Origin of the sequence: Methylobacterium nonmethylotrophicum (assembly GCF_004745635.1) — a bacterium.
Lineage (GTDB): Bacteria > Pseudomonadota > Alphaproteobacteria > Rhizobiales > Beijerinckiaceae > Methylobacterium > Methylobacterium nonmethylotrophicum.
In genome coordinates this window covers 56,363-114,033 of sequence record NZ_SRLB01000002.1, presented here as the reverse complement: position 1 = coordinate 114,033, position 57,671 = coordinate 56,363, and the positions used below count along the sequence as shown (strand labels likewise).

48 protein-coding genes (1 of these 48 cut by a window edge) are annotated in these 57,671 nt (G+C 70.0%); 25 read left to right on the top strand and 23 right to left on the bottom strand.

Annotated features, from left to right (window positions below; all coding sequences use genetic code 11):
* Window positions 1–346 precede the first annotated feature (346 nt).
* The 10 genes from EU555_RS03265 to EU555_RS03220 form a co-directional block, all read right to left on the bottom strand.
* The gene (locus tag EU555_RS03265; RefSeq protein WP_135413021.1) at window positions 347–2,572 is read right to left on the bottom strand and encodes a xanthine dehydrogenase family protein molybdopterin-binding subunit; all 2,226 of its coding nucleotides are present in this window, start codon (window positions 2,570–2,572) and stop codon (window positions 347–349) included.
* Window positions 2,573–2,594: 22 nt separating this feature from the next.
* Entirely contained in the window at window positions 2,595–3,563 is a 969-nt protein-coding gene (locus tag EU555_RS03260; protein ID WP_135413020.1) for an FAD binding domain-containing protein, read from the bottom strand.
* Between the two features lie 11 nt (window positions 3,564–3,574).
* Entirely contained in the window at window positions 3,575–4,246 is a 672-nt protein-coding gene (locus tag EU555_RS03255) for a 2Fe-2S iron-sulfur cluster-binding protein (RefSeq protein WP_135413019.1), read from the bottom strand.
* A 172-nt stretch (window positions 4,247–4,418) separates the two neighbouring features.
* Window positions 4,419–5,105: an urease accessory protein UreF gene (locus tag EU555_RS03250; protein ID WP_425375078.1), complete on the bottom strand. Its 687-nt coding sequence runs from the start codon at window positions 5,103–5,105 to the stop codon at window positions 4,419–4,421.
* Complete coding sequence (locus tag EU555_RS03245) at window positions 5,098–5,607, bottom strand: urease accessory protein UreE (RefSeq protein WP_135413018.1); 510 nt, start codon at window positions 5,605–5,607, stop codon at window positions 5,098–5,100. The genes EU555_RS03250 and EU555_RS03245 overlap by 8 nt, the downstream gene beginning before the upstream one ends.
* 28 nt (window positions 5,608–5,635) lie before the next feature.
* Complete coding sequence (locus tag EU555_RS03240; RefSeq protein WP_135413017.1) at window positions 5,636–6,118, bottom strand: DUF29 domain-containing protein; 483 nt, start codon at window positions 6,116–6,118, stop codon at window positions 5,636–5,638.
* A 28-nt stretch (window positions 6,119–6,146) separates the two neighbouring features.
* The gene (gene ureC, locus EU555_RS03235; RefSeq protein WP_135413016.1) at window positions 6,147–7,874 is read right to left on the bottom strand and encodes an urease subunit alpha; all 1,728 of its coding nucleotides are present in this window, start codon (window positions 7,872–7,874) and stop codon (window positions 6,147–6,149) included.
* Entirely contained in the window at window positions 7,874–8,434 is a 561-nt protein-coding gene (locus EU555_RS03230; RefSeq protein ID WP_245524117.1) for an HD domain-containing protein, read from the bottom strand. The genes ureC and EU555_RS03230 overlap by 1 nt, the downstream gene beginning before the upstream one ends.
* Window positions 8,431–9,051, bottom strand: coding sequence for an urease subunit gamma (locus EU555_RS03225; protein ID WP_135413015.1), 621 nt, complete (start codon window positions 9,049–9,051; stop codon window positions 8,431–8,433). Before EU555_RS03225 ends, EU555_RS03230 begins: the two co-directional genes overlap by 4 nt.
* Window positions 9,052–9,157: 106 nt before the next feature.
* The gene (locus tag EU555_RS03220) at window positions 9,158–10,006 is read right to left on the bottom strand and encodes an urease accessory protein UreD (RefSeq protein ID WP_135413014.1); all 849 of its coding nucleotides are present in this window, start codon (window positions 10,004–10,006) and stop codon (window positions 9,158–9,160) included.
* Window positions 10,007–10,226: 220 nt separating this feature from the next.
* Between EU555_RS03220 and EU555_RS03215 the strand changes: the two genes are divergently transcribed.
* The 3 genes from EU555_RS03215 (at window position 10,227) to EU555_RS03205 (ending at window position 14,293) form a co-directional block, all read left to right on the top strand.
* Window positions 10,227–11,555 (top strand): NAD(P)/FAD-dependent oxidoreductase, encoded by a 1,329-nt coding sequence (locus tag EU555_RS03215; protein ID WP_135413013.1) that lies wholly within the window; start codon window positions 10,227–10,229, stop codon window positions 11,553–11,555.
* Between the two features lie 755 nt (window positions 11,556–12,310).
* On the top strand, window positions 12,311–13,102 hold the full coding sequence (locus tag EU555_RS03210; RefSeq protein WP_135413012.1) for a hypothetical protein: 792 nt from the start codon (window positions 12,311–12,313) through the stop codon (window positions 13,100–13,102).
* A 96-nt stretch (window positions 13,103–13,198) separates the two neighbouring features.
* Window positions 13,199–14,293: a GSCFA domain-containing protein gene (locus EU555_RS03205; protein ID WP_135413011.1), complete on the top strand. Its 1,095-nt coding sequence runs from the start codon at window positions 13,199–13,201 to the stop codon at window positions 14,291–14,293.
* A 442-nt stretch (window positions 14,294–14,735) separates the two neighbouring features.
* Here EU555_RS03205 and EU555_RS03200 read toward each other — a convergent pair whose 3' ends face one another.
* The 3 genes from EU555_RS03200 to EU555_RS03190 are packed head-to-tail and all read right to left on the bottom strand — an operon-like array spanning window position 14,736 to window position 18,624.
* Complete coding sequence (locus tag EU555_RS03200) at window positions 14,736–15,713, bottom strand: NAD(P)-dependent oxidoreductase (RefSeq protein ID WP_135413010.1); 978 nt, start codon at window positions 15,711–15,713, stop codon at window positions 14,736–14,738.
* Between the two features lie 11 nt (window positions 15,714–15,724).
* On the bottom strand, window positions 15,725–17,581 hold the full coding sequence (locus EU555_RS03195) for a TRAP transporter large permease (protein ID WP_135413009.1): 1,857 nt from the start codon (window positions 17,579–17,581) through the stop codon (window positions 15,725–15,727).
* A 26-nt stretch (window positions 17,582–17,607) separates the two neighbouring features.
* Window positions 17,608–18,624, bottom strand: coding sequence for a TRAP transporter substrate-binding protein (locus EU555_RS03190; protein ID WP_135413008.1), 1,017 nt, complete (start codon window positions 18,622–18,624; stop codon window positions 17,608–17,610).
* Window positions 18,625–18,745: 121 nt separating this feature from the next.
* Here EU555_RS03190 and EU555_RS03185 point away from each other — a divergent pair, with 121 nt between their 5' ends.
* Both EU555_RS03185 and EU555_RS03180 read left to right on the top strand, forming a co-directional pair.
* Complete coding sequence (locus EU555_RS03185; protein WP_245524116.1) at window positions 18,746–19,522, top strand: FadR/GntR family transcriptional regulator; 777 nt, start codon at window positions 18,746–18,748, stop codon at window positions 19,520–19,522.
* Window positions 19,501–20,367 carry an isocitrate lyase/PEP mutase family protein gene (locus EU555_RS03180; protein WP_135413006.1) on the top strand — a complete coding sequence of 289 codons (867 nt, stop codon included), beginning with the start codon at window positions 19,501–19,503 and terminating at the stop codon, window positions 20,365–20,367. Before EU555_RS03185 ends, EU555_RS03180 begins: the two co-directional genes overlap by 22 nt.
* A 56-nt stretch (window positions 20,368–20,423) precedes the next feature.
* Here the strand turns inward: EU555_RS03180 and EU555_RS03175 are convergent, their stop codons facing one another.
* Window positions 20,424–20,852, bottom strand: coding sequence for an acyl-CoA thioesterase (locus tag EU555_RS03175; protein ID WP_135413005.1), 429 nt, complete (start codon window positions 20,850–20,852; stop codon window positions 20,424–20,426).
* Window positions 20,853–21,095: 243 nt separating this feature from the next.
* On the opposite strand from EU555_RS03175, the gene EU555_RS03170 reads away from it, so the two are divergent.
* The 10 genes from EU555_RS03170 to EU555_RS03125 all read left to right on the top strand — a co-directional run bounded on the left by EU555_RS03170 (window position 21,096) and on the right by EU555_RS03125 (window position 32,872).
* Entirely contained in the window at window positions 21,096–21,842 is a 747-nt protein-coding gene (locus EU555_RS03170; protein WP_135413004.1) for a FadR/GntR family transcriptional regulator, read from the top strand.
* A gap of 430 nt (window positions 21,843–22,272) precedes the next feature.
* Window positions 22,273–23,703, top strand: coding sequence for an FAD-binding oxidoreductase (locus EU555_RS03165; protein WP_135413003.1), 1,431 nt, complete (start codon window positions 22,273–22,275; stop codon window positions 23,701–23,703).
* 22 nt (window positions 23,704–23,725) lie between these two features.
* Window positions 23,726–25,048, top strand: coding sequence for an MFS transporter (locus tag EU555_RS03160; RefSeq protein ID WP_205820754.1), 1,323 nt, complete (start codon window positions 23,726–23,728; stop codon window positions 25,046–25,048).
* Between the two features lie 5 nt (window positions 25,049–25,053).
* The gene (locus tag EU555_RS03155; protein WP_135413002.1) at window positions 25,054–26,142 is read left to right on the top strand and encodes a four-carbon acid sugar kinase family protein; all 1,089 of its coding nucleotides are present in this window, start codon (window positions 25,054–25,056) and stop codon (window positions 26,140–26,142) included.
* On the top strand, window positions 26,139–27,179 hold the full coding sequence (gene pdxA / locus EU555_RS03150; protein WP_135413001.1) for a 4-hydroxythreonine-4-phosphate dehydrogenase PdxA: 1,041 nt from the start codon (window positions 26,139–26,141) through the stop codon (window positions 27,177–27,179). The genes EU555_RS03155 and pdxA overlap by 4 nt, the downstream gene beginning before the upstream one ends.
* Complete coding sequence (locus tag EU555_RS03145) at window positions 27,176–28,303, top strand: iron-containing alcohol dehydrogenase (protein ID WP_135413000.1); 1,128 nt, start codon at window positions 27,176–27,178, stop codon at window positions 28,301–28,303. Before pdxA ends, EU555_RS03145 begins: the two co-directional genes overlap by 4 nt.
* 11 nt (window positions 28,304–28,314) lie before the next feature.
* Window positions 28,315–29,232: a dihydrodipicolinate synthase family protein gene (locus EU555_RS03140; protein WP_135412999.1), complete on the top strand. Its 918-nt coding sequence runs from the start codon at window positions 28,315–28,317 to the stop codon at window positions 29,230–29,232.
* Window positions 29,233–29,539: 307 nt separating this feature from the next.
* Window positions 29,540–30,976: a sodium:solute symporter family protein gene (locus EU555_RS03135; RefSeq protein ID WP_135412998.1), complete on the top strand. Its 1,437-nt coding sequence runs from the start codon at window positions 29,540–29,542 to the stop codon at window positions 30,974–30,976.
* Between the two features lie 17 nt (window positions 30,977–30,993).
* Window positions 30,994–32,193 (top strand): sialidase family protein, encoded by a 1,200-nt coding sequence (locus EU555_RS03130; RefSeq protein ID WP_135412997.1) that lies wholly within the window; start codon window positions 30,994–30,996, stop codon window positions 32,191–32,193.
* Entirely contained in the window at window positions 32,186–32,872 is a 687-nt protein-coding gene (locus tag EU555_RS03125) for an SDR family NAD(P)-dependent oxidoreductase (protein ID WP_135412996.1), read from the top strand. The genes EU555_RS03130 and EU555_RS03125 overlap by 8 nt, the downstream gene beginning before the upstream one ends.
* Window positions 32,873–32,907: 35 nt before the next feature.
* On the opposite strand, the gene EU555_RS03120 is transcribed toward EU555_RS03125, so the two are convergent.
* The 6 genes from EU555_RS03120 to EU555_RS03095 all read right to left on the bottom strand — a co-directional run bounded on the left by EU555_RS03120 (window position 32,908) and on the right by EU555_RS03095 (window position 39,663).
* Window positions 32,908–34,449 (bottom strand): ABC transporter ATP-binding protein, encoded by a 1,542-nt coding sequence (locus tag EU555_RS03120; protein WP_135412995.1) that lies wholly within the window; start codon window positions 34,447–34,449, stop codon window positions 32,908–32,910.
* Complete coding sequence (gene biuH, locus EU555_RS03115) at window positions 34,446–35,153, bottom strand: biuret amidohydrolase (RefSeq protein ID WP_135412994.1); 708 nt, start codon at window positions 35,151–35,153, stop codon at window positions 34,446–34,448. The genes EU555_RS03120 and biuH overlap by 4 nt, the downstream gene beginning before the upstream one ends.
* Window positions 35,150–36,178 carry a formamidase gene (locus tag EU555_RS03110; protein ID WP_135412993.1) on the bottom strand — a complete coding sequence of 343 codons (1,029 nt, stop codon included), beginning with the start codon at window positions 36,176–36,178 and terminating at the stop codon, window positions 35,150–35,152. Before EU555_RS03110 ends, biuH begins: the two co-directional genes overlap by 4 nt.
* An 18-nt stretch (window positions 36,179–36,196) precedes the next feature.
* The gene (locus EU555_RS03105) at window positions 36,197–37,120 is read right to left on the bottom strand and encodes an ABC transporter permease (protein WP_135412992.1); all 924 of its coding nucleotides are present in this window, start codon (window positions 37,118–37,120) and stop codon (window positions 36,197–36,199) included.
* Between the two features lie 10 nt (window positions 37,121–37,130).
* Entirely contained in the window at window positions 37,131–38,243 is a 1,113-nt protein-coding gene (locus EU555_RS03100; protein ID WP_135413458.1) for an ABC transporter permease, read from the bottom strand.
* Between the two features lie 316 nt (window positions 38,244–38,559).
* Window positions 38,560–39,663, bottom strand: a complete 1,104-nt coding sequence (locus EU555_RS03095; protein WP_245524115.1) for a BMP family ABC transporter substrate-binding protein — start codon at window positions 39,661–39,663, stop codon at window positions 38,560–38,562.
* A 479-nt stretch (window positions 39,664–40,142) separates the two neighbouring features.
* Here EU555_RS03095 and EU555_RS03090 point away from each other — a divergent pair, with 479 nt between their 5' ends.
* From EU555_RS03090 to EU555_RS03070, 5 genes are all read left to right on the top strand, one after another.
* Window positions 40,143–40,850: a GntR family transcriptional regulator gene (locus tag EU555_RS03090; RefSeq protein WP_135412990.1), complete on the top strand. Its 708-nt coding sequence runs from the start codon at window positions 40,143–40,145 to the stop codon at window positions 40,848–40,850.
* Between the two features lie 118 nt (window positions 40,851–40,968).
* The gene (locus tag EU555_RS03085; RefSeq protein ID WP_135412989.1) at window positions 40,969–41,649 is read left to right on the top strand and encodes a cysteine hydrolase family protein; all 681 of its coding nucleotides are present in this window, start codon (window positions 40,969–40,971) and stop codon (window positions 41,647–41,649) included.
* Between the two features lie 148 nt (window positions 41,650–41,797).
* Window positions 41,798–42,721, top strand: coding sequence for an aminotransferase class IV (locus EU555_RS03080; protein WP_135412988.1), 924 nt, complete (start codon window positions 41,798–41,800; stop codon window positions 42,719–42,721).
* Window positions 42,722–42,900: 179 nt separating this feature from the next.
* Window positions 42,901–43,740, top strand: a complete 840-nt coding sequence (locus EU555_RS03075; protein ID WP_135412987.1) for a class II aldolase/adducin family protein — start codon at window positions 42,901–42,903, stop codon at window positions 43,738–43,740.
* A 13-nt stretch (window positions 43,741–43,753) separates the two neighbouring features.
* A complete protein-coding gene (locus tag EU555_RS03070) occupies window positions 43,754–44,755 on the top strand; it encodes a fumarylacetoacetate hydrolase family protein (RefSeq protein ID WP_135412986.1) in 1,002 nt (333 codons plus the stop codon).
* Between the two features lie 686 nt (window positions 44,756–45,441).
* Here EU555_RS03070 and EU555_RS03065 read toward each other — a convergent pair.
* From EU555_RS03065 to EU555_RS03055, 3 genes are all read right to left on the bottom strand, one after another.
* Entirely contained in the window at window positions 45,442–46,950 is a 1,509-nt protein-coding gene (locus EU555_RS03065) for an ATPase domain-containing protein (RefSeq protein WP_135412985.1), read from the bottom strand.
* Window positions 46,951–47,274: 324 nt separating this feature from the next.
* On the bottom strand, window positions 47,275–48,696 hold the full coding sequence (locus EU555_RS03060; protein ID WP_135412984.1) for a caspase family protein: 1,422 nt from the start codon (window positions 48,694–48,696) through the stop codon (window positions 47,275–47,277).
* Between the two features lie 731 nt (window positions 48,697–49,427).
* Window positions 49,428–50,462: an NADP-dependent oxidoreductase gene (locus EU555_RS03055; RefSeq protein ID WP_205820753.1), complete on the bottom strand. Its 1,035-nt coding sequence runs from the start codon at window positions 50,460–50,462 to the stop codon at window positions 49,428–49,430.
* 203 nt (window positions 50,463–50,665) lie between these two features.
* Here EU555_RS03055 and EU555_RS03050 point away from each other — a divergent pair, with 203 nt between their 5' ends.
* The 5 genes from EU555_RS03050 to EU555_RS03030 form a co-directional block, all read left to right on the top strand.
* On the top strand, window positions 50,666–51,571 hold the full coding sequence (locus EU555_RS03050; RefSeq protein WP_135412983.1) for a LysR family transcriptional regulator: 906 nt from the start codon (window positions 50,666–50,668) through the stop codon (window positions 51,569–51,571).
* A gap of 136 nt (window positions 51,572–51,707) precedes the next feature.
* Window positions 51,708–53,909: a hydroxymethylglutaryl-CoA lyase gene (locus EU555_RS36795; RefSeq protein ID WP_135412982.1), complete on the top strand. Its 2,202-nt coding sequence runs from the start codon at window positions 51,708–51,710 to the stop codon at window positions 53,907–53,909.
* Between the two features lie 75 nt (window positions 53,910–53,984).
* Window positions 53,985–55,412, top strand: coding sequence for an MFS transporter (locus EU555_RS03040; protein WP_135412981.1), 1,428 nt, complete (start codon window positions 53,985–53,987; stop codon window positions 55,410–55,412).
* Window positions 55,409–57,418 (top strand): aconitase family protein, encoded by a 2,010-nt coding sequence (locus EU555_RS03035; RefSeq protein ID WP_205820752.1) that lies wholly within the window; start codon window positions 55,409–55,411, stop codon window positions 57,416–57,418. The genes EU555_RS03040 and EU555_RS03035 overlap by 4 nt, the downstream gene beginning before the upstream one ends.
* 83 nt (window positions 57,419–57,501) lie before the next feature.
* On the top strand, window positions 57,502–57,671 hold the 5' portion of the coding sequence (locus tag EU555_RS03030) for a hypothetical protein (protein WP_135412980.1). 88 nt of this gene lie beyond the right edge of the window; only the first 170 of its 258 coding nucleotides appear in the window; it begins with the start codon at window positions 57,502–57,504; the stop codon falls past the right edge of the window.

Genomic DNA, 57,671 nt, shown 5'->3' with positions numbered 1-57,671 from the left:
ACTCAGCACCAATTCGATTCGGAGCCTGTTTGATTTACGTGGATAGAAGCGCGAAGAAATTTTCTGTCCCATCCGCGACCTCATCCTGAGGTGCTGGCGATCGAAGATCGCACTCGCAGGGAGCCTCGAAGGAGGCCTCCAGAGGTCGCGGGGACATCTGGAGGCCTCCTTCGAGGTCAGTCGATTTCCAATCGACCGACACCTCAGGATGAGGTCGTGGATTGGATGAATTTAAAACGTGTAATGTGGTTCTAAGCAATCAAACAGGCTCTTACGTTGCGCGCGTCGCCCAGGCAGGGCCGGGGCAGTCGGGACTTGCGTCCTCAGCCCGGCCTACTGCGCAGGGTCAGGCCCGCCGCTGACCGGTCTCCCTGGCGGTGAACCCGTCCAGGACCTTGTCGAGGGTCAGCGGATAGTCGCGGATCCGGATGCCCGTCGCGTTATAGACTGCGTTCGCCACGGCCGCGCCCGCGCCGCAGATGCCGAGCTCGCCCAGACCCTTGCTCTTCAGCGGGTTGGCCTTGTCGTCGAGCTCGGGCAGGAACACCGCGTCGATCTCCGGCAGGTCGGCATGGACCGGGACGTGGTACTCGGCGAGGTCGTGGTTGACGAAGGTGCCGTAGCGCGGATCGACCTCGATCGCCTCCATCAAGGCCGCGCCGACGCCGAACACCATGCCGCCGATCGCCTGCGAGCGCGCGGTCTTCGGGTTGAGGATCCGTCCGCCGGTGAACACGCCGAGCATCCGCCGCAGGCGGATCTCGCCGGTGTCCGCGTCGACGCCGACCTCGGCGAAGTGCGCGCCGTAGGAATATTGCGAGAACCTCTTCTCGTTCTCGCCCGGCTTGATCTCGCCCTCGGCTTCGAGGCCGGAGCCGATCAGGTCGCGCAAGGCGGCCGAGCGGTTGCCCGAGGTGATGCGGCCATCCGCGAAGACGGCGTTCTCCGGAACGAGATCGGTCTTGGCCAGGAGCTGCCGGCGCAGGTCCTCGCAGGCCATGTAGAGCGCCGAGCCCGAGGAGGCGGCGCCGAACGAGCCGCCCGAGCCGGAGGACATCGGATCGGCGGTGTCGCCGAGGATCATCCGCACCCGGGAGACCGTCACGCCCAGCATCTCGGCGGCGATCTGGCTCAGGATCGTGTAGGTGCCGGTGCCGATATCCGTCATCGCCATCCGGGCGGTGAGGGTGCCGTCCGGGTCGAGGCGCACCCGCGCCTTGGCAGGCTGGAGCGGGTTGAGGCGCGCCGCCGCCGCGACGCCGGTGCCGACCATCCATTGCCCGTCCCGCACCGAGCCGGGCTTCGGGTTGCGCCTGTCCCAGCCGAAACGCCGCGCACCCTCGCGCAGGCAGGGCACGAGCTGGCGGGTCGAGAACGGGACGTGCTTCTCCGGGTCCTGGGCCGGCTCGTTGCGGATCCGCAGCTCGATCGGATCGAGGTTCAGCGCCTCCGCCAGCTCGTCCATGGCGCATTCGAAGGCCAGCATGCCGACCGCCTCGCCGGGTGCCCGCATCGAGGAGGCCATCGGCAGGTTGAGGTTCGCCAGGCGATGCGCCGTCAGGCGGTTGGGTGCGGCGTAGAGCGAGCGGGTGACGTTGGCCGAGGTCTCGAAGAAGCTGTCGCCCGGAGACGTGTCTGACCAGGATTCGTGTGCGATGGCGGTGAGCTTGCCGTCGCGGTCGGCGCCGAGGCGCACCCGCTGCACCGTGTCCGAGCGGCGCGTCGTGACGTGAAAGACCTGCTGGCGGGTGAGCGCGATCTTCACCGGCCGCCCGTTCAGGTTCTTCGAGGCCAGGGCCGCCAGGATTGCGTCGGCCTGCGGCTGGAGCTTGCCGCCGAAGCCGCCGCCGATGAAGCGGCTGATCAGGCGCACATTGTCCTTCGGCAGCCGGAAGACCGAGGCGAGGGCGTCCTGGCCGCGGTTCGGCATCTGGTTGGCGGTGATCAGCGTGACGTGATCGCCCTCCCAGGCCGCGATCGTGGCGTGGGGCTCCATCATCGCGTGGCTCTGCACCGGGGTGGTGTAGCGCGCGTCGATCTTGACGGGTGCGGCCGCGAAGCCGGAATCGAAGTCGCCGAGGCGCGAATCCGGCGGCGTCCTGGCCTTCTCGGGCTTCCGCGCCTCGGCCAGCGCCTCGGCCAGCACGTAGGCCCCCGTCTCCTGGTCGTACGTGACCCGCACGGACGCCGCCGCCGCCCGGGCCTCCTCGAAGCTCTCGGCCACCACCAGGGCGACCGGCTGGCCGTAATGCGCGATCTCGGTGCCGGTCAGCAGCGGGCCGACCTGCTCCTTCTTCTCCCCCTGGGGCGGCACGTTGCGGTGGGTGAGCACGTGGACGATGCCGGGCATCCGCTCGGCGGTCGCGGTGTCGATGTCGCGGATGCGGCCCTTGGCGATCGTCGCGGTGACGACGAAGCCGTAGCCGGGATTCTTCATCTCCCGGCTCTCGTAGGCGTAGGTCGCGTGGCCGGTCACCTTCAGGGGGCCGTCGACGCGGTCGATCGGCTGGCCGACCGGGCCGTCGGCGTGCGTGTCGAGGGGCGTGATGCCGATCGGCTGGCTCATGTCCATGGCGGTTCTCCGAATCCGGCGATCAGGCGCGCAACGCGTCCGCGACCGCGGCCGCGAGGGTGCGCTTGGCGAGCGGGATCTTGAAGTCGTTGGCGCCGTAGCCGCGGGCGCCCTTCAGCGCCGCCTCGCCGGCGGCGCCCACGCCCTCGCGCACCAGTGCGTCCTCGGCCTCCGCCACCCGCCACGGCTTGTGGGCGAGGCCGCCGAAGGCAAGGCGGGCCGAGCGGATCGTGGTCCCGTCCGCCTCGATCACCGCCGCCACCGAGACCAGCGCGAAGGCGTAGGACGCGCGGTCGCGCACCTTGCGGTAGACGTGGCGGCCCTTGACCGGCGCCGGCAGGGTCACGGCGGTGATGATCTCGCCGGGCTTGAGATTGGTCTCGATCTGCGGCGTGTCGCCGGGAAGACGGTGCAGCTCGGCGATCGGGATCTGTCGCTCGGCCCCCTCCGGTGTCACGGTCTCGACCGTGGCGTCCAGCGCCCGCATGGCGACCGCCATGTCGGAGGGGTGGGTGGCGATGCAGTGCTCCGAGGTGCCGACCACCGCCAGGATGCGGTTGAAGCCCTGGATCGCCGAGCAGCCGGAGCCGGGCTGGCGCTTGTTGCACGGCATCGCCGTGTCGTAGAAGTAGGGGCAGCGGGTGCGCTGCAGGAGGTTGCCGGCGGTGGTCGCCTTGTTGCGCAGCTGGCCCGAGGCGCCGGCGAGCAGCGCGCGAGAGAGCACGCCGTAGTCCCGCCGCACCCGCGCGTCGGCGGCGAGATCGGCGTTGCGCACCATCGCGCCGATGCGAAGCCCGCCCTCCGGCGTCGCCTCGATCCGATCGAGCGACAGGCGGTTGACGTCGACGAGGTGGGCCGGCGTCTCGATCTGCAGCTTCATCAGGTCGAGGAGGTTGGTGCCCCCGGCGATGAAACAGGCGTTGGCTTGAGACGCCACGGCCTTGGCGGCGTCGGTGATGCTGGCGGGGCGCTCGTAGGTGAAAGCCTTCATGGGTCGCCCCCTCAGATCCGCGTCGCGGTGCCGCCGGCATCGCGGATCGCCGCGACGATGTTCGGGTAGGCGGCGCAGCGGCAGATGTTGCCGCTCATCCGCTCGCGGATCTCCGCGTCGGTCAGAGCGACCGGGGCGGTGAGGTCCTGCGTCACGGTCGAGGGCCAGCCGGCCTTGGCCTCGTTGAGCATGCCGGCGGCCGAGCAGATCTGGCCCGGCGTGCAATAGCCGCACTGGAAGCCGTCATGCTTGACGAAAGCGGCCTGGAGCGGGTGCAGCTGATCGCCCTCCGCCAGGCCCTCGATGGTCCTGATCTCGTCGCCCTCGTGCATCACCGCCAGCGTCAGGCAGGAATTGATCCGCCGGCCGTTGACCAGCACCGTGCAGGCGCCGCACTGGCCGTGGTCGCAGCCCTTCTTCGAGCCGGTGAGCCCGATGCGCTCGCGCAGCGCGTCGAGGAGCGTGGTGCGCGGGTCGACCTCGAGCGGCCGGGCCTGGCCGTTGACCTGGAGGGTCACGGGCAGGCGGGGCGTCGCCAGCTCGGCGGCGGGGGCCTGGGGCGCTTGCGCCGGCGGGGTCGCGGCCCGGAGCGGCCCGGCAAAGCCCAGCACCGCTGCGGCAGCGACGCCGCTCTCGAGCACGCTCCGGCGGGTGGGGCGCTGCGCGGTATCGGACGTGTCCATGGTGCCTCCCGGCCCGAAAACGAGGTGACGGCGCGGCAGGGCGCCTGCGCCGACGCGGCCGTTGGGCCGCGAGGCGATCGCTCACCAAACGTTCGGACGGGCGGCAGGGTCCCGGGGGTGGGGCGGGTGCGGCATCGCGCGCGAGAGGGATGGATGCGCAGCCGACGCGAGCCTACGACCGGAAGATCCGCGTGTACTGCGTCTCGTGCCGGAACGAGCCGAGGTCCAGCCGCACCGTCGCGGTGCCGGCCTCGTCGAGGGGCAGGCCCTCCACCGCCCCGGCCAAGGCCGCGGCCCTTGGCATCAGGGCGGCGACCACGCGCGTGCCGGCGGTCTGGCCGACGGGCGCGAGGCGCAGGGAGGCCGAGACGAGGTTCTGCAGGAAGGCCGCGAGATAGGCCGCCAGCACCGTGCGGCGGTCGAGCCCGTGCGCGCCCGCAGCAGTGCCGACCGCGACCGGGTAGGCCACCGCGCCGTCGAGGCGAGACGCGAGATCGGCGAGGCGCGGCGTGTCCCAGGCGGCGCGGGTGGCGTCGAGGAAGGAGCGGCCCTGCTGACTGGTCTCCAGGTGCAGTTCCCGCGATGGGCTCAACGCCAGGGCGAGGTCGTTCACCGCGACCAACGCCTCGGCGTCGCCCGCGGCCGCCGCCGCGTGGGCGTGGGCGGCCAGGATCGCGTCGCTGCGGCCGGCGCCGTGCGTGAGCACGTCGGCGAGCCAGTCCCGCAACGTCGCCTCGTCGCGCACGTCGCCGGCCTCCACCGCCCATTCGAGGCCGTGGGAATAGGCATAGGCCCCCACCGGGTAGCCGGGAGAGAGCCAGGCGAGCAGTACCAGCGCGTCCGGAACCGCCTCAGCCATGGGCATGATCGTGCGCGTGGCCGTGATGGTGGTGCTGCCCGTGGCCATGTCCGTGATCTTGGGAATGCCCGCCCGCATAGGCGCCGCCCTCGGGCCGGAACGGCCGCTCCACCGGGGTCGCGGTGCCGCCCAGGCCCTCCACCATCGCGGCGAGCACGTGGTCGTGGGCGATCCAGAGCGCGTCGGTGCCGATCTCGGCCGGGATGTGCCGGTTGCCGATGTGCCAGATCAGCCGCTTGAGCGCGTGGTCGGTCGGCGCCCGGATCTCGAGCAGTTTCTCGGGCGCCGCCTCGACCCAGACGAGGCGGCCGTCCTCGAGCCGGAGCGCGTCGCCGTCGTCGAGCACCGCGGGCTCGGGCAGGTCGAGCAGGAAGGCGAGGCCGCCGACGCCCCGCATCGCCATGCGGCGGCGGTGGCGGTCGCCGGAATCGAGCACGATGCGGTCGACGATCTCGCCGGCGGCGAGCGCGTCGCGGCGGATGACGCGGGTGGCGCGGATCATGGGGCGATGTGGTTCCACTCGAAGATGGTCAGGTAACATCCGGCTCCTCCGGACCCGGATAGAACCGCTCGTCGAGTATATCCGCCAGCGTGTACGGGCAATCCGGCGGGAAGCTCCGCTCCGGCAGCCCTGTCTCGTCGGCGGCCCGCACCCGGGCGAGGCGATAGGCCTTGCCCACCACCTCCGCCGGCCAGCCGCGCAGGCTCGGGCTCATCGTCACGAGGTCGTCGAGGTTGACGCGCTGCTCGACGATCGTCGCCCGCCAGCCGTACTTCCGCTGCTGCGGCTGGAACTCCCACTTCAGCAAGTGGTGCAGCAGGATGGTCAGGCGGCTGCGGATCTCGGATTTCTGCGAGCCGCCCAAGTCGGCGATCTCCTCGGCCAAAGCCTCGCGGTCGAGCACGGCCCAGCGGCCGGCCCGGATCAGCGCGGCCTGCGCTTGCGTCCAGAGGAAATAGTCGGTCTCGGGCGAGACGCCGGCATCCGGCCCCCGTTCGGCGAGCTTGGGCATGGTCGAGCCTCCTGCACGCCAGATTACCTCAGAACAGGAAGTAGCGCTGCGCCATCGGCAGCACCTCGGCGGGCTCGCAGACCAGCAATTCGCCGTCGGCGCGCACGTCGTAGGTCTCGGGATCGACCTCGATCACCGGGGTGGCGTCGTTGTGGATCATGCTCTTCTTCGAGATGCCGCCGCGCACGTTCTCGACCGCGACCAGCTCCTTCATCACGCCGAGCTGCTCGCGCAGGCCCGCCTCGATCGCGGCCTTCGACACGAAGGTGAGCGCGGTCATGGCCGGCACCCGCCCGAAGGCGCCGAACATCGGGCGGTAATGCACCGGCTGCGGCGTCGGGATGGAGGCGTTGGGATCGCCCATGGGCGCCGCCGCGATGGCGCCGCCCTTGACGACGAGGTCGGGCTTCACCCCGAAGAAGGCCGGCGACCACAGAACGAGGTCGGCGAGCTTGCCGGGCTCGATCGAGCCGATATGGCGCGAGAGGCCGTGGGCGATGGCCGGATTGATCGTGTACTTGGCGACGTAGCGCTTGGCCCGGGCGTTGTCGTGGCCCGTCGTGTCGCCCGGGAGCGCCCCGCGCTGGCGCTTCATCTTGTCGGCGGTCTGCCAGGTGCGGATGATGACCTCGCCGACCCGGCCCATCGCCTGGCTGTCCGACGACATCATCGAGAGCGCGCCGATATCGTGCAGGATGTCCTCGGCGGCGATCGTCTCCTTGCGGATCCGGCTCTCGGCGAAGGCGAGGTCCTCGGGGATCGACGGGTCGAGGTGGTGGCACACCATCAGCATGTCGAGATGCTCGTCGATGGTGTTGCGGGTGAAGGGCCGCGTCGGGTTGGTGGAGGAGGGCAGCACGTTCGGCAGCCCCGCCACCTTGATGATGTCCGGCGCGTGGCCGCCGCCGGCGCCTTCGGTGTGGAAGGCGTGGATCGTGCGGCCCTTGAACGCCGCGATCGTGTCCTCGACGAAGCCCGACTCGTTGAGCGTGTCGGTGTGGATCATCACCTGGATGTCGTGGGCGTCCGCCACCGACAGGCAGCAATCGATCGCCGCCGGCGTGGTGCCCCAGTCCTCGTGCAGCTTCAGCGCGCAGGCGCCGGCCCGGATCATCTCCTCCAGGCTGTCGGGCTTCGAGGCGTTGCCCTTGCCGGCGAACGCCAGGTTCATCGGGAAGGCGTCCGCCGCCTCGATCATCCGGGCGATGTGCCAAGGCCCCGGCGTGCAGGTGGTGGCGAAGGTGCCGTGGGCCGGCCCCGTCCCGCCGCCGAGCATGGTGGTGACGCCGGAATTCAGCGCCTCGTCGATCTGCTGCGGGCAGATGAAGTGGATATGGCTGTCGAACCCGCCGGCGGTGAGGATCTTGCCCTCGCCCGCGATCACCTCGGTGCCCGGCCCGACCACGATGGTGACGCCGTCCTGGATGTCCGGGTTGCCGGCCTTGCCGAGGGCCGCGATGCGCCCGCCCTTCAGGCCGACATCGCACTTCACGATGCCCCAGTGATCCAGCACCACCGCGTTGGTGATGACCGTGTCGACGGCGCCGCCGGCATTGGTCGCCTGGCTCTGCCCCATCCCGTCGCGGATCACCTTGCCGCCGCCGAACTTCACCTCCTCGCCGTAGCGGGTGTGGTCGTGCTCGACCTCGATGACGAGGGAGGTGTCGGCGAGGCGGATGCGGTCGCCCTTGGTCGGCCCGAACATTGCCGCGTAGGCGGCGCGGGGAAGGCTGGCGGGTTTCGGGGTGTTGGACATCAGGCCACTCTCCGCGCCGCGACGGCGGATTGATCGAAGATCGATTCGAGGGCTGCATTCGTGCCGCGGCACCCGGCCACGACGCTCTCGGCCCAGGTGACGTAAGCCAGAACCCGTGTCCGGTCCCAGTCGTCGGGCGGGCTCGATGCCAGGGATCGCAGATTGCTGATCTTGTCGGCGATCTTGATCGCCTTGGCATCCTGCGACTTGTGCGGCGCCCGTTCGACCTGAAGGCGCTTGCGCTCTGCCTTGGGAAGCGACTTGTCATCGCTGACCTCGGCCACGAGGTCGGCGATGACGGAGCCGAACAATCCAGCGAGTTCGTCGTGGGTCGTGCCGGTATCCTCGATCGTGTCGTGGAGCCAGCCGGCCGCGACCAGCCAGGCGTTCGGCTCGTCAACGGTGTCGGCGAGGAGCGTGGCGACTTCCGCGAGATGATTCACGTAAGGTTCCCGAGCAGCGCCCTTCCGACGCTGGTCCGCATGCCGGCGGGCTGCAAAGTCGGCCGCCCGCGTGACGAGCGCGACGTGATCGCGCAGGATGTCGTCGTAGGGGCTCACAGAGCCCCCATCACGTCACCCCGGAACCCGTACACCGCGCGCCCGCCGCCCATCGGGATCAGCACGACCTCCCGGGTCGATCCGGGCTCGAAGCGCACGGCGGTGCCCGGGGCGATGTCGAGGCGCTGGCCGCGGGCCTTGTCGCGGTCGAAGCGGAGCGCCGGGTTGACCTCGAAGAAGTGGTAGTGCGAGCCGACCTGGATCGGCCGGTCGCCGGTATTGGCGACCTCGATCATCGTGCGGGGCAGGCCCTCGTTGAACACGATCTCGCCGTCCGGCGTCGTCACGGCGCCCGGCACCTCGGTCGCGGGGGTGCCGCGGATCGGGTGGTGGACGGTGACGAGCTTGGTGCCGTCCGGGAAGGTCGCCTCGACCTGGATGTCGTGGATCATCTCCGGCACGCCCTCCATCACCTGGTCGGCGGTGAGGACCTGGGCGCCGAGCCGCATCAGCTCGGCCACGGTGCGGCCGTCGCGGGCGCCCTCGACCACGAAATCGGTGATCAGCGCCACCGCCTCCGGATGGTTGAGCTTCACGCCCCGGGAAAGGCGGTTGCGGGCCACCATCGCCGCCATGGCGACGAGGAGCTTGTCCTTCTCGCGGGGGGTCAGCAGCACGGGCGCGTCCTCTGGGTCAGTGATGCCTCCATCCTTCGCCGAGGCTTGGCCGCGAGGCAAGATCAGGTCTTGAGCAGACGTCAGGAGCAAGAACCGAGCCGCCCGGTCAGGTCTGCCACACCCGCGGCAGCGGCCGGCCGCGGAAGCCGTCGAGGATCCGCGCCGCGGCGAGGCGCAACGCGCCGATCTCCGCCCCGAGCAGGCGCAGCACCAGCATCCCGTTCCAGGCGCTGGCGCCGGCCTCGACCGACAGGTCATCGCAGCCTGCCGCCTGGATCAGCTCGCGGGCCTGGTCGAGCCGGCTCTCGGCGTCGGGGGCGAGGTGGAGGAGCGTCGCCATCGCGCGGGCGCCGCCGGCGACCGCCCGCCGGGCGAGCTTGTCGGCGATGTCCGCCTCGAGCCGGAACGTGTCGGCGTAAGCGAGCCGCCCGGCCCGGCGGATGCGCCAGGCATCGGTGAGCGCGCCGTCGCGCATCACCTCGCCCTTCGCGGCGCGGCCGAAGACCAGGGCCTCGAACAGGGTGAGCCGCGCATCCGGGGCGACCTCGGCGGAAAAGCTGCGGGCGAGGCGGGCGCCGTCGAACAGGATCGTCTCCTGAGGCAGCCAGGCGAGGGCAGCGCCGGCCTCCAGGCTGAGCGCCACGTCGAGCCGCGTCAGAGGCCCGTCCGAGCGGTAGATCTTCTCCGCCGCCGTGGTGGTGAGGACGAGGTCGGCGCCTGCCGCCAGCCGTGCCTCGACGGTGAAGCGGTCGCCGCAGGCGATGCCGCCGGCGCTGTTGAGCAGCACCGCCTCCATCGGGCCCGGCTCCGGCCGCGGCAGGCGCAGGCGCAGGGGGCCGGATTCGGCGAGGTCGGTGGTCCGGGTGGTGCCGCCCGGCATCCGCGCCACCGCGAGCGCGACGTGCCCGATCGAGCGCTGGCGGCGGAGGGCGTCGGGAACGGGGGAATGCTGCATCGGGAGCCTGAGGCGGGCGCGGAGGACCCTTCCAGCCACGCTTAGACCGCGCCGGCGGCCCGGCAGGCAAGCCCCCGGCAGCACGGGAGGATCCCGCGGCACGGGATGATGCCGCCGCGCCGCCCGGCCCGCGGCAGAATCTGCCGGAAAGCCCGCGCTCTCCGGCGTCTTCCCCGCGGGCGCCCCTGCTAGGCTCGCCCCGTCAACGGGAGCCGCCAGGATGCCAGCACCTCTCCTCCACATCGACACCACGCCGGACCTGCCGGACGCGGTCGACGTCGTGGTGATCGGCGCCGGCGTGGTCGGGACCTTCGCGGCCTATTACCTCGCGCGCCGGGGCATCCGCGTGGCGCTGGTCGAGAAGGGCCGGGTCGGGGCCGAGCAGTCGAGCCGCAACTGGGGCTGGTGCCGCCAGCAGAACCGCGACTCCCGCGAATTGCCGATGGCGACGAAGAGCCTCGACCTGTGGGAGCGCCTCGCCGCCGAGATCGGCGAGGACCCGGGGTTCCGCCGCTGCGGCCTGCTCTACCTCAGCAACGACGAGGCCGAGATCGCCCGCTGGGCCAGGTGGCGCGACTTCGCGGCGGGCGAGGGCGTCACCACCCACATGCTGAGCGAGACCGAGGCGCGCGGGCGCGGCGAGGCCACCGGGCGGAGCTGGAAGGGCGGGGTGTTCTCGCCCAGCGACGGCATCGCGGATACCGCGCGGGCGGCGCCGGTGGTAGCCCGCGGCGTGATGAAGGCCGGCGGCAGCGTGCACCAGTTCTGCGCCGCCCGCGGCCTCGAACTCGCGGGCGGGCGGGTCGCCGGGGTCGTGACCGAGACGGGCACGATCCGCACCAGGACCGCCGTGATGGCGGGTGGCGCCTGGGCGTCGTCGTTCTGCCGCCAGCTCGGCATCCGCTTCCCGCAGGCTGCGATCCGCTCGTCGATCCTGGCGGTCGGCCCCACCATCGCCGGCCTCCCGGACGCGCTCCACACCGCCGATGTCTCGGTGACCCGCCGCGGCGAGAGCGGCGGCTACACCCTGGCGATCAGCGGGCGGGCCAGCGTCGATCCGACCCCGCAGCAGATCCTGTTCGCGCGCGAATTCGTGCCGATGTTCGCCCGACGCTGGCGCGCCCTGCGGCCCGGCGGGCCCGAGGGCTGGCGCAGCGGCCACGAGACCGCCGCGCGCTGGCGCCTCGACGAAGAGACCCCGATGGAGCGCATGCGCATCCTCGATCCCCGCCCCGACCCGCGCCTCGTCGCCGAGACGCACCGGCGGGCGCTGGAGTTGCTGCCGGCCCTGCGCGGCACGGAGATCACCGCCTCCTGGGCCGGCTACATCGATTCGACCCCGGACGGCGTCCCGGCGATCGGCGAGGTGACGGGCGTGCCGGGCCTGATTCTGGCGGCGGGCTTCAGCGGCCACGGCTTCGGCATCGGCCCGGGTGCCGGCCACCTCATCGCCGACCTCGTCTCGGGCGCCGACCCGATCGTCGATCCGCGTCCGTATCATCCGGACCGGTTCGAGGCCTCGGCCTGGGGGAAGGTGGCGGAGTTCTGAGGCGGCAACCGGAAGACGACCACGGGGCGTCGCGTCGCGAGCGCGCACGGCGACGCATCGGCTCGGGGCTCTGCCGCCCGAACGCGGACCCGTGTCGCGATCAAGGCCGTGATCCCCGCCACTTCGCCGTCGAAACCGGGGACCGCGTCGCAGGGGAGCCTGTCACGACCGACCGGACCTTCTTTCCCGTCGGACCTTCCTGCCCCAGTCCATGCGAGCGCTCTCCGGCAGCGTGGAGGAGATGCGCGAGATCCTCTCGCGACGGGGCCCCTCGAACGTCAATGCGGCCGGTTCGTTCCTTCTCAGACACTCACGAACGCCGCAGATGATTATTCCTCTCTCACGAGACACATGTTGAGATGCCCTGGTCCAATGCACCACGCGATCTCTCTCGATCCGTTCATTCGCAGATGTAAACAGTCTCAGTCGGCAAATTTGACTCGCAATCGGATAAAAAATCAGCTTTGTTTCGATTATTATATTTTTTAAATTGCCAGCGACAATAGATTTTTTGGCCCGTTTTTTAAATACTAAGCCATTAGATATGAATAAAAATTCGGATATCGACAATATAAATTGTGTTTAATTTCGATATAAAGCGAGCAATTCGGATATTTGGAGATTGCCTACTGCTGTGGTATTGACAGCCGCATGAGCCCCAGGGGGCGCAAAATATGTGACGGCGCCGAGAACAGACAAGATATATCAGACCTCATGACAGTACAGGTAATTCCTAATTATAAAGGAGCTTGGTTTTGAAGCGCTTAGCAGTCGTCATACTCGGCCATAGCCATCTGTCTTCGGTTGTCAATCATCTTGCAACAAGAGAGGCAGAAACTGATCATAACTCGCCGGCTATAGAATATTACGTTTTCAACACGATAAAACACGGGGTAGACTTCCGATTTTCTGTTGAGGACGGTGCAGCGATCGTACTCAATCCTAGGATAAAATCTCTTGTTGAAGAAAATATACAAAATAGAGATTTTATATGGCTGTCGATGTTTGGCGGGAATGCTCATAACGCATTGACACTTTTGGAGCACCCGCGTCCTTTCGATTTTATTTTGCCTGAGAATGTTCAGCTGCCGCGAATTCCCAAAGCGGAACTGGTTCCTTATTCTTATATTGAAAGCTTCATCCATAAAATGGCGGAGCTTTATATCCTCAATACGGTATGCTTACGTCATGCTGTTATGGAGGATGTTTTGCATATTGAATCCCCTCCGCCCAACGGCGACGACAAATATGTGATGGAGCATTTGGAGAATTATTTTAGGGAGCAATCCAGTCTCCCTCGCATTGCGCCTCGCATCTTGCGATACAAGCTCTGGCGCACTCATTCCCAAATCATCAAGTCGGCATGCGAGGCTAACAATATAAAATTCGTCGATGCTCCGAGCGAGGCGTGTGACCCGGAGGGTTATCTTGTTCCTTCGGGCTACTCAGGCGACTCCACCCATGCAGGCCCTTGGTATGGTGGCCTCATTCTCAAGCAAGTCGAAAAAATGTATGGATTGCCGTATGGCGGATGGTCCTGGCTTTAACACGTTGGAAGACGGAAATTTGTGAGATTCTCGCTGGTGTTCCGCGCAGGCGCCCGAGAGGATCATCACGCGATCGACGTCAGAAAGGAAATAACTATGGCTGGCAGCAGCAGATCGAAGCATCCTTACAGGGATCTGTCCGACTATACACGCTGGAGCAAAGCGGTTTCGTCACCTGATTACGCTGATGTCGATCCCGTATCCAATTTTCCGTTTCGCATCACCGCCGACGAGAAGGTTGCAACGGCGGGAAGCTGCTTTGCACAACACATTGCCAGGCATCTGAGCAAGAGCGGGTTCAACTATTTCGTCACCGAGGACGGTCATCCTCTCGGAGATGCCGATCTGAAAAATAAATTCAACTACGGCGTCTATTCAGCGAGATACGGAAACATTTACACCTCGAGACAGCTTCTTCAGCTGTTCAAAAGAGCGTTCCTGCTGTTCAAGCCTTCGGAAGGCCCTTGGATTGAAAATGATGGGATCATCGATCCATTCAGGCCGGCCATTCAGCCAGGCGGATTTAAGACCCTGGTTGAATATGATGAAGATCGCAAGCAGCACCTCCGAGCGGTGAGGCGAATTTTTGATGAGTGTGATGTCTTCGTATTCACTCTGGGACTGACAGAACATTGGTACTGCCGATCCGACGGCGCTGCGCTTCCCGTCTGCCCTGGCGTTGCCGGTGGCACGTTCGATCCTGAGCGCTACGGCTTCGCCAACCTGACGGTCGCGGAAGTCGTCACGGACATGTCGGAATTCATTTCGCTGTTCAGAGAGGTCAATCCCCGCGTCAAGATCATCCTGACGGTCTCTCCTGTCCCGCTTGCCGCGACAGCTGAGAATCGTCACGTGCTGGTCTCCACCGTGTACTCAAAGTCCGTACTGCGCGTTGCAGCGGAGGAGTTGACGAGCAAGTTCAAGGATGTCGCTTATTTTCCCTCTTACGAGATTATTACCGGCAATTTCAATCGAGGCAGATATTTTGCAGACGACCTGCGATCGGTCACGGAGGATGGCGTCACGCACGTCATGAGGCTGTTCCTCGACCACGCCACCGATTTATCGACGCCGAGAGAAGTCAGGCAATCAAAGCCAGACAATCAGTACAACTTCATCAACGAAATGCAGAATGTCGTTCAGACGACATGCGAGGAAAACCTCATCGAATCCTCGATGTCCAACTCCTGAAGAACAATAACCATCAAGTCATTCGACGGTACCCGACGATCGCGAGTCCAGGACTGGCGTGATCCGGGTACCGCCCGGGTCGGACCGTGTCCTGCGTGGCGCGGGGGTGAGCGGAACATGATTCCACGCACCTCCGCGGGCCGATGGCGGAACTCTTCCGGTCGGGCATCACGAACGGCGTCACGAACGGCTGCCCCCGGAAGGGCGGTCCGCGCGAGCATGGTCTCTCAGCCACCCTCCGCAATCGCGTCAGCGGGAGGTCGCGGCGCAGCGTCCGGACCGCCTTGTTGACGCCCAAGGCCGGGGCCGGCCGCATTGGCCGAGGTCGACATCGTCCAGGTTGAAGCCGAGCCGCATCGGTGTGCCCTCGGCGGTTGACTTCACGGCCCTGGGCAAGGTCGAGGTGATCGCGACGGTCTCCGCAGCGCCCTGGCCAGGCGGCTCACGGCCGCCGGGACCAGCTCTCCGGATTGACCGCCCCCTTCGGCACCTCTCCCGCCAGGATGGCGCGGACCTGCCCGACCGTGTCGAAGGCCTGCGCCGCGATCGCCGGCGGCGTGAGGCCGCCGATATGCGGGGTGGCGATGACGGTCGGCAGCCGCGCGAGGTCGGGCGAGGGCATCTGGTCGGTGGCGCGTCCGACATCCATGGCGGCGCCGGCGATCCGGCCCCCGGTGAGCGCCGCCGCGAGCGCCGCCTCGTCGACGAGGTTGCCGCGGGACAGGTTGATGAACACCGCGTCGCGCCGCATCCGCCCGAGGGCGGCCTCATCGATCAGGTTCTCGGTCGCCTCGGTGGCGACCGCCAGGCACACGACGATGTCGGCCTCCGCCATGAGCGTCTCGAACGCCACCTGCCGTGCCTGGCCCGCCGGGACCGTGACGTGGGGATCGGAGACCAGCACCACCATCCCGAGATGGGCGGCGATGGCCGCGAGGTTCCGGCCGATCGCCCCGTAGCCGATGATGCCGAGGCGGCTGCCGGCGAGCTGGCGCCCCATCCGCACCTCGGGCGCCCGGCCGGCGTGATAGTCTCGCGTCGCCCGCGAGATGCCGCGCGACAGGTCGACCATGAACCCGAGCGCGAGTTCGGTGACCGAGGCGACGAAGCCCGGCGAGGCGTGGGTCACCAGCACCCCGGCCCGGCTCGCCGCCGCGACGTCGATGGTGCGGATGTCGACGGCGCAGCGCAGGAATCCCTTGAGGCGGGGCAGGGCGGAAAAGACCTCGGCCGGGCCGGCGGTGAGCCGGTCGGCGATGACGAGGTCGACATGCGCCGCGGCCGCCATGAGGGCGACGGGATCGAGAGGCGCATCGCGCTCGTGCAGCACCACGTCGGCGAGGGCGCGCAACTCGGCGAGCGCGTGCGGGCCGTAATACTGCTCGCGCGTCTGCGGCGTATGCGTCAGGAGCACTTTCATCCCGGCCTCCCTCAGTATCCCAGCAGCCGCGGCAGCCCGGTGCTGAGGACCGGCACGAAGGCAATCAGCAGCAGGCAGGCGAAGATCAGGCCGAGATAGCCCAGGATCGGCCTGACCGTCCGCTCGATCGGCACGTGGCCGATCAGGCAGGCGCCGTAGAGGCCGAGGCCCAGCGGCGGGGCGAAGAGCCCGATCCCCATCGCGATCACCAGCACGACCCCGAAATGCAGGGGATCGATGCCGAGCTGGCCGGCGACCGGCATCAGCAGCGGCCCGAAGATGATGAGGGCCGCCGCGCCCTCCAGCACCGAGCCCATCACGATCAGGATCGCGATCGAGAGCAGCATGAACAGCCAGGTGCCGCTCGATTGCGACAGGCCGACCATCAGGTCGCCGAGCGCGTGCGGCACCTGCTGCAGCGTCAGCACGAAGGCGAGCGCCTGGGCCGCCGCGACGATGAACAGGACGAGGCCCGAGCGCGTCGCCGCGTGGACGAAGGACCTGGCCAGGGCGCGCCAGCTCAGTTCGCCGAACACCGCCGCGCCGACCACGATCGCGTAGAGGACCGCGAAGGCCGAGCTCTCGGTGGCGGTGGCGAACCCGCTCTTGAAGCCGATGAAGATCATCGCGATCAGCCCGAGCGAGACGATCGCGCCGATCCACATCCGCCGCAGCGAGCCGTCCGGGACGATCTCGGCGGCGAGAGCCGCCTTGGTGCCGAACAGGACCGACACGCCGATGAGCGCCGCCGCCATCAGGGCGGAGGGGATGAGCCCGGCCATGAACAGCCCGCCGATCGACAGGTTGGCGACGAAGCCCAGGATGATGAGGTTGATGCAGGGCGGGATCGTCTCGGCCATGACGGCCGAGGCGGCGAGCAGAGCCACCGCCTGGCCGGGATCCTGGCGCGAGCGGCGCGCCGCCGGAATCAGCACCGAGCCGACCGCGGCGACATCCGCCATCTTCGAGCCGGAGATGCCGGAAAAGAGCACCATCGACAGCACCATGACGACGTTGAGCCCGCCCCGCATCCGCCCGACCAGGCGTTGCAAGAGCTCGATGAGGCGCACCGACATCCCGTTCGCCTCCATCAGGTAGCCGACCAGGATGAAGAACGGGATTGCCAGCAGCACGAAATTGTCAATGCCGCGCGCCATCTGCTGGGCGAAGATCACGCCGGGCAGGTTGCCGTCGACCCAGATGTAGATGAGCGCCGCGAGCGCGATCGAGAAGCCGATCGGCAGCCCGCCGACGAGGGCGACGACGAAGCCGATCCCCATGAACCAGCCGGGATCGGGCAGCGACTCCGGCGCCAGCGCCGCGATACCCAGGAAGCCCCCGGCCGCGAGGGCGAGGAGGCCTGCCGCCTCGGCGAGGTCGCGCCGCGGCCGGCGCAGGGCGATGTCGAGGGCGAAGACCGTCATCAACAGCGCGCCGCCGCCCATCGGCAGGAAGGTCCATTCGAGCGGCAGGCCCGAGCCGGTGGTCTGGCCGGCGGTGAGCCAGCCGAGGCGGAGCGCGTTGTAGGAGACGATCGCGGAGATCACCGCCACCAGCACGGCGCCGAGCGCGTCGAGGCGCCGACGCGCTGCCGGTCCGAGCCGGTCGGCGAAGAAGGTGACGCCCGGATTCTCAGCCCGCGCCACCGCGCTCGCGGCGCCGAAGAAGCTCGACCCGACCATCAGCCCGCGGGCGACGTCGTCCGACCACTCGACCGGCGCCCCGAACAGCGAGCGCGCCAGGACCGAGCCGATGACGACGACGAGGTCTGCGGCGAGCAGGAATGCCGCGACGGCGTCCGAGCAGGCGAGGAGGTGCGCGACGGGACCCCGTCCCGTGCCGAGGGCGGAGGTGGCCGGAGCATGCATCGGCGGCGATCCTTGAGGCCCGGGTCTCAGGCAGCCGTCGCGCGGATCTGCTCGACGACCGGCTTCGCCTCCGGCCGGTTGCGCAGGAACGCCTCCATCTGCGGCGCGACCCGCTGGCGAAACGCCTCGCGCTCGCACGCGATGACGGTCACGCCCTTGTCGCGCAGGAGGGCGAGCGCCTCCTTCTCCACCGCCAGGCCATGGGCGCGGGTCTCGGCCGCTGCCTTCTTGGCCGCCTCGAGGAATTTGTCGCGCAGGCCTGCGTTCATCCGGTTGTAGGTCGCGTCGCTCAAGTAGAGCGCCAGGGGCGAGAAGTTGTGCTGCGTCAGCGAGTAGAACTTCGACGTCTCGTAGAACTTGCTCGCCACCATGGTCGGCGGGTCGTGCTCGAGCCCGTCGATGACGCCGGCCTGGAGCGCGGTGTAGATCTCCCCGAAGGCGAGCGGGGTGGCGGCCGCACCCATCAGGCGCAGGCACTCGGTGATGACCGGATTGGGCAGGGTGCGGATCTTTTGGCCCGCCAAATCCTCAGGCGTGCGCACCGGCTTCTTCGACAGCACGCTGCGGGCGCCGAAATTGTAGGCCCAGGCGATGATGCGGATGCCGCCGGCGCGCAGGAGCGCCTCCTCGACCGGGCGCGCCGCGCCGGCCTCGAAGGCTTTCGTCTGCTGCTCGAAGCTCGAGAAGAGGTAGCCGAGGTCGAAGGTGCCGACGAGCGGCACGACGTTCGCCGCGATGGAAGACCCCGACACCATCATGTCGATCACGCCGAGCTTGACCGAGTTAATGACGTCGATCTCCTGGCCGAGCTGGTTGTCGGGAAAGAAGCTGACCTGGATCTGACCGTCGAGGCCGTCCTGGCGCAGCTGGCCGACCAGCCGGTCGTAGAAGACCCGGCCGTTGCCGAATTTCGGGTCGTTCGCCTGCGAGGAGGACAGGCGCAGGCGCAAGGCCGCGGCCTCGGCCCGGCCGATCAGGGCGGGGGCGGCGAGCGCCAGGGTTCCGGCGGCGCGCAGGACGCTGCGGCGGTCGAGTGCGGTCATGGGTGTCCTCCCGCGGCGCTGCCTTGGCCGGCGCGCCCTTTGGTCGTATTGTATGACTAGATTGTTAGAGCTTGCAACGCGCTCCCGCGGGGGCGGGTATGCGCCGTATGAAGGCACGACGATGCGCGACGATCCGCAGGCCTTGCGGACCATCCAGGCTCAGGTCGCCGAGCGCCTCGGCACCCGCATCGTGCGCGGCGAGATCGCCCCGGGCGCGGCGATCCCGTCCGAGATGAGCCTGTGCGCGACGCTGGGCGTCAGCCGCACCGTGGTGCGGGAGGCCATCCGCAGCCTGAGCGGCAAGGGGCTGGTGGCGGCGCGGCCGCGGAGCGGCACGCGGGTGCGCCCGCCCGAGCAGTGGAACCAGCTCGACCCGGACGTGCTGCGCTGGCAGATCGACACGGCGGACGCCGCCACCTACCTCGCCAAGCTGTTTCAGCTGCGCCAGGCCGTCGAGCCGATGGCGGCGGCCGTCGCGGCGCGCGCCGGCAACCCCGAGGACATCGCCCGCATCCGCGCCGCCGCGCAGGGGCTCGCCGCCGCCGAGAGCAACGAGGCCTGGATCGAGGCCGACATCGCCTTCCACCGGGCGATCCACGTGGCGACCCGCAACGAGTTCTTCTGGCCGATTGCCCAGATGTTCGAGGTCGTGCTGCGCCGCAGCTTCACCCTGGCCGCCCCGGGCGACCACCGGCCCCGCGCGGTCGCCGAGCACGCCCGGGTCATGGAGGCGATCGCCGCCCGCGCGCCGGAGGCGGCGCACCGGGCGATGGCGGCGCTGATCGGGCACGCCGCCGGGGACCTGACGCGGATGTACGGGATCGCGCTTCCGGAGGGGCCTGGCGCCGCCGGCGAAGCCGAAGGAGGACGCCACGCATGCGAGCCACCCAGACCCTGAAAGCGATCCTGGCGCGCCGCGAGGCGGTGAGCGTGCCGGGCGCCGCCAACGCGCTGTTCGCCCGCGTCATCGAGGATCTCGGCTTCGAGGCGGTCTACGTGACCGGGGCCGGGGTCGCGAACATGCATCTCGGCGCCCCCGACATCGGGCTCACCACCGTGACGGAGGTGGCGAGCACGGTGACGGCCGTGGCCGACGCGGTGAGCCTGCCGATCATCGTCGACGCCGATACCGGCTTCGGCAACGCCGTCAACATGGTGCGCACGGTGCGACTGCTCGAGCGGGCCGGCGCCGCCGGCATCCAGATCGAGGACCAGGTCTTCCCGAAGAAGTGCGGCCACTTCACCGGCAAGGACGTCATCCCGGCCGACGAGATGGTGCAGAAGGTCAAGGCCGCGGTCGATGCCCGCCGCGACGGCGACCTGCAGATCATCGCCCGCACCGATGCCAGGGCGGTGGAGGATCTCGACCGGGCGATCGCGCGGGCGCGGGCCTATAGCGAGGCGGGCGCCGACGCGACCTTCGTGGAGGCGCCGGTCTCCGCCGAGGAACTGGCGCGCATCGCCCGCGACCTGCCGGTGCCCCAGGTCGCCAACATCGTGTTCGGCGGGCGCACGCCCGATCCGGGCCGCGCGGCGCTGGCCGGGATGGGCTTCTCGATCGTCCTCTACGCCAACGCGGCGTTGCAGGCGGCGCTCAAGGCCTCGTTCGATGTCCTCGGCGCGCTCAAGCGCGACGGCTCGCTCGCGGGCGTCGCCGACCGCCTCGCCTCGTTCGAGGAGCGCCAGCGGGCGGTGGACAAGGACGCCTGGGACGCCCGCGAGGCCCGCTACCGGGTCGGTTGACGACGGTCGTCGCCGAGACGCCCTGAATCGCCCGACGGAGTCGCGGCCCCGGACCTTCACGCCGGACCAGACGCCCCGGCCGTGGGCACGTCCGGCGGCACGGGGCGCGGGCGGCGGTTCGCGTCGATCGCCACGAAGGTGAACAGCGCCTGCGTGACCTTGATGGTCTCCTCGCTCTCCCGGGCGCGGCGCCACGCCTCGATCTGGATGCGGATCGAGGAGCGGCCCACAGACACGATGTGGGCGTAGAGGCTGACCTCGTCGCCGACCACCACCGGCTGCAGGAAGGTCATGCCCTCGACCGCGATCGTGGCGCAGCGCCCCCGCGCGCGGCGCGCCGCGACGTTGCCGGCGGCGAGGTCCATCTGCGCCATGAGCCAGCCGCCGAAGATGTCGCCGGCCGGGTTGGTGTCGGCCGGCATGGCGATGGTGCGGATCACCGGGGGACCCCAGGCGGCCAGGGGAGCGGACGGGGTGCTGGACATCGGCAGGGTCAGTCGCGAGAGAGGACCGGGACGGCGCGTCACCTTAGGGCGTTCCTCGCCCCGGGGTCAGTGCGACGTTCGGGACGCACGCGCCGGTGCAGCACGAATCGTGCCGGCCGCGGCGGACCGCCTCGCGCGACAGGTCGCCTGACAACATTTAACAAGCTTGCGCCGACTGTCGGGATCGCGGCATACTTGTTGACAGGCCGCCGCGGCCGCCGCGTCGGAGAGCCAGGGGACCTCATGCCATCGGCCGTTCAGGGCGTCGTCGAGTCAGAAGCAGACAGTGCCGCGCGACCGTCGGGCCTGGCCGACGGCGTCTATCATGGCCTGCTCGCCGAGATCGCCGGCGGCACCTATGCCGAGAACCAGAAGCTGCCGAGCGAGCACGAGCTCGCGGCGCGCTACAAGGTCTCGCGCCCGGTGGTCCGCGCGGCGCTCGAGCGGCTGCGGCGAGAGAACGTCATCGTGTCCCGGCAGGGCGCCGGCAGCTTCGTGCGCGCTCAGGGCCGGGCCCCGGCCCTCGGCTACGCGCCCGTGGAGAGCATCGCCGACATCCAGCGCTGCTACGAGTTCCGCCTCACCATCGAGCCGGAGGCCGCCCGCTACGCCGCGCTCCGGCGCAACGCCGCCGCGCTGACCCGCATCGGCGCCGCCCTCGACCTGATGAGCACCGCGACGCGCCAGCAGCAGCACCGCGACGACGCCGACTTCGCCTTCCACCTCGCCATCGCGGAAGCCTCGAACAACCACTATTACGGCGCCTCGCTCCAGGCCCTGCAGTCGCACATCGCCGTCGGCATGAAGATCCACGGCCTGGCGCTGCTCGGGCCCAATTCCGGCCTGCAGGGCGTGCTCGACGAGCACCGCGCCATCTTCGCGGCGATCCGCGACGGCGAGGCCGAGACGGCGGGGGACCGGATGCACCGCCATATCTGCTCGTCGCGCGACCGGCTGTTCGAGGGACGGTTGTTGGATTTGTCGCTGTAGTTTGAATTACTATCGATTATCTTTGTTCTGATCGACGGCCCGGACAGCGTTGAAGCCCTGAGGGTCATTCCGGGGCCGCGCAGCGGAGCCCGGAATCCAGAGACTCAAGTGCTGCAGGATGAACCGGAATGCGCCCCGCTCTATCTGAACATCTTGCGGTTCTGGATTCCGGGCTCCGCTGCGCGGCTCCGGAATGACGCGGCGGGTGTCGAATCCGTCGGTGCGAATCGAGACGCTGTAAGACGCGATAGATCGCGGAGCCTTGCCTGCAGTCGTCCGCGAGGCGGCACGAAACGTCCTCCCTGTGCGCGTCCGTCGGACCAGCCGGCTCACCTCCCGCTCACTTGACAACCCCATCCAGCTCCCATACCCCAAGAACAAGTTTACAACAAATCGTCGCTTGTACGGCCGCCAGGCGGGAGGAACGGGCATGCAGGACGCCAGCGGATTGACGGACCGGCTCGTCGCCCTGCTCGGCCGGTCGAACGTCCTCCTGCCGGGGGACGACCAGGAGCCCTACACCGTCGACTGGCGCGGCCGCTATCGCGGCGAGGCCCTGGCGGTGGTGCGGCCCGGCTCGACCCCTGAGGTCGCCAAGGTTGTCAGGTTGTCAGCCGAGGCCGGGGTCGCCATCGTGCCCCAGGGCGGCAATACCGGCCTGTGCGGCGCGGCAGTGCCGTCCGGCGGCCGGCCGAGCGTGATCGTCCGCCTCGACCGGATGCGCCGCATCCGGGAGGTCAGCCCGCTCGCCAACACCATCACGGTCGAGGCCGGCTGCGTGCTCGCCGACATCCAGTCCGCGGCGCAGGCCGCCGACCGGCTGTTTCCCTTGAGCCTCGGCGCCGAGGGCTCGTGCCGGATCGGCGGTAATATCGGCACCAATGCCGGCGGCACCGCGGTCCTGCGCTACGGCCCGACCCGGGAACTGGTCCTCGGCATCGAGGCCGTGCTGCCGGACGGGCGGGTCTTCAACGGCCTCAGGGCTTTGCGGAAGGACAATACCGGCTACGACCTCAAGCAGCTCTTCATCGGGGCAGAGGGCACGCTCGGCATCGTCACGGCGGCGGTGCTCAAGCTGTTCGCCCGGCCCCGCACCTCGGCCCTGGCGCTCGCGATGCTGGAGAGCGTCGACCAGGCGATCGCCCTGATGGGCCTCCTGCGCGGCGAGGTCGGCGACCGGATCGCCAGCCTGGAGATCATGTCGCGCGGCCAGATCGAGGCGATCGCCGCGACCTGCCCGGACACCGCGATTCCCTTCCCCCTCGACGCGCCCTGGTACCTGATCGTCGAGCTCACCGACACGCTCGCCGGCATCGACCTGCGCGCGCCCCTCGAAGCGGCGCTGGGCCTCGCGCTGGAGCGGGAGCTGATCACCGACGCCATCGTGGCGGCGAGCGAGGCGCAGGCGAAGGCCATCTGGCGGGTCCGCCACAGCGTCTCGGAGGGCAACAAGCGCAGCGGCTTCGTGGTCTCGCACGACAGCGCCGTGCCCCTCGACCGCCAGGCGGCCTTCGTGACCGGCGTCGAGCGGCGGATCCTGGCGGCGGTGCCGCATGCCCGGGTGGTGATGCACGGCCATATCGGCGACGGCAACATTCACGTCGTCGCGCTCGTCGACCCCGCCCGCGTCACGGACCCGGCGGAGGCCGAGCGGGTGGTGCGCCTGATCAACGAGGCGGTGGACGACGAGACCCGGGCGCAGAACGGCGCGATCAGCGCCGAGCACGGCATCGGCCAGTCGAATCTCGGCCGGCTCGCCCGGGTCACCGACCCGCTCGAGCTCGACCTGATGCGGGCGATCAAGGGCGTGCTCGACCCGGCCGGGCTGATGAACCCGGGCAAGGTCCTGGCCCAGCGATAACGACCTTTTTGGGGAAACGACCATGACCGGACCGATCGCGCTGCCGCGGCAGCGCTGGCTCATCGTGCTGATGTGCTTCCTGGCGGTGGCCATCAACTACATCGACCGGGCCAATCTCGGCGTCGCCGTGCCGATGATCCAGAAGGAATACGGCATCGACCCGGCCCTGATGGGCCTGATCCTGTCGGCCTTCTTCTGGAGCTACGTGCTGATGCAGCTGCCGGGCGGCTGGCTGATCGACCGCTTCGGCTCCCGCGCCACCTACACGGTGGCGACTCTGATCATGTCGTTGGCGACGCTCGCCACCGCCTTCGCGGGCGGGGTCGCGTCCCTCATCGCCTGCCGGCTCGTCCTCGGCATCGGCGAGGCGTTCTGCTATCCCGTCAACGCCAAGGTCACGGCGCTCTGGTTCCGCCGCTCCGAGCGCGGGCTCGCCACCGGCATCTGGGCCAGCGGCTCGCGGGTCGGCTCGGCCATGACCCTGCCGCTCGTCGCCTTTCTGATCGCCAGTTTCGGCTGGCGCGAGGCCTTCCTCGTCACCGGCGCCATCGGCCTCGTGTGGATGGTGGTGTGGTTCCTGGTCTACCGCGACCCGGCCAGGCACCCGGCCGTCACCCCTGAGCAGCAGGCGGTGCTGGAGGCCGACTACGCCGTGGCGACCGGCGCCCGCAAGATCGGCTACGCCGAGCTGTTTCGGCACCGCACGATCTGGGGGATGATGATCGGCTTCTTCTGCCTGAACTTCGTCATCTACTTCTACACCACCTGGTTCCCATCCTACCTCACCGAGTCCCGCGGCTTCTCGCTCGCCAAGCTCGGCACGCTGGGCCTGCTTCCCGGCCTCGTCGCCATCCCCGCCGGCTGGCTCGGTGGCTACCTGTCGGACCGGCTCTACAAGGGCGGCTGGAGCCTGACCCGGGCGCGCAAGACCTGCCTCGTCGGCGGGCTGCTGGCCTCCTCGGTGGTGGCGCTGGCGCCCCTCGTGCCGGGCGACCTCGCGGCGCTGACGCTGCTCGCCATCTCCTATTCGGGCCTGGCTTTTGCCGGCGCCAACATCTGGACCCTGCCGGGGGACGTCGCCCCGACGCCGGCCCACGTCGCCTCGATCAGCGGCATCCAGAACTTCGCCTCGAACCTCGCCGGCATCGCGCTCACCACCTTCACCGGCGTGATGGTCAGCCTCACCAAGGGCTCGTTCGTGATCCCGCTCGCGGTGGCGGGCTGCCTCAGCCTGGTCGGGGCCGCCGCCTACCTGTTCATCGTCGGCGAGATCGCGCCCTTGAAAGCTCGCGACGACGACGCGGGCGGCGAGCCCACCCCGGCCCTGGCCACGGGCCGCGCGTGATCGCCATGCCGACCCTGCGCCTCCTCGCCGACGACCTCACCGGCACCCTCGATACCGCCGCCGGCTTCACCGGCCTCGTCGGGCCGGTCGAGGTCGCATGGGTGGGCGCGACGCGGCCCGACGCGTCCAACCTCGCCCTCGACACCGGCACCCGCGAGCGGGACGCCGAGGCGGCGGCCCGGATCGTGTCCGATGCAGCACCCATGCTGGCGGGTGCCGGCATCGCCTTCAAGAAGGTGGACAGCCTGCTGCGCGGCCCCTGGGCGGCGGAGCTCGGCGCGTGCCTGGGCGGGTGGCGGCACGTGATCGTGGCGCCCGCCTTCCCGTATCAGGGCCGCCGCACCCTCGATGGGCGCCAGCTCGCCCGCGCAGGCGAGGGCTGGGAGGCGGTCTCGGGCGACATCGCCGAGGCCCTGCGGGCGGCCGGCGTGCCGGCCCGCCGGGCCGAGGTGTCCGAGGGGCTGATCGACGGCGTCGCCGTCTACGACGCGGCGGACGAGTCCGACCTCGACCGGATCGCGGCGCTCGGCCCCGGTGCGCCGGTCCTGTGGTGCGGCAGCGGCGGCCTCGCGGGGGCGCTTGCCCGGACGGCGCCCGCACCAATCGACGCGACCCTGCGCGGCCCGGTCCTCGGCCTGTTCGGCTCGGACCGGCCGGAGACCGAAGGCCAGCTCGCGCTCTGCCCGGAGCACCGGCTGGTCCTGGCGGAGGGCGAGCACGCCGCACGGGTCGCGGACCGGCTCGGCGCCGACGGCGTCGCCCTCGTCAGCCTCGCGTTGCCCGCAGGGCTCGCCCGGTCCGAGGCTGCGGAGCGCATCGCCGCCGCGTTCGGGCGCCTCGCCCGCGCCCTGCCGCCCCCCGGCACCCTGATCGTCGCCGGCGGCGAGACCCTGAAGGCCCTGTGCCTGGCGCTCCGCACCGAGGCCCTTGTCGTCACCGGCCAGGTCGCCCCGGGCCTGCCCCGCTCGCGCATGCGCGGCGGCCTGTGGGACGGCACCGCGGTACTGTCCAAATCCGGGGCGTTCGGCACGCCCACCCTCTGGCGCGACCTCCTGCGCGCCAATGGCCTGATCTCCGAGAGGACCTGCCCATGACCCGCCACCTTGCCATCACCATGGGCGATCCCGCCGGGATCGGCCCAGAGATCATCGTCAAGGCCGCGCACAGGCTCAAGGATCGCCTGGCCGCCGGCGACCTGAAGCTCGTCGTCATCGGCAGCAACCCGGCCCTGAAGCGCGCCGAAGCCGCGCTCGGCCTCGGCGTCGCGATCCCGGAAGTCTCCAGTGACGGCGACTGGCCGGCGCTCTGCTGCCTCCAGGCCGATGCGGAAGGGACCCCGATCGAGCCGGGCACGCTCAGCGCCGATGGCGGCCGCTTCGCCTACAAGGCGATCGAGCGGGCGGTGGGCCTGGCGCTCGACGGCACGATCGGCGGCATCGTCACGGCGCCGCTGAACAAGGAGGCGCTGAACCTCGCCGGCTACCACTATGCCGGCCACACCGAGATGCTGGCCGACCTCACCGGCGTGCGCGGCTCGGTGATGATGCTCGCCCACGGCAACATGCGGGTGAGCCACGTGACCACCCACGTGGCTCTGCAGGACGTGCCCAAGCGCCTGACGCCCGAGCGCCTGCGCCTCGTCATCGACCTCACCCATGCGGCGCTCAAGGGCATCGGCCTCGACACGCCGCGCATCGCCATCGCGGCGCTCAACCCCCATGCGGGCGAGGGCGGGCTGTTCGGCCGCGAGGACATCGAGGTCAGCACGCCGGTGATCGCCGAGAAGGTGGCGGACGGCCTCGACATCGTCGGCCCGGTCCCGGGCGACACGGTCTTCGTCAAGCTCCGCGCCGGCCAGTACGACGCGGTCGTCGCCATGTACCACGACCAGGGGCACATCCCGGTCAAGCTGCTGGGCTTCGAGGTCGATCCCGAGACCGGCCGCTGGGTCGATTTGTCGGGCGTCAACATCACGCTGGGGCTCCCGATCATCCGCACCTCGGTCGACCACGGCACCGCCTTCGACATCGCGGGCCGCGGCATCGCCAACGAGCGCAGCCTGATCGAGGCCATCGAATACGCCGAGCGACTCGCCGGCAACGGCGCCACCACCCAGGGGAGCGCCGCGTGAACCCTCTCTACTCCCCCATCGAGATCGTCCGCCCGGACATCGACTTCGGCTCCGGCACCGTCGCGTCCGTCGGCCGCCGCGCCCGGGCGATGAGCGCCCGCAACATCCTGGTGATCGCCGACGCCTTCAACGCCGCCCGGGTCGACCTGCTCGACCTGCCCGGCGAGGTGCGGGTGTTCGGCGAGGTGAAGCCGGAACCCGACATCCCGAATCTCGACCGGGCCCTGGCGCTCGCCGAGGAGATCAACCCGGACCTCGTGGTCGGCTTTGGCGGCGGCAGCGCCATGGATCTGGCGAAGCTGGTGGCGGTGCTGCCGGGCAGCGGCCAGACCCTGCACGAGGTCGTCGGCCCCGAAAAGGTGCGGGGCCGCCGCGTCGGGCTGATCCAGGTGCCGACCACCGCCGGCACCGGCAGCGAGGGCGGCACCCGGGCGCTGGTCACCGACCCGGCGACGCAGAACAAGCTCGCGGTGCAGAGCCGCCACATGCTGGCCGACGCCGCGGTGATCGACCCCGACCTGACCATGACGGTGCCGGCGGCGGTGACCGCCGCGACCGGCGTCGACGCCATGGCCCACTGCGTCGAGGCCTTCACCAGCCGCAAGGCCCACCCGCTGATCGACCTCTACGCGCTGGAAGGCGCCCGCCTCGTCGGCCGCTTCCTGCCGCGCGCCGTGCGCGACGGGAGCGACCGTGAGGCCCGGGCGGGGCTCGCGCTCGCCTCGCTCTATGGCGGCTTCTGCCTCGGGCCGGTCAACACCACGGCAGGCCACGCCGTCGCCTATCCCCTCGGCACCCGCCACCACATCCCGCATGGGCTCGCCTGCGCGGTGATCTTCCCGCACACGCTCGCCTTCAACGCGCCCGCCGTCCCGGAGAAGACCCGTCAGGTCATGGCGGCGCTCGGCCTCCCCGAGACCCACGACGAGGCGGCGGTTGTCGAGGCGACGACGCGCTGGTGCGCCGATCTCGGCATCGCGATGCGCCTCTCCGCCCATGGCGTGCCCGCCGGCGACCTGCCCGCCATGGCGGCGGAGGCCCATGCCATCCGCCGGCTCCTCGACAACAACCCGCGCGAGATCACCCAAGAGCAGATCCTCTCCCTCTACCACGCCGCCGGCTGAAAGGCGCCGCCATGACCGAGCAAGTCTTCCCGCGGGGCGTGTTCTGCGCCGCCCTCACGCCACTCGACCAGGATCTCAACCCGAACCTGCCGGCCTTCGCCGCCCATTGCCGCTACCTCGTCGAGGAGGGCTGCACCGGCGTCGCCTTGCTCGGCACCACCGGCGAGGCGAATTCGTTCTCGACGGATGAGCGCAAGGCGCTCCTCGAGGCGGCGCTCGCGGGCGGCGTTGCCCCCACGCAGCTGATGCCCGGCACCGGCGTCGCGTCGCTCCCCGAGACGGTGGCGCTCACCCGCCACGCCCTCTCGGTCGGGGTCACCACGGTCGTGATGCTGCCGCCCTTCTACTACAAGGGCGTGTCCGAGGACGGCCTGATCGCGGCCTATGCGCAGATCATCGAGCGGGTCGGCGACGACCGCCTGCGGGTGGTGCTCTACCACATCCCGCAGGTCTCCGGCGTGCCGATCCCGCACGGCGTCATCGCGGCCTTGCGCGCGCGCTTCCCCGGGATCGTCACCGGCATCAAGGATTCGTCCGGCGACCTCGCCCACATGACGGCGCTGGTCGAGCGCTTCCCGGGATTCTCGGTGCTCGCCGGCGCCGACCCGCTGATGCTGCCGCTGCTTAAAGTCGGCGGCGCCGGCGCGATCACCGCCACCACCAACCTCTGCGCCCGCGACCTGCGCTTCGTCTTCGACCACCACGCCGATCCGGCGAAGGCGGCCGAGGTCGAGGCCGCTCAAGGACGGGTGGTCGCCGCCCGCGAGCGCGCCTCGCGCTTTCCCCAGATGGCCTCGCTCAAGGCCCTGACGGCGGCGCGCACCGGGGACGCGAACTGGCACCGCCTGCGTCCGCCGCTGATGGCGCTCTCGGACGGGGAGCGCGCGGCTCTGCTGGGAGCGGGCGACGAGTTCGCCAAGGCATCATGACGGCGCGCCGAGCGATGGCGTGCAAGCCGTCGTGACCGGCGCAAGAAATCAACGACGTCAAACCCTCCACGTCATCCCGGGGCCGCGCGGCGAAATCCGGGATCCATCACCGCTGACGACTTCGAACAAGTCGGAATGCGTATCGCATCGTCCTGCATTCAGCGGTTTTGGATCCCGGGTTCTCGCCTGCAACGAGCACCGGGATGACGCAGAGACGTCGACGAACAGGCCCGTCGTCCTGCCGCCGATCGCCTGATCCAACAACAACATCGATTCAACGCAATACCATCACCCGGAGGACACGCCCATGCACGAATTCACCGAGGGCGAGAGCCTGACCATCGCGGTCATGGTGGTCGCCTACATCCTGTTCACCGGCTGGCTGACCTTGCGCCTGCGCAGCCGCACCAACGCCCAGTTCATGACCGCGTCGCGCTCGATGCCGGCGCTCGTCGTCGGCGTACTGCTGATGTCGGAATTCGTCGGCGCCAAGTCGACGGTCGGCACCGCGCAGGAGGCGTTCAATTCCGGCATTGCCGCCGCCTGGTCGGTGCTCGGCGCCTCGATCGGCTTCCTGCTGTTCGGGCTGCTCATCGTCCGCCGCATCTACGATTCGGGCGAGTACACCATCTCGGCCGCCGTCGCGCAGAAATACGGCAAGTCGACCATGATGACGGTCTCGGTCATCATGATCTACGCGCTGCTGCTCGTGAATGTCGGCAACTACGTCAGCGGCGCGGCCGCGATCTCGACGGCTTTGCGCGTCAACATCCCGACCGCGATGTGCATCATCGCGGCGGTGAGCACGTTCTACTACGTGTTCGGCGGGCTGAAGGGCGTCGCCTGGGTGACGATCCTCCACAGCGCGATCAAGGTGGCGGGCATTGGCATCATCCTGTGGGTCGCGCTCTCGGCCACCGGCGGCATCGCCCCGATGCAGGCGGCGCTGCCGCCCGAATACTTCACCTGGGACGGCAAGATCGGGGCGGCGACGATCTTCGCCTGGACCTTCGGCACGGTGGGGGCGATCTTCTCGACCCAGTTCATCGTCCAGGCGATCTCGTCCACGAAGAGCGCCTCGGCGGCCCGCGCCTCGGCGCTCTACGCGGCGGCGTTCTGCTTTCCCCTCGGCATCGTGCTGGCGCTGATCGGGCTTGCCGCGAAGACGCTCAACCCGACCATGAACAGCCTCTACGCGCTGCCGATCTTCATGAAGAGCATGCACCCGCTGCTCGCCGGCGTCGTCACCACCTCGCTGGTCGCCTCGATCTTCGTCAGCGTCAGCACCGTGGCGCTCGCCATCGCGTCGCTGGTCGTGCGCGACTTCTACGTGCCGTACTGGAAGCCGGACCCGGCCCGGGAGCTGCGCATGACGCGGGTGTTCTCCCTCGTCATCGCCGTGGTGCCGCTGGTCTTCGTGTTCTTCATCCCGGAGATCCTGAAGCTGTCGTTCTTCACCCGCGCCTTGCGCTTGTCGATCTCGATCGTCGCGATGGTCGGCTTCTACCTGCCCTGGTTCAGCTCGAACCGCGGCGCGACGCTCGGCCTGCTGGGCGCGGCACTCGCCACCACGGCCTGGTACGCGCTCGGCAACCCTTACGGCATCGACAACATGTACGTCGCCGCCCTCGCGCCGCTCCTCGTCATGGCGGTGGAGCGCCTGTTCCGGTGGGGGGACAAGCCCGCGCCGGGACGCGAGCCCGCGGCGGCGCCCGAGCCCGTCCGCCCCGCCACCACCGCCTGACCTGAAGGAGCCTTCCCATGCTCGACACCCTCGAGAAGCCGATGGACCGCACCGGCGAGGTCCGGGCGGTCGCCGGCGATCCCGGCCGCCGCGAGGCCTTCATCCCGTCCCCCTGCGTGCAGAACCACGCCGCCAACATCCTGCCGCTGCCGAACGGCGACCTCGCCTGCGTCTGGTTCGGGGGCACGCAGGAGGGCATGGCCGACATCTCGGTCTTCGGCGCGCGCCTGCCCGCCGGCGGCGACACCTGGAGCCAGGCCCAAAAACTCTCGGACGATGCCACCCGTTCGGAGCAGAACCCGATCCTGTTCACTGCGCCGACCGGCGCGCTCTGGCTGATCTGGACCGCGCAGGTCTCGGGCAACCAGGACACCGCCTTCGTGCGCCGGCGGATCTCGCACGATCACGGCCGGAGCTGGGGCCCGATCGAGACCCTGTTCGCGCCCCGCGACGGGTGCGGCACCTTCGTGCGCCAGCCGCCGGTGGTCCTCGAGAACGGCACCTGGCTCCTGCCGATCTTCCACTGCCCGAGCGTGCCGGGCGCCAAGTGGGTCGGCGACGACGACACCAGCGCGGTGATGATCTCGTCGGATCAGGGAAAGACCTGGCGCGAGGTGGCGGTGCCGGGCAGCACCGGCGCCGTGCACATGAACGTGCTCCTGCTTCACGACGGCACGCTGCTCGCGCTCTTCCGCAGCCGCTGGGCGGACGCGATCCACGAGAGCCGCTCGACCGATCACGGCGAGACCTGGTCGGCCCCGGTCGCGACGGGCTTGCCGAACAACAACTCGTCGATCCAGGCGACCGTGCTGGCGAACGGGCACGTCGCGCTGATCTACAACGCCGTCAACGCCGAGGCCGCGACCGAGCGCCGGGCCTCGCTCTACGACGAGATCGAGGACGAGGCGCCTGCCTCGGACATGAAACCGGCCCCGGTCGACTTGGACAAACGCACGGCGTTCTGGGGCACGCCGCGGGCGCCGCTGACGCTGGCGATCTCGCCCGACGGCGGCCGGACCTGGCCGCACCGGCGCGATCTCGAGATCGGCGACGGCTACTGCATGACCAACAATTCCCGCGACCGCTCGAACCGCGAATTGTCCTACCCCTCCGTGACCCAGACGCCGGACGGGGCGATCCACGTCGCCTTCACGTTCCACCGCCAGGCGATCAAGTACGTGCGGGTGAGCGAGGCCTGGGTGTCGGCCGGTGAGTGAGGCAGAGCCCCGCCACGCCCTCGTCACCGGGGCGAGTTCCGGCATCGGCGCGGCGGTCGTGGCGCGGCTGCTGGCCGATGGCTGGCGGGTGACCGGGGTGAGCCGGGGGCAGGGGAGCGTGGCGCATCCGCGCTACCGCCACCTCGCCCTCGACCTCTGCGACCTCGACGCCATCGCGCCCGCCGTCGGTGATCGCGCGGTCACCGCCCTCGTCCACGCCGCCGGGCTCCTGCGGGTCGGCCGCCTCGGCGAGGCGGCGCCGACGGACGGGGCGACGATGTGGCGGCTCCACGTCGAGGCGGCGACGCGGCTCGCCGACCTCCTGGTGCCGCGCATGGGCCAGGGGGGCCGGGTGGTCCTGATCGGCAGCCGCACCGCCGCCGGGGCGGCGGGACGGGGCGCCTACGCGGCCTCGAAGGCGGCGCTCGTCGCGCTCGCCCGTTCCTGGGCCGCCGAGGTGATGCCCCGCGGCATCACCGTCAACGTCGTCGCCCCGGCGGCGACCGAGACCCCGATGCTGACCGATCCCTCGCGCAGCGGCGTGGCGCCGAAGCGGCCGCCGCTCGGGCGCTTCATCCAGCCCGCGGAGGTCGCGGCGGCGGTGGCCTACTTCCTGTCGCCGGAGGCCGCGGCGGTGACGGGGCAGCAGCTGGTGATCTGCGGCGGCAGCTCGCTGTAGGCGCCCGCGCGTGGTGGTCAGGGCCGGGGGAAGGGTCAGTGATGCCCGGCCATGTGCCGGCCGATCACCCCGACCTCGGCCTGCGCCGCCGGGGTCTCGTAGACGAGGCGGCCCTCCGACATCACCAGGATGCGGTCGGACAGTTCCAGGATCTCGTCGAGATCCTCGCTGATCAGCAGCACCGCGGTGCCGCCGTTGCGCGCCGCCACGATGAGCGAGCGGATGTCCGCCACCGCCGCGAAGTCGAGGCCGAAGCAGGGATTGACCACGATCAGGAGATCGACCGGGTCGGTCAGCTCGCGGGCCAGCACGGCACGTTGGACGTTGCCGCCCGAGAGGGTGGAAATCGGCGCCTCGGCCGAGGCGGTCTTCACCCCGAACCGGGCGATCAGATCGTGGGCGCGCCGGCGCAATCCCCCCTTGTCGAGCCAGAGGGCCGGGCGCCCCTCCGGATCGTCGCGGCGCCGGTCGAAGGCGCGAAAGCCGATATTCTCGGAGACCGACATCAGAGGCGCGCAGGCGTTGCGCAAGGGCTCCTCGGGGATGAACCGGACCCGGCGGGACCGGCTTTCGGACCGGGTGCCCGCATAGGGCGCGCCCGCCACCACGACCCGGCCCCCGGTGGCGCGGATCTGGCCGCCGAGCACGTCGGCGAGCTCCTTCTGGCCGTTGCCGGAAACGCCCGCGATGCCGACGATCTCCCGGGCCTGGACGCGCAGGGTCTCGATCGCGATGTGGCGCAGGCCCGACGGATCGGTGGCGGTGACGCCGGTGAGGTGCAGCACGGTGCGGTCGGGGTCCGGCGTGCCGGACCGGGCGGCGACCGTCCGGACCTGGCGCTCGCCCATCATCATCGCCGCCATGTCGTCGCGCGAGACCGCGCCGACGGTGCCGCCGCCGGCGAGCCGCCCGCGCCGCAGCACGCTGAAGGAGCGGGCGAAGGTCTCCACCTCGCGGAACTTGTGGCTGATCATCAGCACGGTCAGCGCCCCGGCATCGGTCATGCCGCGCAGGAGGCCCAGCACCTCCTCGGCCTCGGCCGGGGTGAGCACCGAGGTCGGCTCGTCGAGGATCAGGAACCGCGCCTTGAGGTAGAGCTGCTTGACGATCTCGAGCTTCTGCTTCTCGCCCGCCGACAGCTCGGCCACCGGCCGGTCGAGGTCGAGGCGGAACGGCATCCCGGCCATGAAGGCGGCGAGCGCCGCGCGCTCAGACCGCCAGTCGATGACGCGCGGCACGTCGGCCCGGGCGATCACCAGGTTCTCGGCCCCGGTCAGCGAGGGCACCAGGGTGAAGTGCTGGTAGACCATGCCGAGGCCCTGCGCCTGGGCGGCCTTTGGACCGGCGATCGCGGCCTCGCGGCCGTCGACCAGCACGCTGCCGCTCGTCGGCGCATAAAAGCCCATCACGCACTTGACCAGGGTCGACTTGCCCGCGCCGTTCTCGCCGAGGAGCGCGTGGAAGCCGCCGGCCTCGATCTTGATCGAGACGTCGTCGAGGGCCGCGAAGGCGCCGAAGCGCTTCGTCATGCCGATCGTCTCGACCGCGATGGCGGTGCTCTCGCGGGCGGTGCTCATGCGCCGATCGCCTCCAGGATCGCCCCCGAGGTGGCGACCGCACCGAAGACCCCGCCCTGCATCGTCACCATCTTCAGCGCCGCCGCGTGGTTGCCGGGGTCGGTCGCGGCGGTGGCGTCCGAGACGATGACGCATTCGAAGCCGCGGTCGTTGGCCTCGCGCATCGTGGTGTGCACGCAGACATCGGTGGTGATGCCGGTCAGGATCAGGTTGCGGATGCCGCGCTGGGTGAGGATCAGCTCGAGGTCGGTGGCGCAGAACGAGCCCTTGCCGGGCTTGTCGATCACCGGCTCGCCGGGCAGCGGCGCCAGTTCCGGGATGATCTCCCAGCCCGGCTCGCCCCGCACCAGAACCCGCCCGCAGGGGCCGGGATCGCCGATGCCGGCGCCGATCCGGCGCGAGCGCCAGCGCTTGTTCGCCGGCAGGTCGGCGAGGTCCGGCCGGTGGCCCTCCCGCGTGTGGATGACGTGGTAGCCCTTCGCCCGCGCCGCAGTCAGCAGCCGGCCGATCGGCCCGATCGGGGCGCGGGTCAGGCTCAGGTCGTACCCCATGGCATCGACGTAGCCGCCCTTGCCGCAGAAGTCGGTCTGCATGTCGATGATGACGAGCGCCGTGTTGTGGGCTGAGAGGCTGCCGTCGAAGGGCCAGGGATAGGGCTCGGCGGCGACGAAGGTGCCGGGGGCGGAAGGATCGGTCGCGCTCACTCCGCCGCCTCCCGCGCCGCCGGTGCCGGCCCCGGGCTGTAGATCCGCGTCGGGGCCGGGATCCCGCACGATGTGCCGTCGGTGACCTGCACCTCGGCCTCCCAGGGCAGCCGGTAGCGGCCGGCGGCGAGGTCGTGCATGTAGGTGTAGGGGCAATCGCCGGCACCGCCCTTCACGGCGGAATAGCCGCGGTGGCCGAGCTGGTAGATGTTGTTCTCGACGCCCCAGTGCAGGCGCGCCTCGCGCACGAGGTCGGGCCGCACCTCGGCGGTGATGATCTCGTCGGGCCGCCCGCTGGTGCCGTGGGCGATGATCGTGCCGTCGAAATTGACGATCATGCCCTCGCCCATCGAGTCGAAGGTGCCGTCCGAGCCGCTCATGCAGACGTTGGCGGTCACCATCAGGTTGCAGAAGGCGTTGGACTGGTTGGTGAAGCGCCAGGCCTCGCGGATCGGCGCGGTGTAGCCTGCCGTCCGGAGCATGATCTCGGCGCCCTTGTAGGCGCATTCCCGCGCCATCTCGGGGAACATGCCGTCGTGGCAGATGATGAGAGCGAGCTTGGCCCCCTTCGGCCCGTCGATCACCGGAATGCCGAGGTCGCCCGGCTCCCACGGTTCGACCGGCACCCAGGGGTGCATCTTGCGATAGTAGAGCCGCAGCTCGCCCACGTCGTCGATGATCAGCCCGACATTGTAAGGGTTGCCGTTCGGGTTGAACTCCATGATGGAGAAGCAGCCCCAGATCCGGTTGTCGCGGCAGGCCTGCCTGAAGGCAGCGACCTCCGGCCCGTCGAGGCGGCATAGGATCTCCGGATTGGTGTCCATCGAGAGGCCGTGCAGGGCGTATTCGGGGAAGACCACGAGGTCCATCCCGGCCATGTTGGCGCGCGCCTTGCCCACCATGGCGACGATGCGGGCGGTCTGTGCCGCCAGATCCTCCGGGGTGGCGACGACCGGCAGTTGCAGCTGCACGAGGCCGATGACGACGCCGTTCGGCGCTTTGTTCAATCCGCCAAGGCCGTTCATGCGAGACTCCCCAAAAACTCAACGCGACAGGCCGAGCTCGCCCGGGGCCCCCGCCAGCGCCCGGTCGGGCGAGGAGGTGGCGACGAGCAGCGCGAGGGTGAGGACGTAGGGGGCGGCGTAGAACAGGTAATAGCCCGAGGAGACGCCGACCGATTGAAGCGCCGGGCCGAGCGCCCCGGCGCCGCCGAACAGCAGCGCCGCCCCGAAGCAGGCGAGGGGGTTCCAGCGGGCGAAGATCACCAGCGCCACCGCCATCAGGCCCTGGCCCGACGAGATGCCCTCGTTCCACGAGCCCGGATAGTAGAGCGACAGGTAGGCGCCGCCGATGCCCGCCAGGAACCCGCCCGCCATGGTGGCCAGCACCCGCACCTTGGTCACGTCGTAGCCCATGGCCCGCGCCGCCTCCGCGCTGTCGCCGGCGACCCGGATCACCAAGCCCGCCTTGGTGTTGCGGAATGCCCACCACAGCGCGACGCTCAACACGGCGCCGACGAGGAAGAGCACGTTGACCCGCAACGCCGCCTGGACCTGCGGCAGGTCCGACCAGAATCCGAACGGGATTGCCGGCAGCGGCGGCGCCGAGGGCTGGATGAACGGCTTGCCGAGGAAGAATGCGAGGCCGGAGCCGAACAGCATCAGGGCGATGCCGACCGCGACGTCGTTGACCCGCGCCAGCGAGCAGATCGCCCCGTGCAGGAGGCCGAAGCCCGCGCCGGCGAGGCCCGCCACCGCGACGCCGGCCCAGGGCGAGCCGGTCACGACGGCGGTGGCGTAGGCCGCCATCGCGCCGAAGACCAGGGTGCCCTCGAGGCCCAGGTTGATCCGCCCGGCGCGCTCCGTGATGGTCTCGCCGAGGCTGACGAACAGGAACGGGGTCGAGACGCGGATGGCGCCGCCGAGCACCGCGAGCGGCACCGTCCAGAGGCCGAGATCCTGGCTCATGAGATGGGGCTCATGCGGTGGCCGCCTTCTTGGACGCCCAGAGATGCGGGCTGAAGATCTTGAAGCGCCCGTAGGCCGTCTCGCCGACGAGGACGCAGAGGAACAGGAGGCCCTCGAGCACCAGGATCGTGGCGTCGGGCAGCTGCATCCGGCGCTGGATCAGCCCGCTCGAGGCCTCGAGCCCGCCGAGGGCAAGCGCGATGGGCGGGATGGCGAGCGGGTTGTGGCGGGCCAGGAACGCGATGAGGATGCCGGTGAAGCCGTAGCCGGCCGCCAGCGTCGCGTTGGCGTTGCCCTGCACGGCCGCGACCTCGAAGAACCCGGCGAGCGCAGCAGCGGCCCCACCGAGCGCCGTGAAGCCGACGACGAGGCGGCGCACCGGCAGGCCCTGGATCTGCGCCGCCCGCACGTTGCCGCCGGCGATGCGGGCCGAGAAGCCGAGGGTCGTGCGCTCCATCAGCAGCCAGGCCGCGAGGCAGGCCAGCACCCCGACGCCGAGGCCCCAGTGCACGCCGATGCCGGGCATCGGTCCCAGCATGTTGGCCGCGCCGACCGGCAGGGTCGAGGGCTTGTTGAGGCTCGTCGGGTCGCGCAGCGGCCCCTCGATCAGGTGGTTGGCGAGGGCGATCGCGATGTAGGACATCAGCAGGCTCGCGATCGTCGCGTCGACCCCGCGATAGGCCTTGAGCGCGCCGACCGCGCCGATCCAGGCCGCACCCATCAGCGCGGCGGCGAGCGCCATCGCGGCGACGACCAGGGGAGCCGGCAACCCCGATAGCGGCGGCGCGACCACCGCCGCCGCGAGGCCGCCGAGCACGATGGCGCCTTCGCCGCCGATCACCACCAGGCCGAGCCGGGCCGGCAGCGCGACGCAGAGGCCTGCGAACAGCAGGGGCGCGGCGCGCTGCAGGCTGTTCTGCAGGGCGAAGGCCGAGCCGAAGCCGCCGCGCCAGACGAGGTCGAGCAGCGTGCCGGGGGACTTGCCGAGGGCGACGAGGAACAGGCTGAACAGGGCGAGGCCCGCCAGCACCGCGCCGAGCGGGATCACCACGGCCTCGGCGCGCCGGGCGAGCCAGGCCAGGAACTGGATCACGGGCGAGGTCCGCTTGTCGGCGACCATCATGCCCGACTGGGCGCCCGATGGGGCGGCATCCGCGACCACGGCGAAACCTCCGGCAAGAGGGGAGCGGCGGCGAAACAGGATTGAAGCGCGGGATCCCCTCTCCCGTGTGGGAGAGGGGTAGGGGCTATCGAAGATCGCGCGAGGGTGCTACGGTTCTGAGTCACGCTCTAACCGTCCCGCTACCAGCACTGCGCTCAGCGTTTCTCACTGAAGCGTGTCACCCTCACGCGGGATCTTCGATCCCCCGACCCCTCTCCCACACGGGAGAGGGGAGAAGTGCCCTACATTTACTCGAACAGATCTGACGGATATCGGATCACACCGCCCCCCGCACCCCGGCCACCAGGTAGTTCGTGCTCTCGAGCTCGACCGCCTTCTCGGGCAGGCCCTTGCCGGCGGCGAGCACCTCCTTGCCGGTATTGTCGTTGAGCGGGCCCTTGATGATCTCGTAGCCGCCCTTGAGCATCTCGGCCTTCACGGCGTCGGCGTTGCGGCGCGCGCCGTCGCTCACCGCCGGGCCGTAGGGGCTCATCTTGACGAAGCCGTCGGCAAGGCCGCCGCGCAGGAAGTTCGGCGGGGAGCGGCCGGCCTGCACGTCGGCCACGAAGCCCTTGTAGATCGGCAGCCAGTCCCACTCGGCCCCGGTGAGGTACTTCTGGGGCGCCAGCGGCGACTGGTCGACGTGGTAGCCGCACACGAAGGCGCCGCGGCGGGCGGCGGTCTCGACCGTCACCTTCGGGCTGTCGACGTGGCAGGTGATCACGTCGGCGCCGCCGTCGATGAGGGCGTTGGTGGCCTCGGCCTCCTTGACGGCGAGCGACCACTCGCCGGTGAAGATCACCTGGCAGGTGATCGCCGGATCGACGCTCTGCGCGCCGAGCAGGAAGGCGTTGACGTTGTTGAGGACCTGCGGGATGGGCTTGGCCGCCACGAAGCCGATCTTCTTCGACCTCGTCGTGTGCCCGGCCACGATGCCGTTCAGGTACTGGCCCTGGGCGATGTAGCCGAAATACGAGCCGGCATTCTTCGGGTCCTTGTCGGTCCACAGCCCGCCGCAATGCCGGAACTGCACCTTCGGGTACTTCTTCGCTTCGGCGACCACGAAGGGATTGAAGTAGCCGAAGGAGGTCGGGAAGAGCAGGCCCGCCCCGTCGAGGTTGATCATGCTCTCCATGGTCTTCTCGACGGCGTTGGTCTCAGGGACCCGCTCCTCCTCGATCACCTCGAGGCCGGGCATGGCCTTGAGCGCCTTGGCGGCGACGGCGTGGGCCTGGTTGTAGCCGTAATCGTCCTTCGGCCCGACATAGATGAACCCGACCGTCAGGGCGCCGGCGGCCCGCGCCCGTCCCGGCAGGCCGGCGAGGCCGAGGGCGGCCGCGCCGCCGAGAAGGTGCCGTCGCGTGAGGTCAGTCTTCGTCACAGCTTCGTGCTCCGCCGGAGAGAAATCCGTGCTCCGCGAAGAATAGGGCGGGGTTTCGGCACCGCGAAGCATCGAATTTCGGCATCGCATCACGGCAGTCGCGCTCGGGAGGGCGGGCATTCCGGGTGCTGTCGCCCAAACTCGCGCCCGTGTATGCACATTCGCGCGCCACCCGCGGGTGCACCGAGATCGAACCTCCGCGAGGCGTGGAGATTCGGGGCGGCGGAGGCCGTGGCCTTCTCGGTCGCCTGCATGTATGCACGAAGGCGGACGCAGCGTCGCGGCCCGCCCGGGATCCCGCGGCGCCACAATCCTGTTCACGCTCGCCCTCGGCCCTGCCCCTGTCCTCGACGGGCGGCGGTCGACACACCATCCTGGGAGCCCCTGGGGGACATCGAGCCCGGCCGCCGCGACACGCCCTCCCGCCCGACGGATCCGGTCTCCGCGGGCTTCCCCTCTCAAGGAGAACGCCCGCTTCCGTGGCCGTCTCGAAGACCCGCGCCGAATTCCTCTCCGAGCGGATCGCCGACGAGATCCTGGCCGGCACCCTGCCGCCGGGGCTGCATCTCGACGAGCAGGTTCTCGCCCGGCGCTTCGGGGTGTCGCGCACGCCGGTGCGCGACGCCCTGCGCCTGCTCAGCGGGACCGGGCTGATCGACATCCGCCCGCGGCTCGGGGCCACCGTCCGGACGGTGACGACGGAGGAGCTCGACACCCTGTTCGTCGCCATGGGGGAGATCGAGGCGAGCTGCGCGCGCCTCGCCACCCTGAGCATGACCCGGGCCGAGCGGGCGGCCTTGCGGGCGCATCACGAGGCGATGGCGCAGCTCGCCGCCGGCGACGATCGCGAGGCCTATGTCGAGGCGAACGTGGAGTTCCACGGCCTGCTCTATGCCGGCGCGCACAACCGGGCGATCGAGGACATCGCCCGGGCGCTCAGGCGCCGGCTGATGCCGTACCGGCGGGCGCAGTTCCAGGCGCCGGGGCGGCTCGCCCGCTCCCACGCCGAGCACGACCTCGTGGTCCGGGCGGTGCTCGCCCGGGACGCTGCCGGCGCCAACGCGGCGATGCTCGTCCACATGAGCGTGGTCGAGGACGTGTTCGTCGACCTCGCCGGCGCCGCCCCGCGCGAGGCCCCGCTCCTGCGCGAACCGGCCGACCCGCCGCCCCTCGGGCGCCCCCGCTGAGGCGAGCGCCCGTCCGCTGCGCGCCCTGCCGAAATCTCGCGCAAGGACGCGCGCAGAACGGGCAGGCGCTTTGGCCTGCGTGCATACATGATGGAAGCGCGACGCCCGAGGGAAACCCATGCCGCGCAACCTGACCATTCCCGCCAAGCCCGGCCCGCTGACGATCGACCTCGACGCGACGGCCCTCGTGATCATCGACATGCAGCGCGACTTCCTCGAGCCGGGCGGCTTCGGCGAGAGCCTGGGCAACGACGTGTCGCGGCTCGCCGCCGCCGTGCCGCCCTGCCGGGCGCTGCTCGCGGCGGCGCGGGCCGCGGGCCTCCTCGTCGTGCACACCCGGGAGGGCCACGCCCCGGACCTCTCCGACGCGCCGCCCGCGAAGGTGGCGCGCGGCGCGCCGAGCGCCCGGATCGGCGAGCCCGGCCCGATGGGCCGCATCCTGATCCGAGGCGAGGCCGGGCACGACATCGTCCCCGACCTCGCCCCCGCCCCCGGCGAGATCGTGATCGACAAGCCCGGCAAGGGCGCGTTCTACGCCACCGACCTCGGGGCGGTGCTCGCCGGCCGCGGCATCGCCAGCCTGATCGTCTGCGGCGTCACCACCGAGGTCTGCGTCCATACCACCGTGCGCGAGGCCAACGACCGCGGCTATCGCTGCCTCGTCGTATCGGATGCCTGCGGCTCCTACATCCCGGCCTTCCACGAGGCCGGCCTCGCGATGATCGTCGCCCAGGGCGGCATCTTCGGATGGGTGGCCCCGAGCGCCGCGGTGGTCCCGCTCGTCGCGCCTGCGGGGTGAGGCGCGCCTTTCGTGTTCGCGATCTCCCGCCAGCCCGCCTCGGCCGCAGACGCGGACACGTCCTGCCCTTGCGCAGGCCGACGCCTGCCGTCACGGTCGACCGGGCCGCCCGCCCCACGGCGGCGGCGTGACACCCCGGAGGACGCCCGTGAGCGAGACCCCCACACCCTGGTCGGCCGGCGCCGCCTACATCGACGGCCGCTTCATGCCGATCGGCGAGGCGGCGATCCCGATCACCGACTGGGGCTACCGCCGCTCCGACGTGACCTACGACGTCGTCGGCGTGCGCGACGGCGCCTTCTTCCGCCTCGACGAGCACGTCCGGCGCTTCCGCGCCTCGATGGAGACCTTCCGGCTCAAGCCGCCGGAGGACGACGCGGCGATCAAGCGGGTGCTGCACCGCTGCGTCGCGCTGGCCGGGCTTCGCGACGCCTACGTGGCGATGGACTGCCTGCGCGGGCGCCCGCCCGCGGGCCAGCCCTATCACCCGGCCTATGCCCGCAACTACCTCGCGGCCTTCGCCCTGCCGTGGATCTCCCTGGTGCGGCCGGAGGTGATGGAGCGCGGCGCCCACCTCGTCGTCGCCGAGACCCTGCGCATCCCGGCCCGCTCGGTCGATCCGCGGGCGAAGAACTTCCACTGGGCCGACCTGACGAGAGGCCAGTTCGAGGCCCACGACCGCGGCGCCGATTTCTGCATCCTCCTCGACGAGGACGGCAACGTCACGGAGGGGCCGGGCTTCAACCTGTTCACGGTCACGGAGGGCTGCCTCGCGACCCCCGATGCCGGCGTGCTCGAGGGGCTGACGCGCCAGTCGGTCATCGACCTCGCCCGCGAGATGGACCTGCCCGTCGCGGTCCGGCCCGTGAGCGTGGCGGAACTGCGCGATGCCGACGAGATCCTGCTGGTGACGACCGCCGGCGGGATCATGCCGGCCTCGCGCATCGACGGGCGGATCATGGGCAACGACCGGCCCGGTCCGGTCTTCCGGCGCCTGCACGACGCCTTCTGGGAGAAGCGCGCGGCCGGCTGGCACGCCACCCCGGTCGACTACGCCTCGGCCCATGGCTGACCGGCACCGCGCTGCCATGCCCGAACGGCACCGAGGTCCGGCCCGCCGACAAGGCCTGACCGCTCCGGGCCGGTCGGGTTGACTCGACCGAAAACTCCGTGATCCTCGCCTGACACGCGATAAGCCGTCCGGGCGGGCCGCAGGGTCCGCACCGGTCGCGCGCAGGGGAGGGGGACCCGATGAGGGTGGTCGAGGCGGCGCTCGCCGCATGTCTCCTCCTGGGCGGGTGTGTCCTCTGGGGCGCGCGGATCGGCGACGGGAGCGCCCGCGCGCAAGGCGCCGGCCCGGCCGACGCCCCGATCGTCGCCGACCTCGTGGCGGCGAGCCGCATCCTGGCCGATCAGGGCGTCGTCGACGGCTTCGGGCATGTCAGCGCGCGCGACCCGGGCAACCCGAACCGGTTCCTGATGTCGCGCTCGGTGGCCCCGGCCCTCGTGACCGCCGACGACATCATGGCGTTCGACCTCGACGGCGTCCCCGTCGACCCGCGGGGCCGGGCCGTCTTCCTCGAGCGCTTCATCCACGCGGAGATCTACCGGGCCCGGGCGGACGTGAAGGCGGTGGTCCACAGCCACTCGCCCTCCGTGATCCCGTTCGGCATCGCCCCGCAGGTGCCGCTGCGGGCGACCTACCACGTCGCGGCCTTCCTGGCGGCCGGCGTGCCGGTCTTCGACATCCGGGCGGCGGCCGGCGCGACCGACATGCTGGTGCGCGACGCCGTCCTCGGGCGCGCCCTGGCGGCGACGCTCGGCGACAAGGCCGTCGCGCTGATGCGCGGGCACGGCGACGTGGTGGTCGGCCCGACCCTCCCGATGGCGGTGTTTCGCGCCGTCTACACGGAGGTGAATGCCCGGATCCAGAGCCAGGCGATGGCGCTCGGCGGCCCGCTGACCTTCCTCGACGCCGAGGAGGGCGAGAAGGCCGGCCGCGCCCTGGATCAGATCCATCTCAGGGCCTGGGAGTTGTGGAAGCGGAAGGTGACCGGGGCGGCACAAGCCCCGGCGCCCCACGACCGATGACGGAGGAGACACCATGCAGACGGATCGTCGCGACTTCCTGATGGGTGCGGCCGGGCTGGCGGCGACGGCGGGGATCGGTGCGGGGGCGGCGGCCGCCGCCACGCCCGCCGCCTTCGAGATGCCGCGCGGCATGACGCTGCTCAACATGCGGCGCGAGGGCGGCTACGGCCTCGGCGTCAAGACCGACCGCGGCATCCTCGACGTGACGCAGGCCGCCGCCGCCCTCAACCTGCCGGCACCGGCCGACATGGACGACCTCCTGCAGAACGGGAAGGGCGGCCTGCTCAAGGCAGTGGTGGACGCGGCGGGCCGCGATTCCAAGACCGCCTACCTGCGCGAGGAGGCGGTCCGCTACGCCCCCCTCGTCACACGGCCCGAGAAGATCATCATGATGGGGTTCAACTATCGCCATCACGCGGCCGAGACCGGCACCCCGATCCCCAAGGACCCGCCGCTGTTCAACAAGTACAACAACACCCTCAACCACCACGGCGGCACCATCAAGCTGCCGACGGCCGTCGCCCGCGAGTTCGACTACGAGGTCGAGCTGGTGATCGTGTTCGGGCGCGAATGCTCCAACGTGTCGGAGGCGCAGGCGCTCGACTACGTCGCCGGCTACGCCACCGGCAACGACTTCAGCGCCCGCGACCTCCAGACCCTGACCTCGCAGTTCATGATCGGCAAGACCGCCGACGGCTTCGCGCCCCTCGGCCCCTACCTCGTCACGAGCGACCTCGTGAAGGACCCGAACAACCTGCGGCTGGAGACGCGGGTCAACGGCGTCCAGCGCCAGGACTGGAACACCAACGACATGATCTTCAACTGCCGACAGCTGATCAGCTTCGCCTCGAAGATGATGACGATCAAGCCGGGCGACGTCTTCTACACCGGCACGCCGCACGGGGTGATCTTCGGCGAGAAGAAGCCGCGGGCGGAGCGGGAATGGCTGAAGCCCGGGGACGAGGTCGCTTGCAGCCTCGAGGGCCTGGGCGAGCTGCGGTTCCGGCTGACCTGAGCGGGAGCGGATGCGGCGGCGCGCGACGCTGACGGGCCTGCCGCCCGCGCTCGCCGGCCCGGCCCGCGCCCAAGCGCTGCGGGCCTAGGCCGCCGCCCTTCCGGGCTTTCGCGTGATCCCGGGGCGCTTCAGGGCGATCGAGCAGGCGATGCGCACCGAGCCCGGGCGGCCGGCCTGCAGACCTTGCCGCGCCTTTCGAGGCGGTGAAGGCCGAAGGCTTCGTGGCCGCCGCCCTGCGCGCCCACGGCGAGGGCGCCACCGTGGCGGGTCCGGCTACGCCCCGAGCACCGGTGAGGGTCAACCTCAAGCCGCTTGACCATGCGAGGAGACGCTGAGGGCTGGGCAGCGGCCCGTCGTGCGGTGCTCTTCGTGATCGGCTCGGAGGGCCGGAGCGATTGCCGGGGCCCGCTTGATTGCCGAGAACGGCATCACGCGAATCCCATCCATTCGATCCCCGACCTCATCCTGAGATGTCGATCGATCGAAGATCGGCTGACATCTCAGGATGAGGTCGAGGATGGGATAATGTTGCAGGACACGTCAAACAGGCTCTCATACCGCGGCGACTTCGCATCGACATAGCGATGCGAAGGCGTTCGGCGCATCAGCGACTGGCGCCTGGCGGCCCGAATCCGTTCGGGCTGAGCCAGCGCCTGCGAACGAGTCCGTTCGAAGGCGCGGCGGGATCAAAGCGCGCCACCGCTCGGCAGCAGGCCGAGGTCCTCCTCCTGGCCGACATAGTCCGGCACACCACGCAGCACGCCCTGGAAAGCGACCAGCGGCGCGCCGATCGTCAGACCGGACGAGCCGATGCCGTACTCGCGGATCGTGTCCTCGTGCGTGCCGGTCCGCTTCTTCACCACCGAGATCGCCCGCCGGACCCGCCCGAGCGCCTCGAAGTAGCGCAGCAGCACGACCGTATCGGCCAAGTAGGTGAGATCGACCGGTGTCGCCATGTCGCCCACCAATCCGTGCTGGGCGACCGTCATGAAGGTCGCCGCTCCTTGCCGGGTGAGGTACTGCAGCAGCTCATGAATGTGCAGGATCAGCGCGTTCTCCTGCGGCATCGCGGTCTGATAGCCGTTGAGACTGTCGATCACCACAAGTTTCACGCCGTGGCTGTCGACGCAGGTACGCACCCGATGCGCGAACTCGCCAGGCGACAGCTCGGCGGCGTCGACCTGCTCGATGAAGAGCAGCCCCTGGTCACACGATGCCTCGAGATCGATGCCCATCTGCCGGGTCCGATCGAACAGGATGCCCAGTTCCTCGTCGAACACGAACATCGCGGCCTTCTCGCCGCGGGCGATCGCCGCGCGCACGTACTGGACCGTCAGCAGCGACTTGCCGGTGCCAGCCGGTCCCAGGATCAGCGTGCTCGACCCTTGCTCGATGCCCCCACCCAGGAGCGCGTCGAGTTCGCTGATGCCGCTTGCCAGCCTGGTGCGCGCGAAGGCGGTCTTGCCCTCCAGCGCGACCAGGCGGGGGAAGACCTCCACGCCGCCGGTGGCGATGGTGAAGTCGTGATAGCCGCCACGAAACCGCTGGCCGCGGTACTTGGCGACGCGCAGGCGCCGCCGCTCGGCTCCGTACTCGGGTGCCATCTCGTCCAGGCGAACGACCCCTTGAGCGACGCTGTGGACGGTCTTGTCCATGATGTCGGCGGTGAGGTCGTCGAGCATCAGCACGGTGGCCCCCTGGCCGGCGAAGTAGTGCTTGAGCGCCAGGATCTGCCGGCGGTAGCGCAGGGAGCCGCCGGCGAGGAGGCGGATCTCCGACAGGCTGTCGAGCACGATGCGAGACGGCTTGCGCGCCTCGACCGCCTGAAGGATGGCGCGTGTGCTCTCCCCGAGTTCGAGGTCGGAGGAGTAGAGCAGGCTCTGCTGCTGGCTCTCCTCGAACAGGCTCTCGGGCGGAACCAGTTCGAACACCGAGATATGCTCGTCCAGGCTCCAGCCGTGGGAGGCGGCGTTGTCGGACAGCTCCTGCTTGGTTTCCGAGAGGGTGATGTAGAGGCCCACCTCGCCGGCTTTGGCCCCTTCGAGCAGGAACTGCAGCGCGATCGTGGTCTTGCCCGTGCCGGGCTCGCCCTCCAGCAGGTAGAGGCGGTCACGGGTAAGGCCGCCGCCCAGGATGCTGTCGAGGCCGGCGATGCCGAAACGTGCTTTCTTGCTCGGCTCAGTGGGCGTGGTCATGGAAGCCGATCTCAGAGAGGTGGTTGGCTCAGTGCAACGATCCGGGCTCACCGTCGGGGCGATCTCTCCTGATCATGAGCCATCTCTCGGATCGTCCTCGTCCAATGCTGGGGAGGTGTACCACGATATGACCGTCCGCACAGCGAGCCTGAGGTCCGAGAAGCGCGGTGAGCGGTCATCGGGGTCGAACGACCCGTCAGCAGATCCCTCGCACGGTCAAGCTGGTCGAGCCCTGCCGCCGGCTCACCCTGCCTTGCACGCCACGATGAAGGATCTGCGGGTCTGCCCTGCCGCCATCCAGGCCGGGTACGTCCGTATGAATGGCTACTGCCGAGCCGCACGTATACGATCTTTCAGCACAACCATGTCTTCTGCCGCGTACAAATAGCATTTGCCGTCACGTCCATTGCGATCCGGATCTGAATTGCAGAGACGTAGCGCCTCGTCTTCCGCTTCTCGCAAAGTCGGTTTGCCGGTTGACAAGAAAACGCGACCCCAAGGATGAAAGGCAGCAGCTTTGTGCGCAGGAGCACTCATATATGATGTGAGCCCGGTAATTTCGCTGGCGGTCATGGTAAGATTTGGAATCCTTTCGACCTTAAAAATTCCGTCATAATTCGGTCGACTCATGTACTGCACTGGAGGTCGATCTGAATTTTCGATTGCAGACACGTACTTGTCGTTGATCATGACAAGCGCGCAAGCATCATTAAAAAATACTTGACAGCCTTCAAGCGCGCCTTCGATTGCTGATGTCTGACTGTTTCGTCTCGTGGCCTTCCAGGTTCCATTGCGCCCGTAGGATATTGCGATTGCTTTATTGGGTTTCGCGTCGATGTATTCTCTCACGCTTGTATTCAGTGCGTCGAGAGATCTTCCTGGTATCAGCGAATGCAATTTAGTGATAATGTTGTCTTGGGTGTTTGTTTTATCGTTCTTAGATAGTTCTTGATCTGACGATCGTTGGCTCTTGATCGATAATTTATCTTTGGGCTGAAAGAAAAATTCGCCCTCCAAAGCTGAGTTCTCCCAAGGAATTTGTTTTCCTGCAGTCATCTCGCGAACATCTCGCCTGACCGCGGATAGCATCTGGCGAATCTCGAGTCCCGGCTGTTCGATATATTTAAGCAATGCCGTTGTGAATGGACTGTTCGGACCTTTTCCATCCGACGCGATCATACCCGGCGCGGTGGCAAAGGCGATCAAGGTGCCAACTCCAGCAGAGACTTGCCCTAAACCAGCCCGGGGCAGGTCCCGTCCACCCGTGCTTAAGCGCCGCTGCAGCGGGTTGTCTCGGCAGGCATCGAGGAATATGAGATTTATTTTTGCGCCGCTCTCCGTTTGTTCCATGATCGCTTCAAGATCAAGAGCCTCGAAACGAAGATCGCGTGGATTTTCTATCCTGGTTGTCACGGGTAAAAGCCAACTCCGGCCGGCCACCTCCAAAGCGTGTCCTGCATAGAAGAATACTGCTACATCCGATTTGCGCGCATCTTCTCCAAACTGCCGAACTGAAACCTCCATGGCCAGCTTATTTGGATCTAATACGGTTTGAACCGAAAATCCCAGGCGCTGCAAAGCCTGGCTTACAGACTTGGCATCGTTGAGTGTGTTCGACAGACGCGGAGCATAGTCGTATGAACTTACACCGATGACGAGCGCAGTTCGTCTTTCTTCTGCATGAACAATTCCGATGCTCGCACACAATATCAGTAATGCGGTGAATGCGATTGTCGATCGATGCATCGCGCAGTCTCTCCTATCTGTCAGGAGATGAACAAGGCAGGATTGCTATGTCTCGGATGGAGCGGGTGTTCAACTCGGCCCGCAGAGGGCAGAGGCCTCGATTGTGTGTCGCCGTACATGACTGGACACCAGCCGCGATTGCCGGACTTGGAATCCTGTCCCTCGGCAGAGCTTGCGACGGCTCCACAGCCACGCCGGTTACACGCCAGTGCCACGGCGCAGCCTCTCTGTCACAGCCTCACGCGGCGGAGTTCGGTGCTCCTCGCCCTTGATCACATGACATCGCCCTGGGTCAAAATCCAATCAGCTTTACCGAGCGGTGGACCGGTCAAGGTCCAAAGCAGACGCCGTGCTTGATCAAGCTGAGCGACTTTAAATCTGAGCGGTTCGCCCGCGTCGCTGCTCACCGGCGCGCCGGACAGGAAGTCCCTTACGCGCGAGGCCGGGGACCGCGCGGCCATCCTCCGGACGACGCCGCAGCGCCTGCGCGTCGAGCGGTTCCCACGCGATCGAGTGAGATCGGACGGGCGCAGAATAGCGGTCTCCCGAGTGCGCAGGGGTGTCCGGGGAAGACGCTTGTGACGATCAGGCCCATCTCTCCTCTTCCGTGTCGGCCGTAGCCCGTGAAGGCGAGGGGAGACGTGCCTCTTCTTCTCGTTGGACAGCCCTGCCGCCGGCGGGGAAGGCGAGACTCCGTTCGTCCGATCGGAGCGGATCAGGCGGAAGCGGCGTCAGCCGACATAGATCAGCTTCTTGCCGCGGTTCTCGCCGGCATAGAGCGCCTTGATGGCGCCCGGCGCCTGCGCGATGCCCTCGGCGATGTCCTCGTCGTAGGTCAGGCGGCCCTCTTCATACCATCCGGCGAGGGTCTGGCGCGCCTCGGCGAAACGGGGGACGTGGTCGAAGACCACGAAGCCGCTCCAGACCAGGCGCCGGGTCAGGATCTCGCGCTCGTTGCGCGGGCCGGACGGGAGCGGGTTCCAGCTCGCGATCGAGGCCGTGCCGCACTGGACCACGCGGCCGGCCGCCGCCATGCGGCGGAGCGCCGTGTCGAGGATGGCGCCGCCGACATTGTCGAAATAGACGTTGACCCCGTCCGGCGCCGTCTCGGCGACGCGGGCGTCCCAGTCGGTCGTCCTGTAGTTCCAGGCCTCCGCGTAGCCGTAGCGCGACCGGCAGAGGTCGACCTTGGCGTCGTCGCCCGTGAGCCCGAGCGGCCGGGCGCCGAGGTTGCGGGCGATCTGGCCGACGAGGGCACCGACCGCGCCGCCCGCGGTCGAGACCAGCACGCTGTCGCCCGCGACCGGCCGCCCGAGCGCGGTCAGCGCGATGTAGGCGGTCAGGCCGTTGATGCCGAGGAGCCCCGCATGGGCGGAGAGCGGCACGGGCTCGGTCGCCCGATGGACGATGGCCTTGGGCTCGACCACGGCGTAGTCCTGCCAGCCGAACCAGCCGTAGACGAACTCGCCCTCCTGCACGCCCTCGGCCCGCGAGCGCAGGACGCGGCCGACCGCGAGCGCCCGCATCGGCCCCCCGAGCGGCACCGGCTGGGCGTAGTTCGCCTCGGCGCTCGCCCAGCCGCGCTGGGCCGGATCGACCGACAGGTAGATGTTGCGCACCAGCACCGTGCCGGGCCCCGGCTCGGGGACGGCCTCTTCGTCGATCGCGAAATCCTCCGGTTGCGGGATGCCGGCCGGGCGGCGCGCCAGGAGGATCCGGCGGTTGCTCGCGGGCAGGCGGTAGGCGGGAATCGCGGTCGGCGTCATCGGCGTCTCCATATCGGCGTCGTCTGGGGCGGCTTCGGCTGGCCGGGGACGACGGTACACGAGCGCGGGCCGGCCGGCATGATGCCGGGGAGCGAAGGTCTCACGATGTCGCGCCCCGGTCCCGGTTACCGGGGTCCGTCCCACCGGCATCGCCTCGGCCGGCAGCCTGGGATAAGACCGTCGGGGACGGACAGCGACCGATCATGGCCCCGGACTGGACGACGCTGCGCATCTTCCTGGCCGCCCTCGATCTCGGCAGCCTGACCGGCGCGGCCGCGCGCTGCGGCATCGCGGTCTCGGCGGCGGCGCGGCGGATCCAGGACCTCGAGGCCGGGCACGGCGTGCAGCTCCTGGCGCGCTCGGCCCGCGGCGTGCGGCCGACGGCGGCGGGCGAGGTGCTGGCGGCCCATGCCCGGGCGCTTCTCGCCATGGAGCAGCGGCTCGGCGACGACCTGCGGGCGATGGCGGCGGGCGAGACCGGCAGGGTGCGGCTCGGCGCCACCGCCTCGGTCATCGTCGGCCACCCGCTGCCCGAGCGGCTGGCGGCGTTCCGCGGGCGCTTCCCGGGCATCGCGGTCGAGCTCGCCGAGGTCACGAGCGCCGCGGCCCTGCGCGACGTCGGCGAGGGGCGGGCGGATCTCGGCTTCATCACCACCGGCAAGGTCGTGCCGCCGGAGGTCGAGGTGCGGCCCTGGCGCGAGGACCGCCTGCTCGCCGTGGCCCCGGCGGCCTGGCGCGACCGGCTGCCCGCGCGCATGCCCTTCGCGGCCCTGATCGAGGAGCCGCTGATCGGCCTCATCGCCGGCGGCGCGCTCGCGGCGCTCCTCGACGAGGCGGCCGAGCGCCTGGGCCGGGCCCTGCGCTACCGCTTCACCACCGCGAGCCCGGACGCCGCGGTGCGCCTGGTGGCGGCCGGCCACGGCATCACGGTGATGCCGGACGGGGTGATGCGGGTCTATGGCGACCATCTCGGGCTGTTCGGCATCCCCCTCGACGAGCCCTGGGCGCGGCGCACCATCCGCCTCGTCAGCCGCCCGGGGCCGGAACTGCCGGCGGCCGCCCGGCGCCTGCTCGGCGTTCTCATCGAGAGCGAAGACGGGGCCGCCTGAGCCGCCAGTGTTCGCCGTACGCGAACGCTCCCTCCGCCAATCAGCGCTTCCCGGCCCTGCGCCTGCGGCGCACTCTCCGGCAACAGTCCGAACATGAACCGCGCCGGGACGCGCGGGAGAGCAGGGAGAAAGCGCCATGGCCGAGATCCCGGCTGCGCCCGGCGTGGTGATCCGCGAGGTCGGCCCGCGCGACGGCTTGCAGAACGCCAGGGCGGTGATGCCGACCGCCCGGAAGCTCGCCTGGATCGCCGCGATGGCCGAGGCCGGCCTCGCCGAGATGGAGGTCGCGAGCTTCGTGCCGCCCGCGGCGATGCCGCAGATGGCGGATGCCGCCGCGGTCACGCGGGCGGTGCGGGCCCGCCATCCGGGCTTTCGCGCGATCGCCCTCGCCCCCAACCTGCGCGGCGCGAAGGACGCGGCGGCGGCGGGCGCGCAGGCGATCATCGTCCCGGTCTCGGCGAGCGAGGCGCATAGCCGCGCCAATGTCCGGCGCACCCGGGACGAGCAGGTCGCGGAGGTCCGCCGCGTGGTGGACTGGGCCCGCGGCCTCGGGGAAAACCGGCCGGTCATCGAGGCCGGCATCGCGACCGCCTTCGGGTGCTCGCTGCAGGGCCTCGTGCCGGAGCGCGACGTGGTCGACCTCGCCCGCGCCCTCGCCGAAGCCGGTGCCGACGTCGTGGCGCTCGCCGATACGCTGGGCTACGCCACCCCCTCGCACGTCCGCCGCCTGGTGCGGGCGGTGCGGGCCGAGATCGGCGCGGCCCGCCTCGGCAACCTCCACCTGCACGACACGCTGGGCACGGCGCTCGCCAACGCGATGGCCGGGCTGGAGGAGGGGGTGCGCGGCTTCGACGGCGCGCTCGCCGGTCTCGGCGGCTGCCCCTTCGCGCCGGGCTCGGTCGGCAACGTCGCGACGGAAGACCTCGTCCACCTGCTCGAATCCGAGGGCGTGCACACCGGCATTGACCTGCCCCGCCTCGTCGCCGCCCGCGAGGCCTTGGCGCAAGGCCTGCCCGGCGAGCCGCTGCAGGGCCGGGTCGCGGCGGCGGGCCTGCCGCCGACCTACCGTCCCGCCGCAACCCGGGTCGTCCCCGCCGGGGCGAAGCCTCCGGTCCTCCCCGTGCACGGCCCGCTCGCCGGCCTCCGGGTCATCGAGTTCAGCCACATGGTGATGGGGCCGAGCTGCGGGATGATCCTGGCCGATCTCGGCGCCGACGTGATCAAGGTCGAGCCGGGGCCGCGGGGCGACAACACCCGCCGGCTCACCGGGGCGGCGCTGGGCTTCTTCCCGACCTTCAACCGCAACAAGCGCTCGGTCTGCCTCAACCTCAAGCGGCCGGAAGGCGCGGCCGCCGCGCGCCGGCTCGCCGCCGGGGCCGACGTGGTGCTGGAGAACTTCCGGCCCGGCGCCATGGACGCGCTCGGCTTCGGCTACGCCGCTCTGTCCGCCCTCAACCCGCGCCTCGTCTACTGCTCGTGCAAGGGCTTCCTGCCCGGCCCCTACGAGCACCGCACCGCTCTCGACGAGGTGGTGCAGATGATGGGGGGGCTGGCCTACATGACCGGCCCGCCGGGCCGCCCGCTGCGGGCCGGCTCCTCGGTCAACGACATCATGGGGGGCATGTTCGGCGCCCTCGCGATCCTGGCGGCCCTGCGCGAGCGCGAGGCGACGGGCCGCGGCGGCCTCGTCCAGTCCGGCCTGTTCGAGACCAACATGGTCTTGATGGCCCAGCACATGGCACGGGCGGCGATCGAGGGCGAGGATCCGGAGCCCTTCGGCGACCCGGCGATGCGCAAGCCCTGGCCGGTCTACGACGTCTTTTCCGCCGCCGAGCCGGGCGAGCAGGTCTTCGTCGGCGTCGTCGGCGAGGGGCAGTGGCGGGCGTTCTGCGACGCCTTCGGCCTCGCCGACCTGCGCGACGATTCCGGCCTCGCCACGATGAGCCAGCTCGCCGAGGCGCGCCCGCGCATCCTGCCGCGGGTGGCCCAGGTCTTCGCCGCCCTTCCGAAGGCCGAGCTGATGGCCCGGCTCGAAGCCCTCGGCGTGCCCTTCGCGCCGATCGCTAAGCCCAGCGACCTCTTCTCCGATCCCCACCTCCTCGCCTCGGGCGGGCTCCTGGCCGTCGATCTCACGGGGGCCGAGGGCGCGCGCGAGCCCCATGCCGCGCGCGCCGGGCTGCCGGCCCTGCCGGTCTCGCTCGGCGGCAGCCGGCCGGCCTTGCGCCGCCAGCCGCCCCGGGTCGGCGAGCACGGGCGCGAGGTCCTGCGCGAGGCCGGCCTGACGGATGACGAGATCGCGGATCTCGCAGCCGGGGGCGTCCTCGCGGGCGCCGCCTGATCCGACACGCTTCTCCCCGCAACGGCGCGCCAGACGCCGGCGGGGTCCCCCGAGGAAACCGCCAGGAGGACAACCATGACCTTCACCGTCGCGCAGGCCGTGCCCGTCGCGGCCGCCGAGGCCCCCGTCGTCGCGGGCGCCGGGACGATCTCGGCCCGGCTCGACCGGCTGCCCGCCACCCGCACCGTCTGGCGGCTGGTGATGCTGCTCGGCCTCGGCTTCTTCTTCGAGCTCTACGATCTCCTGTTCACCGGCGTCGTCGCGCCGGGGCTGGTCAAGTCCGGCATCCTGACGCCGACGACCCACGGTTTGTTCGGCACCACCGGCGTGGCGAGCTTCGTCGCCGCGCTGTTCTCGGGCCTCTTCCTCGGCACCATCGCGTGCGGCTTCCTGTCGGACCGCTTCGGGCGGCGCGCGATCTTCACCTGGTCGCTCCTGTGGTACTGCGCCGCCAACGGCGTGATGGCGTTCCAGGACACCGCCTTCGGGGTCAATCTCTGGCGCTTCATCGCCGGGCTCGGCATCGGGGTCGAGATCGTCACCATCGGCACCTACGTGTCGGAACTGGTGCCCAAGCACCTGCGCGGGCGCGCCAACGCGCTGTGCCAGGCCTTCGGCTTCTCGGCGGTGCCGATCGTCGCCTACCTCGCCTACCTGCTGGTGCCGCACGCGCCCCTCGGCCTCGACGGCTGGCGCTGGGTGGTGCTGATCGGCTGCGTCGGCGCGGTCTTCGTCTGGTGGATCCGCCGCGAGCTGCCCGAGAGCCCGCGCTGGCTCGCCATGAAGGGCCGGCTCGACGAGGCCGACCGGGTGATGAGCGACCTCGAACGCGCCGTCGCGCGCGACTTCGGCCGCCCGCTGCCGCCGCCCGGCCCCGCCGAGACGGTGGTGCACCACACGCGCTTCTCCGAGATGTGGGCCGCTCCCTACGGCCGTCGCGCCGTGATGATGATCCTGTTCAACGTCTTCCAGACGATCGGCTATTACGGCTTCGCCAACTGGGTGCCGACGCTCCTTATCAAGCAGGGCATCACGGTCACGACGAGCCTCGGCTACACTACGCTGATCGCCCTCGCCGCCCCCGTCGGCCCGCTCATCGGCCTCCTCATCGCCGACCGGTTCGAGCGCAAGCACGTCATCGTGGCGATGGCCGGCGTCAACATCGTCTGCGGCCTGCTGTTCAGCCAGGCGTCGAGCGCCGTCGCGATCGTGACGCTCGGCGTGATGCTGACGCTCGCCGGCAACATCATCTCGTTCAGCTACCACACCTACCAGCAGGAGCTGTTTCCAACCGGGATCCGCACTCGGGCGGTCGGCTTCGTGTATTCCTGGAGCCGGTTCTCGGCGATTCTGAACGCCTTCCTGATCGCCTTCATGCTGGAGCATTTCGGCGTCACCGGCGTGTTCGTGTTCATCGCCGGCGCCATGAGCGTGGTGATGCTGACGATCGGCCTGATGGGGCCGCGTACCACCGGGCTCGAACTCGAGAAGATCTCGCAGTGAGCGGGCCGGCCACCCTCGCGCTGCCCGGGCGCGTGCTGATCCTGGCGGCGGATCCGGACCTCGTCCGCCGCCAGCTCGTCGGCGAGGACCTGGACCTCGCCGACGGCCATCGCCTGCGCGCCGAGATCTCGACCGACGAGATCACGCCGGTGCCGTCCCTGGTCCATTTCGATGCGACGCTCAGCCACCACGCCCATATCGGCTTCCGGGCCGGGGACGAGACGCCGATCGGTCCCGGCGCGCTCGCCGCCGGCAGGTTCTCGGTGCTGGTGGGGGGAGGGCGCTACGGCAAGGGCTCGTCGCGCGAGCACGCGCCGCTCGCCGAGCGGCTCGCCGGCATCCGCCTCGTGATCGCCGAGAGCTTCGAGCGCATCTACCGCCAGAACGCCGACAATCTCGGGCTGTTCACCGCGACGGACCTGGGCCTCGTCGCCCGTGTCCAGGCCGGCGAGGCGGTGACGGTGGACGAGCTCGTCGCCGATCGCGACCCCCTCGCCGCCGCCATCCTGCGCGCCGGCGGGCTCCTCGCCTACGGGCGGGCAGAGCTCGCCGGGGCCCGGCCCGTGGCGCTGCCCGACGACGGCCGGCCCCGGACGCTGTTCGAGAAGATCGTGCGGCGCCACGCGCTCGCCACGTCGTCCTGCCCGCCGGTCGGGGCGGCGGGCGAGAGCGGCTTCGTGCGCGCGGATCTGCGCTTCATCCATGACATCTATACGGGCATGGCCCGCCACCTCCTGGCGGAGGCGTTCGGGGCGGATCTCGCCCTGCACGACCCGGCCTCGATCCTCGCCTTCGAGGACCATTATTCCTACACGCATCTGAGCCGCGCCCACCGGGCACTGATGCCCTTCGTGCGCGAGGCGTCGCGGGCCCACCGCGCCTTCGTGGCCGAGCACGGGCTGGCCCATCACGGCACCCTCGCGAAGGGGCCGGGCTCGGAGGGGATCTCGCACGCCCTGATGGCGGAGCGCTACGCCCTGCCGGGCCAGCTCGTCGTCGGCACCGATTCGCACACCCCGCATGCCGGGGCGCTCGGCTGCGTCGCCTTCGGGGTCGGCACCACCGACATCGCCAACGCCTTCGTCACCGGCGCGGTGCGGTTCGCGATGCCGGAGAGCCTCCGGATCGACCTCACCGGCACGCTGCCGGCGGGCGTCGGCGCCAAGGACGTGGCGCTGCACCTGCTGGCGCTCCCGGAGATCCGCGCCGGGCTCGGGGTCGGGCGGGTGTTCGAGTTCACCGGCGAGGCGGTGGCGGCACTCTCCACCGACGAGCGAGCGACGCTCACCAACATGACCGCCGAGCTCGGCGGCTTCACCGGCCTCGTCGCCCCGGATGCCGAGACCCTGCGCTTCCTGCGCGAGCGCCGCGGCGCCGCGCCCGCCCTCGAGGACTGGATGCGGAGCGACCCGGGCGCCGCCTACGTCGCCACGATCACGGTCGATGTCGCCGCCCTGTCGCCGATGCTGGCGCGGCCGGGCGATCCCGGCAACGGCATCCCGCTCGACGCGCTCAAGGAGCCCGTCCCGATCGACACCGCGTATGGCGGCTCCTGCACGGCGGGCAAGCGCGAGGATTTCGACCGCTACCACGAGGTCCTCTCCTGGGCGGCGCAGAACGGCCTCGCGGTGGCGCCGGGGGTGCGGCTGATCCTGCAATTCGGCACCCTCGACGTGCGCCGCTACTGCGAGGCGCGGGGCTACCTCGCGGCCTTCGCGGCGGTCGGCGCCGAGGTGATGCAGCCCGCCTGCGGCGCCTGCGCCAATTGCGGCCCGGGCGCCTCCGAGCACCGCGACCAGGTCACGATCTCGGCCATCAACCGCAACTTCCCGGGGCGGTCGGGGCCCGGCCAGGTCTGGCTCGCGAGCCCCGCCACGATGGCGGCGAGCGCGATCGCCGGCCGCATCACGGGCTTCTCCGAGCTGAAGCGGGGCCGGCGCAGCAGCGGCCCCCGACCCGTGACCGCCCCCCTGCCGATCGGGTGGATGCGATCGGGCGGCCCGTAAGCGCCGTTGTCAAATCGGGCATCGTCCCTCATTTTGCGGACATAGCCGAGGGATGAGCCCCGGCCGACCGAGGGACGCTCCCGATGGCCTCTACCGCCTCTCCCACTCACCTCGACAGCGCCGAACAAGTCGCTCGCGTCCTGCGCTCGAACGAGGAGACGCAGAAATTCGTAGCCGAGCAGAGGAAGCTGATGGCCGAGCAAGCGACGCTTCAAGCCGAAGCCTCCAAGTTGGCGCGTGACCGCATGCTCGC

Bases quoted from the DNA above. Each gene is read 5' to 3' on its own strand.
- EU555_RS03140 (WP_135412999.1), top strand. From the start codon at position 28,315: ATGACCGAGCAAGTCTTCCCGCGGGGCGTGTTCTGCGCCGCCCTCACG.
- EU555_RS03130 (WP_135412997.1), top strand. From the start codon at position 30,994: ATGCTCGACACCCTCGAGAAGCCGATGGACCGCACCGGCGAGGTCCGG.
- EU555_RS36795 (WP_135412982.1), top strand. From the start codon at position 51,708: ATGGCCGAGATCCCGGCTGCGCCCGGCGTGGTGATCCGCGAGGTCGGC.
- EU555_RS03190 (WP_135413008.1), bottom strand. From the start codon at position 18,624: ATGACCGCACTCGACCGCCGCAGCGTCCTGCGCGCCGCCGGAACCCTG.
- EU555_RS03265 (WP_135413021.1), bottom strand. From the start codon at position 2,572: ATGGACATGAGCCAGCCGATCGGCATCACGCCCCTCGACACGCACGCC.
- EU555_RS03160 (WP_205820754.1), top strand. From the start codon at position 23,726: ATGACCGGACCGATCGCGCTGCCGCGGCAGCGCTGGCTCATCGTGCTG.
- EU555_RS03065 (WP_135412985.1), bottom strand. From the start codon at position 46,950: ATGACCACGCCCACTGAGCCGAGCAAGAAAGCACGTTTCGGCATCGCC.
- EU555_RS03105 (WP_135412992.1), bottom strand. From the start codon at position 37,120: ATGAGCCAGGATCTCGGCCTCTGGACGGTGCCGCTCGCGGTGCTCGGC.
- EU555_RS03055 (WP_205820753.1), bottom strand. From the start codon at position 50,462: ATGACGCCGACCGCGATTCCCGCCTACCGCCTGCCCGCGAGCAACCGC.
- EU555_RS03110 (WP_135412993.1), bottom strand. From the start codon at position 36,178: ATGAACGGCCTTGGCGGATTGAACAAAGCGCCGAACGGCGTCGTCATC.
- EU555_RS03075 (WP_135412987.1), top strand. From the start codon at position 42,901: ATGAGGGTGGTCGAGGCGGCGCTCGCCGCATGTCTCCTCCTGGGCGGG.
- EU555_RS03185 (WP_245524116.1), top strand. From the start codon at position 18,746: ATGCGCGACGATCCGCAGGCCTTGCGGACCATCCAGGCTCAGGTCGCC.
- EU555_RS03195 (WP_135413009.1), bottom strand. From the start codon at position 17,581: ATGCATGCTCCGGCCACCTCCGCCCTCGGCACGGGACGGGGTCCCGTC.
- EU555_RS03155 (WP_135413002.1), top strand. From the start codon at position 25,054: ATGCCGACCCTGCGCCTCCTCGCCGACGACCTCACCGGCACCCTCGAT.
- EU555_RS03135 (WP_135412998.1), top strand. From the start codon at position 29,540: ATGCACGAATTCACCGAGGGCGAGAGCCTGACCATCGCGGTCATGGTG.
- EU555_RS03050 (WP_135412983.1), top strand. From the start codon at position 50,666: ATGGCCCCGGACTGGACGACGCTGCGCATCTTCCTGGCCGCCCTCGAT.
- EU555_RS03060 (WP_135412984.1), bottom strand. From the start codon at position 48,696: ATGCATCGATCGACAATCGCATTCACCGCATTACTGATATTGTGTGCG.
- EU555_RS03180 (WP_135413006.1), top strand. From the start codon at position 19,501: ATGCGAGCCACCCAGACCCTGAAAGCGATCCTGGCGCGCCGCGAGGCG.
- pdxA (WP_135413001.1), top strand. From the start codon at position 26,139: ATGACCCGCCACCTTGCCATCACCATGGGCGATCCCGCCGGGATCGGC.
- EU555_RS03085 (WP_135412989.1), top strand. From the start codon at position 40,969: ATGCCGCGCAACCTGACCATTCCCGCCAAGCCCGGCCCGCTGACGATC.
- EU555_RS03250 (WP_425375078.1), bottom strand. From the start codon at position 5,105: ATGGCTGAGGCGGTTCCGGACGCGCTGGTACTGCTCGCCTGGCTCTCT.
- EU555_RS03260 (WP_135413020.1), bottom strand. From the start codon at position 3,563: ATGAAGGCTTTCACCTACGAGCGCCCCGCCAGCATCACCGACGCCGCC.
- EU555_RS03070 (WP_135412986.1), top strand. From the start codon at position 43,754: ATGCAGACGGATCGTCGCGACTTCCTGATGGGTGCGGCCGGGCTGGCG.
- EU555_RS03165 (WP_135413003.1), top strand. From the start codon at position 22,273: ATGCAGGACGCCAGCGGATTGACGGACCGGCTCGTCGCCCTGCTCGGC.
- EU555_RS03040 (WP_135412981.1), top strand. From the start codon at position 53,985: ATGACCTTCACCGTCGCGCAGGCCGTGCCCGTCGCGGCCGCCGAGGCC.
- EU555_RS03170 (WP_135413004.1), top strand. From the start codon at position 21,096: ATGCCATCGGCCGTTCAGGGCGTCGTCGAGTCAGAAGCAGACAGTGCC.
- EU555_RS03100 (WP_135413458.1), bottom strand. From the start codon at position 38,243: ATGATGGTCGCCGACAAGCGGACCTCGCCCGTGATCCAGTTCCTGGCC.
- EU555_RS03120 (WP_135412995.1), bottom strand. From the start codon at position 34,449: ATGAGCACCGCCCGCGAGAGCACCGCCATCGCGGTCGAGACGATCGGC.
- EU555_RS03240 (WP_135413017.1), bottom strand. From the start codon at position 6,118: ATGCCCAAGCTCGCCGAACGGGGGCCGGATGCCGGCGTCTCGCCCGAG.
- EU555_RS03205 (WP_135413011.1), top strand. From the start codon at position 13,199: ATGGCTGGCAGCAGCAGATCGAAGCATCCTTACAGGGATCTGTCCGAC.
- EU555_RS03220 (WP_135413014.1), bottom strand. From the start codon at position 10,006: ATGCAGCATTCCCCCGTTCCCGACGCCCTCCGCCGCCAGCGCTCGATC.
- EU555_RS03215 (WP_135413013.1), top strand. From the start codon at position 10,227: ATGCCAGCACCTCTCCTCCACATCGACACCACGCCGGACCTGCCGGAC.
- EU555_RS03200 (WP_135413010.1), bottom strand. From the start codon at position 15,713: ATGAAAGTGCTCCTGACGCATACGCCGCAGACGCGCGAGCAGTATTAC.
- ureC (WP_135413016.1), bottom strand. From the start codon at position 7,874: ATGTCCAACACCCCGAAACCCGCCAGCCTTCCCCGCGCCGCCTACGCG.
- EU555_RS03255 (WP_135413019.1), bottom strand. From the start codon at position 4,246: ATGGACACGTCCGATACCGCGCAGCGCCCCACCCGCCGGAGCGTGCTC.
- EU555_RS03175 (WP_135413005.1), bottom strand. From the start codon at position 20,852: ATGTCCAGCACCCCGTCCGCTCCCCTGGCCGCCTGGGGTCCCCCGGTG.
- EU555_RS03245 (WP_135413018.1), bottom strand. From the start codon at position 5,607: ATGATCCGCGCCACCCGCGTCATCCGCCGCGACGCGCTCGCCGCCGGC.